We start from the raw sequence: 57671 nt of genomic DNA, 5'->3' as shown, positions 1-57671 counted from the left end.
CAAGGTCGAGGCCGCGGCCTGCAACAAGCGCACCACCGAGTCGCTGATCAAGGCCGGCGCCTTCGACACCATGGGGCACACCCGCAAGGGCCTCACCGCGCAGTACGAGCCGATGATCGACACCGTGGTGGCGGTCAAGCGCAAGGAGGCCGAGGGCCAGTTCGACCTCTTCGGCGGCATGGGCGAGGACGACTCCGACGAGCCGGGCTTCGGCCTGGACGTGGAGTTCTCCGACGACGAGTGGGACAAGACCTACCTGCTCGCCCAGGAGCGCGAGATGCTCGGCCTGTACGTGTCGGACCACCCGCTCTTCGGCCTGGAGCACGTCCTGTCGGACAAGGCCGACGCGGGCATCGCCCAGCTCACCGGCGGCGACTTCTCCGACGGCGCGGTCGTCACCATCGGCGGCATCATCTCCGGCCTCCAGCGCAAGATGACCAAGCAGGGCAACGCCTGGGCCATCGCCACCGTCGAGGACCTCGCGGGCTCCATCGAGTGCATGTTCTTCCCGGCGACCTATCAGCTCGTGTCCACCCAGCTCGTCGAGGACGCCGTCGTCTTCGTCAAGGGCCGCCTCGACAAGCGCGAGGACGTCCCGCGCCTGGTCGCGATGGAGCTCCAGGTCCCCGACCTGTCGAACGCCGGGGCCAACGCCCCGGTGCTGATCACCATCCCGACCGTGAAGGTGAGCCCGCCGATGGTCACCCGCCTCGGTGAGATCCTCAGCCACCACAGGGGCAACAGCGAGGTGCGGATCAAGCTCCAGGGCGCGCAGAAGACGACCGTGCTGCGGCTCGACCGGCACCGGGTGAAGCCGGACCCGGCCCTCTTCGGCGACCTGAAGGTGCTGCTCGGACCGTCCTGCCTGGCGGGCTGACCCGGCGAAGCACGGCGCTCCACCGAGGGCGCGCGACACGGCTGAGGGGCGCATCCACATCGGGTGCGCCCCTCAGCCGCGCCTGCTCCTGCTCCCGCGTCAGTTGTGGCCGAAGCGACGCTCGCGATGCTTGCGCGCGACGTCTCCCGGGGTGGCCTCGGCCGCGGACTTGGCCTGCGCCTCCATCGCGGACTGCTGCGCCTGCTGCTGTCCGCGCTCGGACTGGGCGGCCGCCTTCTGGTTGCGGTCGCGGTTCTTGTTCTTGGCCATGGTGATCTTCCTCCTGCGAAGGATCGGGGGGCCAGGACGCGACCAGCCTCACATAAGCTTCACAAGTGTGCATTTCGGGCAATCACCGTGTGTAAGAAGGGCTTGCGTAAGAGGCGCCGTCGACGGGTACGGAGTCGGTACGCCACGCCGAAGATCGAGTTCGGGCCGTTAACCTCCGCGAGGTCGGGCAGACTCGAAGGAAACCCGAAGCAACCTCCAGGATTCTCCGGATCTCCAGGTCCTCGTCGCGGATCTGTGAGACCTTCGGGCACCTTCGGGAATCTCCAGGGAAAGAGGGTGGATCGCGTGGACCGCTGCGTCGTCCTGGTGGACGCCGGGTACCTGCTGGGAGCCGCCGCGAGCCTCCTCGCGGGGGAGCCGTCCCGGTCGAGGATCACCGTCGACCACTCCGCCCTGATCCAGGGCCTGCGCGAGCGCGCCGAAGCCGACACCGAGCGGCCGCTGCTGCGCATCTACTGGTTCGACGGCGCCCCCGACCGGGTGCCGCAGCCGGAACACCGCAGGCTGCGCGTGATGCCGCGGGTGACCGTCCGCCTGGGCGCGCTGACCCGCAGCGACGGGCGGTGGGCGCAGAAGGGCGTGGACGCCGCCATGCACGCCGAGCTGACCGAACTGGCCCGCAACCGCGCCTGCTCCGACATCGTCCTCGTCACCGGCGACGGCGACCTGCTGCCCGGCATGATGGCCGCCAAGGAGCACGGCGTCGCCGTCCACCTCTGGGCCGTCCAGGCCGCCGACGGCGACTACAACCAGTCCGAGGACCTGGTCGCCGAGGCCGACGAGCGGCGCGTCCTCGACCGCGCCTGGATCACCAAGGCCCTCCGCGCCAAGGAGTACGGGGGCGTCTGCGCGCCCCCGCCCGCGCCCCGGCCCGAGATCGCCGCCATCCTCTCCGCGCCGCTGCCCGAGTCCGCCCTCGGCGCCGCCGCGGAGGCCGCCGAGCGGCCCGCCGCCCCGCACGCGGACGCGGCCCCGCGCGCCGCGGAGAACGGTGAGCGGGCCGTCAAGGGCGTCCCCACCCCCAAGGACCTCGCCGCGCTGCGCGGCCCCGCCCCGGCCCAGACCGGCAAGGAGCACACCACCGCGACGCTGCGCTGGTCCTCCGACAAGGGCTGGGTCGAGCGCCCCGGCATCCCGGCCGAGCCCCCGGAGGCCGCGGCCCTGCCCACCCTCGCCCAGCTCACCACGGCCGAGCAGCGCTGGGCCGACCGCGAGGAGGACATCACCACGGTCGGCGGCGACCCGTACGAGGTGGGGCAGGTCTTCGCGCGCCGCTGGATGGCCCGCCTGCCCGAGCAGCACAACCTGCAGAAGCTGTCGACGATGTACCCGCGCATCCCGCACCGCATCGACGGCGAACTGCTGCGGTACGCCGCCCGCTTCGGGCTGCTCGCCCACAAGGACGACCAGATCGACGAGCACGACCGATATGCCATCCGTGCCGGATTCTGGCGCGAAATCGACGTACGCACCGCCGCGGAGCCCGCCCCCGCCGGGGACTGAGCCGCCCGCGGCCGCCCGGACGGGGGTCGGGATCAGGCCCGCGACCGGACCCGGCCGGGCCCCGGCCGCACCCGGTCGGGGGTGTGAGGCACGCCCCGGGCGCCCCGCCGCGCGCCCGACCCCGTACCCTCGTGCTTCGTGAGTACGCGCGTGGCACAGGCAGTCCGAGGGGGGCTCCGGCAGGGGCACGGCAGCGATGCCGTCTGCGTGGTCCGCGACCTGGTGAAGGTCTACCCGGCCGTCCGGGGACGGCGCGGCAGGCCCGCGACGCCCGAGGTGCGGGCCAGCGACGGCGTCGGCATCGAGGTCGCCCGCGGCGAGATCTTCGGGCTCCTCGGGCCCAACGGCGCCGGGAAGTCCACCCTCGTACGCCAGCTCACCGGCCTGATGCGGCCCGACAGCGGCAGTGTCGAGGTCCTCGGCCACGACATCGTGCGCCACCCCGAGCGGGCGGCGCGGCTGCTCGCCTACCTCGGCCAGGAGTCGACCGCGCTCGACGAGCTGACCGTCTCCCTCGCCGTCGAGACCACCGCGCGGCTGCGCGGGCTCGACGCGGCCGCCGCCCGCGCCCAGCGGGACGACGTCCTGGAGGAGCTGGGGCTCACCGCCCTGGCCGGCCGCCCCCTGAAGAAGCTCTCCGGGGGCCAGCGCCGGCTCGCCTGCTTCGCCACCGCGCTGGTCGGCGAGCGCCGGCTCCTGGTCCTCGACGAGCCGACGACGGGCATGGACCCGGTCGCGCGGCGCGCCGTGTGGGGCGCGGTCGACCGGCGCCGCGCCGAGCGCGGCACGACCGTGCTGCTCGTCACCCACAACGTCATCGAGGCCGAGACCGTGCTCGACCGCGTCGCCGTGCTCGACCACGGCAAGGTCATCGCCTGCGACACGCCCACCGGCCTGAAGGAGAAGGTCGCGGGCGAGGTGCGGGTCGAGCTCGTGTGGCGCGACCGGGCCCCCGTCGACGTACCGGAGGTGGCCGCGCTGCGGTCCTCGGCCGTCGAGTCCGGGCGCCGCTGGACGCTGCGGCTCGCGCCGGAGGAGGCCCGGGCGGCCGTCGCGGCGGTCACGGGCGGCGTCGCCTTCGCCGCCCTGGACGACTTCACGCTGGCCACGCCCAGCCTGGAGGACGTGTACCTGGCCCTCGGCGGGCGCGGCAGGGACGGGCTGGTGAAGGCGTGAGGGGCCGGGCCGTGAAGCGTAGGGACGTCTGCAGGAAGGTTGTCCGTTGAGTGCCGTTCCCCTGGAGGCCGTGGTCAGGGCCGAGGACGAGCGCGTGGCCGCGCCGGACGTCGCGGCGCCGCTCGGGGCGCGGGCGCGGATGTTCCCGGCGCTGACCGCGGTCTACCGCGCGCAGCTCTCGCGGGCCCGGGTCGCGCGCATCCCGCTGCTCTTCGTCGCCACCTTCCAGTCGGTCGGGATCATGATCCTGATGCGCGGGGTCGTGGACGGCGGCAGCGAGGCCCACGCCGTGGTGGCGGGCTCCTCCGTCCTCGTCGTGGCCTTCGTCGCGCTCAACCTGCTCGCCCAGTACTTCGGCCAGCTCCGCGGCGACGGCGGGCTCGACCACTACGCCACGCTGCCGGTGCCGCCCGCCGCCGTCGTGCTCGGCGCGGCCGCCGCGTACGCCTCCTTCACCGTGCCCGGCACGATCGTCACGGCGGTCGTCGGGTGCGGGCTCTTCGGGCTGCCGCTGACCCACCTGTGGGTGCTCGCCGCGGTGATCCCGCTCTCCGGGGCCGCGCTCGCCGGGCTCGGCGCCGCGCTCGGGCTGCTCGCGCCGCGGCCGGAACTGGCCACGCTCCTCGGTCAGATGGGCATGTCGGCGGCGCTGCTGCTCGGCGTGCTCCCGGCCGAGCGGATGCCGGGCTTCCTGCAGTACGCGCGCGATCTGCTGCCCTCCACGTACGGCGTCGAGGCGCTGGCCCGCACCTTCGGGGGCGACCCGGACTGGGGCGCGGTGCTGCTCGACCTCGGGGTGTGCGCGGCCGTCGGCGTGGTCTCGCTCGCGGTCGCCACCTGGGCGTACCGGCGCGCGGCCGTGCGCTGACGCCGCCCGCCGTTCACGCTCGCCGCCGTCCGGTGGCGCGGCCCACAGGCGGAGCTGGCACCATGTCTGGGTGACCGCACCGCTGACACCCTCCCAACCGCCGCACGAGCCCGAGCGCAACCCCTTCCAGGCACCGCGGACGCCGGACGCCGCCACGTCCCCGGCGGGGCCCGGCGGGTACGGATGGCCCCAGCAGGACGAGGAGGGCGGGCCCGGACCGCGCCGGGAGATCGGGCAGGCCGCGGTGATCATGGTCGCGGTGGCGGTCAGCGGCGTGCTGCTCGGGCTGCTGTGGCTGTGGCTGGCGCCCCGGGTGCCGCTGATCGCCGACAAGCAGGCGGTCTACCTCAAGGACACCGAGGGGGAGCAGGCCATCGGGGTCGACGGAACGTTCACCCTCCTCGGCCTCGCCTTCGGCTTCGTCACCGCGCTCGTCGTCTTCCTGGTGCGGCGGCGCGGCGGGATCCCGCTGGTGGTGGGGCTCGGCCTCGGGTCGCTCCTCGGGGCGGTGCTCGCCTGGCGGGCGGGGGTGTGGCTCGGGCCCGAGACGGACGTGGTGGCCCACGCGCGGTCCGTGGGGCGGGGGGTCGTGTTCGACGCGCCCCTGGAGCTGAAGGCCAAGGGCGTGCTGTTGGCGTGGCCGGTGGCGGCGATGGTCACGCATCTGGTGCTGACGGCGTTGTTCGGGCCCCGGGACCCGGAGCCGGTGTACTCGCCGTACGGGGCGGGTGCGGAGCGGGGCTGAGCCCTCGCGGGGGGCGCCCCAGCCCCGCCCCTTTCCCGTAACCAGGGGGCTCCGCCCCCTGGACCCCCGAATCGCGCTGGCGCGCTCGTCCTCAAACGCCGGACGGGCTGGAACAGGAGTCAGGCCGGGCGGCGGCCGTGGTTGGACTTGGACTTGCGTACCCGCCACTTCCGCTTGCGTGTTTTCTTCGACATGGGTGTGGTCCTAGTCGAGGACCCCACCCCCGTCGAGGGCTCATTCACGCCCGATGGGCGCGAGCACCGCGTCCGTGAGGGCCGCCAGGTCCGCGGGGGCCAGCTCCACCTCCAGGCCGCGGCGGCCCGCCGAGATGCAGATGGTGGGGTGCGCCGACGCCGAGTCGTCCAGGACCGTGCGGAGCTTCCTGCGCTGGCCCAGCGGGGAGATGCCGCCGCGGACGTAGCCCGTGGTGCGCTCGGCCGCCGCCGGGTCGGCCATGACCGCGCGCTTGCCCGCGACCGCCGCGGCCAGGGCCTTGAGGTTCAAGGTGCCCGCCACCGGGACGACCGCCACGGTCAGCTCGCCGTCGACCTCGGCGACCAGGGTCTTGAAGACGCGGTCGGGGGACACGCCCATGGCCTCGGCGGCCTCATCGCCGTACGAGGGGTGGGAGGGGTCGTGCTCGTACGAGTGAAGGGTGAACTCCGTGCCCGCGCGGGTGAGGGCGACCGTCGCCGGGGTGCCGCCCGCCTGGGACTTCTTCTGCTTCTTCGCCACGTCGCCTGCCTGTCGGATGCGTCAGTTGCGTCGATTGCGTCAGTCGATTGCGTCAGTCGATCGCGTCAGTTGAGGCTCGTCGCGCCGCGCGTAAGCTCCGTCGCGGGCAACGACGGCAGGTTGCGGATGATCGCGGTCTCGCTGCGCAGCAGCTCCAGCTCGTCACGCAGCCGGGCCGCGGTGTCGGGTGCCTCCAGGAGGCGCTGCTTCGTCGGGGTGTCCAGGACGGCGGCCGCCGCGACCAGGTACGACACCACCGACGGCTCGTCCGGCAGGTCCGTGCCCGTCGACAGGGACCGCTCCCGGGCGCCCGCGAGCCGCTTCTGGTACGAGCGGAAGGCCCGCAGGACGCCCTCGGCCAGCGCGCCGGCCTCGTCACCGGGCTCCTCCGGCAGCGGTTCGAGCTCGGCGGTCAGATACGCGCCGGAGGCGTCCACCGAGCGCAGCCGCACCCGGGTGGTGCCGGTGGCGAGGACCTCGAAGCCGCCGTCCTCGCGCTCGCGGATGGTCGCCGCGTCGGCGACGCAGCCGACCTCGTGGAACGCCCGTACCGGGTCGTCGCCGAAGCCCGCGGCGGGGCCCTGCTCGGGCCGGGCCGTCGGGTCGGGGAGGCCCGGCGCGCTCGGCGCGACCTCGCTGCCGTCGCGGATCGCCACGACGGCGAACTGCCGCTGCTCGTCGTCGGGACTCTTGAGCAGGTCGCGCATCATGGCGCGATAACGCTCCTCGAACACGTTCAGGGGCAGTACGAGCCCCGGGAACAGCACCGAGTTCAGCGGAAAGAGGGGGAGCCGGACGGTCGTCACGAGCCGAAAGCCTAACGGCCGCCGTCGGCCTTCCTCTCCCCGCGCCCGCGCCCGGACCGCACGGGTGTGCCCGCGGCCACCTCGATGCGGACCCCGTCCCGCAGCTCCAGGAACTGGCCGAGGGGGTCGTCGGCGACCCGGTCCCAGGGGAACGACGTCGCGTACGGCCCGATCAGGCGGAGCTGGTCCAGGGCGTCCTGCCAGCGCTCCAGGCGGACGAGGACGTACGTGAGGACGTTGCGCACCTCGGCCGGCCAGGGGTCGGCGGGCGCGTACGACGCGGACAGGGCGATGGCCAGGTCGGCGGCCGCGTCCAGGCGCTCGCGCGGCAGCCGCCCGCCGGTGCTGGTCAGGTACGCGAACGCGGCGCGCACCGGGAGCGCCTGTATGAGCGAGCCCGGCAGCGCGTCCGCCGCCGCCCGCTCGGCGAAGTCGAAGCACTCCGCGTGCGAGCCGTACCAGTCCGCCGAGAGGTACATCAGCGCCGAGGCGTGGCAGCCGTAGTGGTACGAGGAGCGGCGCACGGCCTGGGACCACAGCTCCTCGAAGTCGGAGTGCGAGGCGCGGGTGCCGCGCGCGTGGTCCAGGGCGATGCGCCACGGCACGGGGTCGCGCGGGTCGGCCTCGGCGGCGGCCGTGAGCAGCGGGCTGACCTCGCGGAGCAGCTCGGCGCGGGCGGGCGACTCCCAGCCGCGCACGACCGCGAGCTCGGCCTTGAGCAGCAGCGCGTCCGGGTCGTGCGGGGCGGCGGCCAGCCAGTCGTCGAACCACTCCGAGCGGGAGCGGGCGAAGGCGGCGAGGCGGGTGGCGTACCGGTCGCGGTTCTCCCACTCGGCGGCCTCGCGGGTGGTGGCCAGCAGCTTGGCCGCCGGACCGTACTCGCCGCGGCCCGCGGCGACGAGCGCCGGGCCGAGGCGTTCGTCCGGCACGTCGAGCAGGACGTCGTCGTCCGGGGGCAGGCCCTCGGCGAGGCGCGGGGTGTGGCGGACCATGCGGGCGGTGCGGATGAGGGCGCGCAGCAGCGGCATGGTGCGGTTCCCCCTCTTCTCACGCCATAGGTGGTGGTCTGGTGCGGTCGCTGTGTGATGACGGGCCGGGTGGGGGGATGGTTGTGCGGGGCCGGGTAACGGTTCAGCGAAGCTTCTGGCCCCTGGGCCTTGAGCGGTTTTCCCGGCGCTGCGCGCCTTGTCCTCAAACGCCGGACGGGCTGGATACCCTCCGCCGGAGGTCGTCTCAGCCCGTCCGGCGATTGAGGACGAAGCGCGGAGCGCTGATGGGGCCCGGTGGCGGCGGAGCCTCAGTTGCGGCGGAGGAGGCGGGTGGCGCCCGCGGCGACCGTGGTGGCCAGGACCCAGCCCATGAGGATCAGGGCCGCCGCCAGCCACTGCCAGCCGCCGCGGAGCTGCCAGTAGGTGTCGTGGCCCAGGTTGATGACCGGCAGGAGCAGGTCGAGGGCGAACAGGGCCGGGTTCCAGTGGGGGTGCTCGCCCTCCTTGAGGGGTGGGTGGTCGGCGCGGGAGAAGGCGATCGCGCTCGCCGCCCAGAGCACCGCCATCCACAGCGCGGCCCGGCCGGGACGATAGCCGTAGGCGACCGTCCAGTCCTGTGCGTAGCCCCACAGCTTGGCCGCGAGCGGCAGCGTCTCGCGGCGGCGGCGCTGCTTGGCGAGCAGCACCTCGCGGGCGTCGGCGTCCTCGCCGCCCGCGCGCAGCACGGCGGCGAGCTTCTCGTACGGCTCCGGGTTGTACTCGGCGGCGGCCGCGGCCACCCACTCCAGGCGCCGCGCCAGCGGGAAGCTGCCCTGCGGGATGAGGTTCTCGTACGTGAAGCCGCCCATCTGGAGGCCGCCGGGTCCTGGCCAGCTCGCCGCGCGGTCCATCAGGTTGACGACGCGGGCGCCGGACAGGACGACCTTGCCGTGCAGCGGGGCCTCGCCGAGGAAGCGCAGCTCGGGGGTCTGCACCCGGCGCAGCGACACCTCCTGGTCGTGCTGGAGGGTGAAGCGGGCCTGGCCGAAATCCACCGCGTCGCCGAAGCGGCCGTCGTCGAGGCGGATGCCGCCCTCGCAGCTGAAGCGCTGCACCAGGGTCCCGCGCGCGGGGGTCGTACCGCTGGTCTGCATCGGGTTGCCGACGGCGGCGGGGGTCAGGTAGAGCGTGCGCTCCACCGTGAGCTGGGGGGCGTTCAGGGCGTAGCGGCCGTAGGGGTTGGTCAGGACGCTGCCGCGCAGGCTCAGGCTGACGCCGACCTTCGCGCCGCGCAGCCGCAGCTCGCCGTGCGACTCCAGCATCTCCGCCTGGAGGTCCTGCCCGACGGTCAGGCCGTCGCCCATCACGGAGCGGGCCCGCCGGTCGCGGTGCACGACGGCCTGGTTGAGCAGCAGGTCCGTGCCGATGTGGGCGTCGGTGAGGCGCATGCCGTTGTACACGCGGCAGCGCGGCAGGTGCAGGTCGCCCTCGGTGTGCAGCCGGGCGGCCTCCAGGCGGGGGATGGAGCAGTCGACCATGCGCAGCGTGGTGAAGCGGGTCTCGGGGAGCAGGACCTCCTTCTCGAAGCGGCAGCCCCGCAGCTCCGTGTACGGCACCACCGTGCCGCCCGCCAGGTCCAGGACGTCCGTGATCTGCACGCCCGCCAGCTTCAGCGACGACACCCGCCCGGCCAGCGCGGGCGGCCCGTCGAGCAGCAGCCAGCACACGATGCGGGCCCGCACGCTGCGCTCCGGCCCCCAGGGATGGACGCCGTGGGGGTCGTCCACCGCGGCGTCGCCCGACCTGAGGTCGTACAGCGTGCCGTTGCGGAACGCCTGCCACATGCCGATCTCCGCGGCGGTCAGCCCGTCCGGCGGGTCCCCGGTGCCGGTGTCGTCGACCACTGCTGTCGTCCTCCCGTGGGTACCGAGACGCGTCCATGCCTCGTACATCTGTTCATGCCCGGTGCGTGACCGGCTGAACACCAGTGGTGAACGGAGGCTCGCGTTGACCCGGTTCTTCCGCCCGCTGAAAGGGAACGTGCGCTTCCGGTGGCGCCCGGTGCCGGGCCGCGCCGGGTCGCGCGCCGGCGGACGTGCCGTATCACTCACTGATACGGGCGCCCGACCGCCTCCGGCCGTCTGCGAGAATTGGCCATGTGATCTCTCGAATCGATCTGCGCGGCGAGGCCCTCCCGGAGTTTCCGTCGGGTCCCGCTCTGCGCGCCCTGCTGCCCCGTGCCGACTTCGACGTCGCGGCCGCCCTGGAGAAGGTGCGCCCGATCTGCGAGGACGTGCATCATCGCGGCGACGCGGCGCTGATCGAGTACGCGGAGAAGTTCGACGGCGTCCGCCTGGAGCGGGTCCGGGTGCCCGCCGAGGCCATCGCCGAGGCCCTGGCCGGCCTCGACCCGGACGTGCGCGCCGCCCTGGAGGAGTCCATCCGCCGGGCCCGCGCCGTCCACCGCGCCCAGCGCCGCACCCCGCACACCACCCAGGTCGTCCCCGGCGGCTCGGTCACCGAGAAGTGGGTGCCGGTCGGCCGCGTGGGGCTCTACGCCCCCGGCGGCCGCTCCGTCTACCCCTCCTCCGTGGTCATGAACGCGGTGCCCGCGCAGGAGGCGGGCGTGGCCTCCATGGCCCTCGCCTCGCCCCCGCAGGCCGACTTCGGCGGCCTGCCGCACCCGACGATCCTCGCCGCGTGCGCCCTCCTCGGCATCGACGAGGTGTACGCCGTGGGCGGCGCCCAGGCCGTCGCCATGTTCGCGTACGGCACCGACGAGTGCCCCCCGGCCGACATGGTCACCGGGCCGGGCAACATCTGGGTCGCCGCCGCCAAGCGGTACTTCACCGGCCGCATCGGCATCGACACCGAGGCGGGCCCGACGGAGATCGCGATCCTCGCCGACGACACCGCCGACCCGGTGCACGTCGCCGCCGACCTGATCAGCCAGGCCGAGCACGACCCGCTGGCCGCCGCCGTCCTGGTCACGGACTCCGTGGCGCTCGCCGACGCGGTCGCCGCGGAGCTGGAGCCGCAGGTCGCGGCCACCAAGCACGTCGAGGACCGGATCGCGCCCGCCCTGGCCGGCCGCCAGTCCGCGCTCGTGCTCGTGGACGGCCTGGAGGAGGGCCTGCGCGTCGTCGACGCGTACGGCGCCGAGCACCTGGAGATCCAGACCGCCGACGCCGCCGCCGTCGCCGACCGGGTCAGGAACGCGGGCGCGATCTTCGTCGGCCCGTGGGCGCCGGTCTCCCTCGGCGACTACTGCGCCGGCTCCAACCACGTGCTGCCCACCGGCGGCTGCGCCTGCCACTCGTCCGGCCTGTCCGTGCAGTCCTTCCTGCGCGGCATCCACATCGTGGACTACTCCCGCGACGCCCTCGCCGAGGTCGCCCACCACGTGGTGACGCTCGCCGAGGCCGAGGACCTGCCCGCGCACGGCGCCGCGATCAAGGCGAGGTTCGGCTGGAAGGTGCCGGGCCAGTGACACGGATCGACGACCTCCCCGTACGGGACGAGCTGCGCGGCAAGTCCCCGTACGGCGCGCCCCAGCTCGACGTCCCCGTCCGGCTGAACACCAACGAGAACCCCTACCCGCTGCCCGAGCCGCTCGTCGAGCGCATCGCCGAGCGCGTCCGCGAGGCCGCGCGGACCCTGAACCGCTACCCCGACCGGGACGCGGTCGAGCTGCGCACCCGGCTCGCCGCCTACCTGACCCGCACGGGCGGCCACGAGGTCACCCGCGAGCAGGTGTGGGCGGCCAACGGCTCCAACGAAGTCATCCAGCAGCTCCTGCAGACCTTCGGCGGTCCGGGGCGCACCGCGCTCGGCTTCGAGCCCTCGTACTCCATGCACGCCCTGATCGCGCGCGGCACGGGCACCGGCTGGATCTCCGGGCCGCGGGGCGCCGACTTCACCATCGACGTGGACGACGCCGCCCGGGCCGTCGCGGAGCACCGGCCGGACGTGGTCTTCGTCACGACGCCCAACAACCCCACGGGCAACGCCGTGCCGCCCGAGGCCGTCGTCGCCCTGTACGACGCCGCGCAGGCGGCCAAGCCGTCCATGGTGGTGGTCGACGAGGCATACGTGGAGTTCAGCCACGGCGCGTCGCTGCTTCCGCTCCTGGAGGGACGGCCGCACCTGGTCGTCTCGCGCACCATGTCCAAGGCGTTCGGCGCCGCCGGGCTGCGCCTCGGCTACCTGGCCGCCGACCCGGCGGTCGTGGACGCCGTCCAGCTCGTGCGGCTGCCGTACCACCTGTCGGCCGTCACCCAGGCCACCGCGCTCGCCGCCCTGGAGCACACGGACACCCTCCTCGGCTACGTCGAGCAGCTCAAGGCCGAGCGCGACCGCCTCGTCACCGGGCTGCGGGACCTGGGCTACGAGGTGACCGCCTCGGACGCCAACTTCGTCCAGTTCGGGCGGTTCGCCGACGCCCACGACGCCTGGCGGCGCATCCTCGACCGGGGCGTCCTGGTCCGGGACAACGGCGTGCCCGGCATGCTGCGGGTCACCGCGGGAACCCCCGCCGAAAACGACGCGTTCCTCGATGCGGTACGCGCACTCAAGAAGGAGCAGGACGCATGAGCCGGGTAGGCCGGGTCGAACGGACCACGAAGGAGACCTCGGTCGTCGTCGACATCGACCTCGACGGCACCGGGAAGGTCGACGTGTCGACCGGGGTCGGTTTCTACGACCACATGCTCGACCAGCTCGGCCGCCACGGCCTGTTCGACCTCACGGTCAAGACCGAGGGCGACCTGCACATCGACAGCCACCACACCATCGAGGACACCGCCCTCGCGCTCGGCGCCGCCTTCCGGCAGGCGCTCGGCGACAAGGTGGGCATCTACCGCTTCGGCAACTGCACGGTGCCGCTCGACGAGTCCCTCGCCCAGGTGACCGTCGACCTCAGCGGCCGCCCGTACCTCGTCCACACGGAGCCGGAGAACATGGCCCCGATGATCGGCGAGTACGACACGACGATGACCCGGCACATCTTCGAGTCCTTCGTCGCGCAGGCGCAGATCGCGCTGCACATCCACGTGCCCTACGGGCGCAACGCCCACCACATCGTGGAGTGCCAGTTCAAGGCGCTCGCGCGGGCGCTGCGGTACGCCAGCGAGCGGGACCCGCGCGCGGCGGGCATCCTCCCGTCCACGAAGGGAGCGCTGTAACCGCATGAACGGCATCTCCACCCTGCTGATCTTCGTCGGGCTCTTCCTGCTCGGCGGGGTCTACTCCTTCGCCAAGCAGAAGCAGTCCAAGAGCCTGATCACGCTGCTCTCCATCGGCGCCGGCATGTGCCTGCTCGCGGGCATCGTCCGCCTGGAGGTGTGGAATTGACCTCCGCCGGATCGAAGAAGGTCGTCGTCCTCGACTACGGCTTCGGCAACGTGCGCTCCGCCGAGCGCGCCCTGGCCCGCGCGGGCGCCGACGTCGAGATCACCCGTGACTACGACACCGCCATGAACGCCGACGGCCTCCTGGTGCCCGGTGTGGGCGCCTTCGCCGCCTGCATGGACGGCCTGCGCGCGGCCCGCGGCGACTGGATCGTCGGCCGCCGCCTGTCCGGCGGCCGCCCCGTCCTGGGCATCTGCGTCGGCATGCAGATCCTCTTCACCCACGGCATCGAGCACGGCGTCGACTCCGAGGGCCTGGACGAGTGGCCCGGCACCGTCGAGCCGCTGAAGGCCGACATCGTGCCCCACATGGGCTGGAACACGGTCGAGGCGCCCGCCGACTCCGAGCTCTTCAAGGGCCTGGACGCCGACGAGCGCTACTACTTCGTCCACTCGTACGCCGTCCACGACTGGACGCTGGAGACCGCGAACCCCGCGATGCGCGCCCCCCGCGTCACCTGGGCCACGCACGGCTCGCCCTTCGTCGCGGCCGTCGAGAACGGCGCCCTGTGGGCCACGCAGTTCCACCCCGAGAAGTCCGGTGACGCCGGAGCGCACCTGCTGAAGAACTGGATCGGAACCCTCTGATGGCGAAGCTCGAACTCCTCCCGGCCGTCGACGTCCGCGACGGCCAGGCCGTCCGCCTCGTCCACGGCGAGTCCGGCACGGAGACCTCGTACGGCTCCCCGCTGGAGGCCGCCCTGGCCTGGCAGCGCTCCGGCGCCGAGTGGCTGCACCTGGTCGACCTGGACGCGGCGTTCGGCACGGGCGACAACCGCGCCCTGGTCGCCGAGGTCACCGCCGCCATGGACATCAAGGTCGAGCTCTCCGGCGGCATCCGCGACGACGACACCCTCGCCGCCGCCCTCGCTACCGGCTGCACCCGGGTGAACCTGGGCACGGCCGCCCTGGAGACCCCCGAGTGGGTCGCCAAGGTCATCGCCGAGCACGGCGACCGGATCGCGGTCGGCCTCGACGTGCGCGGCACCACGCTGCGCGGCCGCGGCTGGACCCGCGACGGCGGCGACCTCTACGAGACGCTGGCACGCCTCGACGCCGAGGGCTGCGCCCGCTACGTGGTCACCGACATCGCCAAGGACGGCACGCTCCAGGGCCCGAACCTGGAGCTGCTGCGCAACGTCTGCGCCGCCACGGACCGCCCCGTCGTCGCCTCCGGCGGCGTCTCCTCCCTGGACGACCTGCGGGCCATCGCCGCGCTGGTGCCCCAGGGCGTTGAGGGCGCCATCGTCGGCAAGGCCCTGTACGCGAAGGCGTTCACCCTGGAAGAGGCCCTGGAGGCTGTGTCGTCATGAGCGGTGTCCGGCGTGTGCAGAGCGGCACTCCCTGGGAGGACGGCTTCGGTTTCGCGCGCGCCGTGGCCGCGGGCGACCGGGTCCTGGTCGGCGGCACCACGGCCTTCGAGGGCGAGATGCTCCACGGCGAGGGCGACCCCTACGAGCAGGCCAGGGTCGCGTTCGCCAACGCCCTCCGCGCGCTGGGGGAGTTCGGCCTCGGCGCCGACTCCGTCCTCCGCACCCGTATGTACCTGACCCACGCGCGGGACATCGACGAGGTGGGCCGCGCCCACCACGAGGTCTTCGCCTCGGTGCGCCCGGTCTCGACCCTGCTGGTCGTGTCCGGGTTCGTCGACCCGCGCATCCTGGTCGAAGTGGAACTCGAAGCATTCAGAGGAGCTTGAGCGGAATGACCCTGGCGGTCCGAGTCATCCCCTGCCTGGACGTCGACAACGGCCGGGTCGTCAAGGGCGTGAACTTCCAGAACCTGCGCGACGCGGGCGACCCCGTCGAGATGGCCAAGGTGTACGACGCCGAGGGCGCCGACGAGCTGACGTTCCTTGACATCACGGCCTCGTCGGGCGACCGCGAGACGACGTACGACGTGGTCCGGCGCACCGCCGAGCAGGTCTTCATCCCGCTCACGGTGGGCGGCGGCGTGCGCACCGCGGAGGACGTCGACAAGCTGCTGCGCGCGGGCGCCGACAAGGTCGGCGTGAACACCGCCGCCATCGCCCGCCCGGACCTGATCCGCGAGATCGCCGAGCGCTTCGGACGGCAGGTCCTCGTCCTGTCGGTGGACGCCCGCCGCACTCCGGGGGGCACCTTCGAGGTCACCACCCACGGCGGCCGGAAGTCCGCCGGGATCGACGCCGTCGAGTGGGCCCACCGGGCCGCCGAGCTGGGCGCCGGCGAGATCCTCCTCAACTCGATGGACGCCGACGGCACCAAGGACGGCTACGACCTGGAGATGATCCGGGCCGTACGCGAGCACGTCACGGTCCCCGTCATCGCCTCCGGCGGCGCGGGCCGCCTCGACCACTTCCCGCCCGCCGTCGCCGCGGGCGCCGACGCGGTCCTCGCGGCCTCCGTCTTCCACTTCGGCGACCTGCGCATCGGCGAGGTCAAGGACACCCTGCGCCAGTCAGGCCACCCGGTCCGCTGACGCACCCTGCCCCCAAGGCCCCGGCACCGACGGTGACCGGGGCCTTGCGGTGTCCGCGCCGACCGGCCCGCCCAGTAGGAAAGAAAAGTTGCGCAATACTTATTGTGCAACTTTTCTTTCCTGTCTAGCGTGACCGGCATGAGCGACACACCCGAAGAGCGCCGCATCACCGACGTGGGCACGCTGAAGGCCTTCGGCCACCCGCTGCGCCTGCGCCTGTACCGCGCGCTGTACGTCCGCAGGACGGCGACCGCCTCGCAGCTCGCCGAGGAGGTCGACGGCGCCGTCTCCCTCGTCAGCTACCACCTGCGCAAGCTCGCCGAGCACGGCCTCATCGAGGAGAACCCGAAGGCCCGGAGCGGCGACGGGCGCGAACGCTGGTGGCGGCCCGCGCAGGCGGGGCTGAGCTTCGCCCGCCGGGACTTCGACGACGCTCCCGAGAAGCTCGCCGCGCACACCGCGGTGACCCGGGCGCTCGTCGACGAGCGCACCGAGGCCTATGTGCGCTACCTCGACGAGCAGCCCGCCTGGAGCCCCGAGTGGCAGGCGGCCGCCATCTGCTCGGACTACCTGCTGCGGCTGACCGCCGCCGAACTCGCCGCGCTGTCGGGCGAGTTGCGGGCCGTCGTCAAGAAGTACGCCGAGCGCGGCGACGCCGCCCACGCGGCGGGCGACACCGAAGGCCGCGAGAACGCCGCGCTGCACCTGTACGGCTTCCCGTTCCGGACCGGCCCGCAGGGGACGCCGTGACCGCCACCGCGTTACGCACCGCCGCCGGTGCCGAGCGGCCCGCCCACCGCGACCGGAACGTGCTGTGCTGGCTCGCCGCGTACACCGCCTCCATGGTCGGCGACAGCGTCTACTTCGTGGCGCTGTCCTGGGCGGCCGCGCGCGACGGCGGCGCCGCGCAGACCGGGTTCGTGCTCGCCGCCGGAGCCGTGCCGCGCGCGCTGCTCATGCTCGGCGGGGGAGTCGTCGCCGACCGGTTCGGGCCGCGCCGGGTCGTCCTCGGCAGCGACGCGGCCCGCTGCCTGGTCGTCCTCGCGGCCGCCGCGCTGCTGTGGGCCACCACCCCCGGCCTCTGGCCGCTCGTCGCGGTCGCGCTGGTCTTCGGCACCGCGGACGCGCTCTTCCTGCCCGCCGTGGGCGCGCTGCCGCCCCGGATCACCGCGCCCGGCCAGCTCGCCCGGGTGCAGGGCATGCGCGGCCTCGCCCAGCGCGTCGCCACGGTCGCCGCCGCGCCGCTCGGCGGGGCCACCGTCGCCCTCGCCGGGCCGCCGGGAGGGTTCCTTGCGGCCGGCGCGCTGTTCGCCGCCTCCCTGCCGCTCCTGATCCGCGTACGGATGCGCGAGCTGGCCCCGGACGACCGGGCGGGCACGGCCGACGGGGCCTGGCGGCAGTTGACCGACGGCCTGCGGTACGTGCGCGGGCACCGGGTCCTCGCCCCGCTCCTCGCCGTCATGGCCGTCACCGAGGCGGGGTTCTCCGGGCCCGCCAACGTCGGCCTCGTCCTGCTCGCCGACGAGCGGGGCTGGGGCGCCGCCGGAATGGGCTGGACGGTGGCCGGCTTCGGCGCGGGCGCCGGGCTCACCGCGCTCCTCGTCGCCGTCCGGGGCCGGGTGCCGCGGGCCGGTGTGGTCGCGGCGGGCGCGGTGCTGCCCGGCGCGGCGGCCCTGGCCACGCTGGCGTGCGTGCCGTCCGTCGTCTGGGCCGTCGGCGCGGCCACGCTCGTGGGGCTCTTCCTCGGCCTCACCGGGGCGCTGTGCGGCGCCCTGCTCCAGACCGCCACCGCACCCGCCTACCTGGGCCGCGTGACCTCCGTGGCCGGGCTCCTGACGCTGGGCGTGCCGCCCCTGGCGTACCCCCTCACGGGGGCCGCCGCCGGGCTGTGGGGAGCCGGGCCGGTGTTCGTCGCGGGCGCCGCGGTGAGCGCGGCGGGCGCGGCGGCGGGGCTCGCCGTGACGGGGCTGCGGCGTGCCGAGTTGCCACGGTGACCGCTGCGGCGTGCCGAGCTGCCGCGGTGACGTCGGGCCCCGCGCCCCGGGCCGGGGCGCGGGGCGGTGCTCAGAGTCCCAGTTGCTTCGTCTCGTGCAGGCGGGTGACCGCTTCCTTGTCGCCCTCGACCTCCACGTCCGCCGCGTCCTGGCGGCCGAAGGCGTACAGCAGCAGCTCCGACGGCTCGCCGGTGACCGTGACGACCGGGGTGCCCCGGTGGGCCACGGCCGTCTGGCCGTCGCGGCGGCGCAGCACGAGGCCCACCGGGGCCTTGCGGCCGACGACACGGGCCATGCGCTCCAGGCGGGACCAGAGCGCGTCGGAGAAGACCGGGTCCAGCTCACGCGGGGTCCAGTCGGGCTGCGCGCGCCGCACGTCCTCGGCGTGGACGTAGAACTCGACGGCGTTCGACGCCTCGTCGACCTGCTTGAGGTTGAAGGGCGAGAAGCGCGGCGGGCCCGTGCGGATGAGCTGGATCAGCTCCTCGTACGGCTTGGCGGCGAACTCCGCCTGCACCCGTTCCAGGCGCCCGGCGAGCTGCTTGATCAGGATCCCGCCCGCCGCGTCGGCGCGCCGCTCGCGCACCACCACGTGGGCGGCGAGATCACGGGTGGTCCAGCCCTCGCACAGGGTCGGCGCGTCCGGACCGGCCGCCTCCAAGAGGTCGGCGAGGAGGAGTCGTTCACGCTTGGCATGGGTCGACATGCCAGCCAGCCTACGACCGGGCGCCCCGTCCGCACAGTGGACCTCGGCCGGACGCCCCGCCCGGGCGCGGCACAATGTCCGGCATGAGCAGCACGCCCCCGCCCAGCAGCCTGGACCCCGCGATCGCCGCCCGCCTCAAGCGCGGCGCCGACGGGCTCTTCCCCGCCGTCGCCCAGCAGTACGACACCGGGGAGGTGCTGATGCTCGGCTGGATGGACGACGAGGCGCTGCACCGCACACTGACCACCGGGCGCTGCACGTACTGGTCGCGCAGCCGCCAGGAGTACTGGGTCAAGGGTGACACCTCCGGGCACGTCCAGCACGTGAAGTCCGTCGCCCTCGACTGCGACGCCGACACCGTCCTCGTCAAGGTCGACCAGGTCGGCCCGGCCTGCCACACGGGCACGCGGACCTGCTTCGACGCCGACGAGCTGCCGCTCGGCCAGTAGGGTCTGCCCATGGATCTCGAGACCTTCCGCAAGCTCGCGGCCGACCGCCGTGTGATCCCCGTCAGCCGCAGGCTCCTGGCGGACGGGGACACCCCGGTCGGGCTCTACCGCAAGCTCGCCGCCGAGCGCCCCGGCACCTTCCTCCTGGAGTCCGCCGAGAACGGCCGCGCCGACTTCCTCTGGTCTCGCTACTCCTTCGTCGGCGTACGCAGCGCCGCCACCCTCACCGTGCGCGACGGCGAGGCCCACTGGCTGGGCACCCCGCCCGTCGGCGTCCCCACGTCCGGCGACCCGCTCGCCGCCCTGCGCGCCACCCTCGCCGCCCTGCACACCCCCCGCGACCTGGCCGGCACCGCGGGCCTGCCGCCCTTCACCGGCGGCATGGTCGGCTACCTCGGCTACGACGTCGTGCGCCGCCTGGAGCGGATCGGCCCCGGCGAGGTCGACGACCTGCGGCTGCCCGAGCTGACCATGCTCCTGACGAGCGACCTCGCCGTCCTCGACCACTGGGACGGCTCGGTCCTGCTCATCGCCAACGCCATCAACCACAACGACCTCGACACCGGCGTGGACGAGGCCTACGCCGACGCCGTGGCCCGGCTCGACGCCATGGAGGCCGACCTGTCCCGGCCCGTCGCCCAGCCCCCGGCCGCGCTCCCGCCCTCGGAGCTCCCGGAGTTCACTGCCCGCTGGGGCGGCTTGGACTACCAGGCCGCCGTCGAGGACATCAAGGAGCGCATCCGCGCGGGCGAGGCCTTCCAGGTCGTGCCCTCGCAGCGGTTCGAGACCCCGTGCCGCGCCACCGCCCTCGACGTCTACCGGGTGCTGCGGGCCACCAACCCCTCGCCGTACATGTACCTCCTCCGCTTCGACGGCTTCGACGTCGTGGGGTCCTCCCCCGAGGCCCTGGTCAAGGTCGAGGACGGGCGCGCCCTGGTGCACCCCATCGCCGGGACCCGCCCGCGCGGCGCCACGCCCCGCGAGGACCAGGAGCTGGCCGAGGAGCTCCTCGCCGACCCCAAGGAGCGCGCCGAGCACCTGATGCTCGTCGACCTCGGCCGCAACGACCTCGGGCGCGTCTGCGAACCCGGCTCCGTCGAGGTCGTGGACTTCATGTCCATCGAGAAGTACTCCCACGTCATGCACATCGTCTCCACGGTCACCGGCCGCGTCGCCGCCGACCGCACCGCCTTCGACGTGCTCACCGCCTGCTTCCCCGCCGGCACCCTCTCCGGCGCCCCCAAGCCCCGCGCCATGCAGATCATCGACGAGCTCGAACCCGCCCGCCGCGGCCTGTACGGCGGCTGCGTCGGCTACCTCGACTTCGCGGGCGACTCCGACACCGCCATCGCCATCCGCACCGCGCTGCTGCGCGACGGCACCGCGTACGTGCAGGCCGGAGCCGGTGTCGTGGCCGACTCCGACCCGGTCGCCGAGGACACCGAGTGCCGCAACAAGGCCGCCGCGGTGCTGCGCGCCATCCACACCGCCAACCGCCTGCACGGTCCCGCGGGCCGTGAGGGATAGTGGACGGGTGACTTCAGCAGTGCCATCGCCCCGTACCGACGACGAGCCCCGGGCCGCCGCCCCGGGCCGCCCCCCGCGCGGCGGCGGCCGGCGCAGCCTCGCCGCCGCCCTGCTGCTCGGCGCCGCGGGCGCGGCCCTCGCGCTGCTCGCCTCCCGCCAGGCCTGGGCGCACGGCACGGCGGCCGTCGCCGGCGGCGACTTCCCGCTGACCGCCAAGGGCAGCGACGTCACGGGCGTGCCCGCCGCGCTCGCGATAGTCGGCCTGGCCGCGCTCGTCGCGGTCTTCGCCGTCCGCCGCGCCGGGCGCCTGCTCGTCTCGCTGCTGCTCGCCCTGAGCGGCGTCGGCATCGTCGTGTGGGCGCGGCTCGGCGCCGACGACAGCGCGGCCCTCGACGAGAAGGCCGCCGAGACCTCCGGCGACGCCGCCGCGCAGGTCGCCGGCCTCAGCCACACCGGCTGGCCGTACGCGGCCGCCGCCGCGGGCGCCCTCATCCTGGCCGCCGGCCTCCTGGCCGTCTTTTGCGGCCGCGCCTGGCCCGCGATGTCCGGCCGCTACGAGCGCGACGGCGCCCCCCGCCCCAAGGCCCGCCGCGCCCCCGACCCCGACCGCCCCGAGGAGCTCTGGAAGGCGATCGACCGGGGTGAGGACCCGACCTGAGCGGGGCCGGCGCCGGGCGTGAAGGCCCGCCCCGGCGGGAACCCGCTGCGCAGCGGCCGGAACGTCGGCCCCCGGATACGGTCGCGGTACCGGATGCGGGACAATGGACGGGCACAGCCACAGCTAACGAGGAGCAAGTCATGGCGGGACATGGCCACGGACACACCCCGGCCGCCTGGACCGGTGTCATCATCGCCTTCATCGGTTTCTGCGTCGCGGGTGCCTTCATGGTGATGAGCAACCCGGTCGGCTTCTGGGCCGGCATGGGCCTGATCGTCGCGGCGGCGGTCGTCGGCGGCGCCATGCGCCTCGCGGGCCTCGGCCAGAAGCAGCAGCCCGTGGTCCGCTCCCAGAGCTGACCGCGCGTACGCCGATGGGGCGGCCGGGACCTCCCGGCCGCCCCATCGGCGTACCGGAGCGGGCCGCCGTCGCGGAGAATGCGCCCTGTGAACGCTGACCAGGACACCCCCGTGCCCGCCGGTGCGGGCCCGGCGCTGCGCCGCCTCGCCGTGCCGCTCGGCGTCCTCGGCTCGGTCGCCGCGGCCTTCGCCTACGTCGCCGCCGTCGACCCCAACGAGCCGGGCCACTACCCGACCTGCCCGCTGCTGCACTTCACCGGCCTGTACTGCCCCGGCTGCGGGGGCCTGCGCAGCGCGCACGCCGTCGCCCACGGCGACCTGGCCGCGGCGCTCGGCGCCAACGCCCTGGCCGTCGCCGGCTACGCCGTCTTCGCCGTGCTGTGGACGCTGTGGGCCCTGCGGGCCGTGCGCGGCCGGTCCGCCGGGTTCGAGCTCGGCCGCGCCCACCTGCGGGCCCTGGGCGCCGTCCTCGTGCTCTTCACCCTCGTACGGAACCTGCCGTTCGGCTCCTGGCTGCACCCGTAGCGGCCCGGTCCCGCCCCGCGCGGACCCGCGGACGGGCGGAAAAACGTCCAGGTGGTGAGAGCGTCGCCCACCGGATGCGGGTCCTGCGCGGTCCTGCGGATACCATCGCAGGGACCATTAGGCCGCAGAGGGCGACAACGTAGAAAACGTAGGGAAAGGTTCCGCTCGCGTGAGTGTGCTCGACGAGATCATCGACGGAGTCCGTGCCGACCTCGCGGAGCGGCAGGCGCGCGTCGGCCTCGACGAGCTCAAGGAGCGCGCGGCGAAGGCCCCCGCGGCCAAGGACGGCGCGGCCGCCCTGCGCGGCGACGGCGTCAAGGTCATCTGCGAGGTCAAGCGGTCCAGCCCGTCCAAGGGCGCGCTCGCCGCGATCGCCGATCCGGCCGGACTCGCCGCCGACTACGAGGCGGGCGGCGCCGCCGTCATCTCCGTGCTGACCGAGCAGCGCCGCTTCGGCGGCTCGCTCGCCGACCTGGAGGCCGTGCGCGCCAAGGTCGACATCCCGGTCCTCCGCAAGGACTTCATCGTCACCTCGTACCAGCTCTGGGAGGCCCGCGCCTACGGCGCCGACCTCGCCCTGCTGATCGTCGCCGCCCTCGACCAGCCCGCCCTCGAGTCGCTGATCGAGCGCGCCGAGTCCATCGGCCTCACCCCGCTCGTGGAGGTCCACGACGAGGAGGAGGCCGAGCGCGCCCTCGACGCGGGCGCCCGGGTCATCGGCGTGAACGCCCGCGACCTGCGGACCCTCAAGGTCGACCGCAACACCTTCGAGCGCGTCGCGCCCGAGCTGCCCGACTCCGTCGTCAAGATCGCCGAGTCCGGTGTGCGCGGACCGCACGACCTCATCGCGTACGCCAACGCGGGCGCCGACGCGGTGCTCGTCGGCGAGTCCCTCGTCACCGGCCGCGACCCCAAGACCGCCGTCTCCGACCTCGTGGCCGCCGGCGAGCACCCGGCGCTGCGGCACGGAAGGAACTGACCCCGCCGTGCCCCTCGCCGCCCGCCTCGCCCCCGGCTGCCGCCCCCGCGGCTGCCGGGCGCCCGCGCGGCGCGTGCACGGACGGCGGGTGCGCTACGTCATCGGGGACGAGCCCGGACAGGTCAACGGCATGCGATGGCGCCGGGGCGGCGCGCGCCCCTGACCCCGTCACGACCGGTCCCGCACGCCAGGACCGGTACGCCGGGGCGGCCCGCCGTCGCGGCCGGCTCTCCTGCTCCGCCGACCCCCGGCCGACCCCGGGGGCCGTACCCCGTGCACCCCTGGACCCAGGGCGGTGACGGGCGGGCGGACGGGGGGACCGCGGCGGTGCGCGGGCGCGCAGACGATGACCACGTTCGCCCGAGCAGACACACGAGGTGTCCAGATGCCCAGCGAGTTCTTCGTCCCCGACCCCGAGGGCCACACGCCCGACGCCAACGGCTACTTCGGCGCGTTCGGCGGCACGTTCATCCCGGAGGCCCTCGTCGCGGCCGTCGACGAGGTGGCCGTCGAGTACGAGAAGGCCAAGGCCGACCCCGCGTTCGCGCGCGAGCTCGACGACCTCCTGAAGCACTACACCGGACGGCCCAGCGCCCTCACCGAGGTGCCCCGGTTCGCCGCACACGCCGGGGGAGCCCGGGTCTTCCTCAAGCGGGAGGACCTCAACCACACCGGCTCCCACAAGATCAACAACGTGCTGGGGCAGGCCCTGCTCACCCGGCGCATGGGCAAGACCCGCGTCATCGCCGAGACCGGCGCGGGCCAGCACGGCGTGGCCACCGCCACCGCCTGCGCGCTCTTCGGCCTCGACTGCACCATCTACATGGGCGAGGTCGACACGCTGCGCCAGGCCCTCAACGTCGCCCGCATGCGCATGCTCGGCGCCGAGGTCATCGCCGTGAAGTCCGGCTCCCGCACGCTGAAGGACGCCATCAACGAGGCCTTCCGCGACTGGGTCGCCAACGTCGACCACACCCACTACCTGTTCGGGACCGTCGCCGGGCCGCACCCCTTCCCGGCCATGGTCCGCGACTTCCACCGCGTCATCGGCGTGGAGGCGCGGCGGCAGATCGTGGAGCGCGCCGGGCGGCTGCCCGACGCCGCCATCGCCTGCGTCGGCGGCGGCTCCAACGCCATCGGCCTCTTCCACGCCTTCATCCCGGACACCGGCGTCCGGCTCATCGGCTGCGAGCCCGCCGGGCACGGCGTGGAGACCGGCGAGCACGCCGCCACGCTCACCGCCGGCGAGCCCGGCATCCTGCACGGCTCCCGCTCCTACGTCCTCCAGGACGAGGAGGGGCAGATCACCGAGCCGTACTCCATCTCGGCCGGGCTCGACTACCCCGGCATCGGGCCCGAGCACGCCCACCTCAAGGACAGCGGCCGGGGCGAGTACCGCGCCGTCACCGACGACGCCGCCATGGAGGCCCTGCGCCTGCTGTCGCGCACCGAGGGCATCATCCCGGCCATCGAGAGCGCCCACGCGCTGGCCGGCGCCCTGGAGGTCGGCCGGGAGCTGGGCGAAGACGGCCTGCTCGTCGTCAACCTCTCCGGGCGCGGCGACAAGGACATGGACACGGCCGCCCGCTACTTCGGGCTGTACGACACCGACGCCGAGGTCGCCGAGGACGCCTCCGGCACCGCCGAGATCGAGGGGGACGCCAAGTGACCGCGACCGCAGCCACGGGCGGGCGGATCCGCCTGCTGACCGACACCATCGCCGCCGCCAGGGCCGAGGGCCGGGCCGCGCTCATCGCGTACCTGCCCGCGGGGTTCCCGACCGTCGACGGCGGCATCGAGGCCGTCAAGGCCGTCTTCGACGGCGGCGCCGATATCGTGGAGGTGGGCCTGCCGCACAGCGACCCCGTCCTCGACGGCCCCGTCATCCAGACCGCCGACGACATCGCCCTGCGCGGCGGCGTGAAGATCGCCGACGTGCTCCGCACGGTGCGCGAGGCCCACGCGGCCACCGGCAAGCCGGTGCTCGTCATGACGTACTGGAACCCCGTCGACCGCTACGGCGTGGAGCGGTTCACCGCCGAGCTCGCCGCGGCGGGCGGCGCGGGCTGCATCCTGCCCGACCTGCCCGTGCAGGAGTCCGCCCTGTGGCGCGAGCACGCGGCCAAGCACGACCTGGCCACCGTCTTCGTCGTCGCGCCGAGCAGCAAGGACGAGCGGCTCGCGACGATCACGGCGGCGGGCTCCGGCTTCGTGTACGCCGCCTCGCTGATGGGCGTCACCGGCACCCGCGCGTCCGTGGGCGCCCAGGCGCGGACCCTGGTGGAGCGCACCCGCGCCACCACCGACCTGCCGGTCTGCGTCGGCCTCGGCGTCTCCGACGCCGACCAGGCCGCCGAGGTCGCGAGCTTCGCCGACGGCGTCATCGTCGGTTCGGCGTTCGTCCGGCGGATGCTCGACGCGCCGGACGAGGCCGCGGGCCTGGACGCGGTGCGGACCCTCGCCGGCGAACTGGCGCGGGGCGTACGAACGGGCGCTGCGAACACGCGGTAGCTCGTACGGGTGGACCTGGACCGGGGAGGCGCGCTCGCACCTCCCCGGTTCGTTTGGTCCGGTATGAGCGAGAACAACCCTGACGGTAAGCGCACGGCCCGGGAACGCCTTGCAGTCGAGCGTGAGCGGCAGAAGGCGAGTGAGAGGCGGCGGCGGACGCTTCTGGTGAGCGCCGCCGTCGTCGGCGTGCTCGCCCTGGCCGCGGTCGGCGGCCTGCTGGCGGCGAACGCCGGGGACGACGACAAGAAGAAGGACACCTCGGGCCCGGTCGTCACCCCCGAGGGCGCCGCGGGCAAGGACGGCCTGGCGATCCGGGTCGGCGAGGACAGCGCCCGGTCCACCCTCACCGTCTGGGAGGACTTCCGCTGCCCGGCGTGCAAGCAGTTCGAGGACGCCTACCGCGCCACGGTCAACGACCTCACCAAGAAGGGCCAGCTCAAGGTCGACTACCACCTCGCGACCCTCATCGACGACAACATGGGCGGCTCCGGCTCCCTGCGCGCCGCCAACGCCGCCGCCTGCTCCCAGGACGCGGGCAAGTTCGCGCCGTACCACGACGTGCTGTTCCAGAACCAGCCCGAGGAGACCGACGACGTCTTTGCGGACCAGGACAAGCTGGTCGAGCTCGCGGGCAAGGTCGACGGCCTCGACGGCGCCGCCTTCGAGAAGTGCGTGCGCGACGGCACGCACAACAGCTGGGTCGCCAAGTCCGACAAGGCCTTCGAGGCCGCCAAGCTGCGCGGCACCCCGACGGTCCTGCTCGACGGCAAGGACATCTTCGCGGACCAGAAGAACCCGCTGACGCCCGCCAAGCTCAAGGCCGCCGTGGAGAAGGCGAACGGCTGACCGGGTCCCGCGCGGCGGGCGGATCTTGACCCGCCGCCGGGCCCCTGTTATGGACCCGTTGCGGGGTTGGTTGCCGTCGCCCCGGCCCGGCAGGGTAGCGTCGACCCTGCCATGGAACTTGCCTACATCCCCAGCCCCTCGCGCGGAGCCATCGAGCTCGGCTCGTTTCCGCTGCGCGGCTACGCGTTGTGCATCATCGCCGGTGTGTTCGTCGCCGTGTGGCTCGGCAACAAGCGCTGGATCGCGCGCGGCGGCCGGCCCGGCACGGTGGCCGACATCTCCGTGTGGGCGGTGCCGTTCGGCCTGGTCGGCGGCCGCCTCTACCACGTCATCACGGACTACCAGCTCTACTTCGGTGACGGCCGTGACTGGGTGGACGCCTTCAAGATCTGGGAGGGCGGGCTCGGCATCTGGGGGGCCATCGCCTTCGGCGCGGTCGGCGCCTGGATCGGCTGCCGCCGGCGCGGCATCCCGCTGCCCGCCTGGGCTGACGCGCTGGCGCCGGGCATCGCCCTGGCCCAGGCGATCGGCCGCTGGGGCAACTGGTTCAACCAGGAGCTGTACGGCAGGGAGACCGACGTCCCCTGGGCGCTGAAGATCACCAGCTCCGACGACGGCCGCATCCCCGGCACGTACCACCCGACGTTCCTGTACGAGTCGCTGTGGTGCCTCGGCGTCGCGGCCCTCGTCATCTGGGCGGACCGGCGCTTCAGGCTGGGCCACGGGCGGGCCTTCGCGCTGTACGTCGCCTCGTACTGTGTCGGGCGCTTCTGGATCGAGTACATGCGCGTCGACGACGCGCACGAGTTCCTCGGTCTGCGGCTGAACAACTGGACGGCGCTCGCGGTCCTCGTGCTCGCGGTGGTCTACCTGGTGCTCTCGGCGCGGACGCGGCCGGGGCGCGAGGAGGTCGTCGAGCCTGTTCCTGGCGGGGGCGCCCTCAGCGGTGACGGGGGTGGGGCCGAGGGTGGGCCCTCGGACGGCTCCGCCGGGAAGAAGGCCTCGCTGGAGAAGGACGCCTCGGCCGGTGAGGACGCTGTGCCTGGCGAGGGTGTGGTTTCTGGCGAGGGTGCCCCCGCCGGGGAAGGCACCTCGCTGGAGAAGGCCGCTTCCGATGGTGGGGCGGAGTCCGCGTCCAAGGGCTGAGGCGGGTTCGGCACCGCCGGGGTCGTCGTCCTGCGGTTGCTCGCCGTCGCGGCGGAGATGAGCGCAGGGCGGTCGCGGGGAGTGGCGGTCGTTGAGGGGTGTGGCGGCCGGGGTCGTCGCGTCGTGGTTGCTCGCCGTCGCGGCGGGAAGAAAGCCCGGCCCGCGGGTAGGCGGTGTTCCAGCCTGCCGGGGGAAGTGCGTACTACAGCGCCCGGCGGGACAGTGCCAGTGTTCTGTGGGCCTCCTCCACCACCGCCCGGTCCACGAAGCGGCCGTCGGCGAGGGCTTGTGCGCCCTGGTGCCTGGCCGCCGCCTCGATGACCGCCTGCGCCTGTTCGACCTCCTGCGGGGTCGGCAGGTAGGCGCGCTCGATCACCGGCAACTGCCGCGGGTGGATGGCCGCGCGGCCCAGGAAGCCCAGGGCCCGGCCGCGGGCGCAGGAGGCGGCCAGGCCGTCGGTGTCGCGGACGTCGGGGTGGACCGACTGCGCGGGCGGCGGCAGCCCGGCCGCCCGGGCCGCCACGACCACCCGCGAGCGGCACCAGTCGAGGCCCGTCTCGTCCCGGACGCCGAGGTCGGCACGGAGGTCGGCCTCGCCGAGGGACAGACCGCGCAGCGCCGGGTGGGCGGTCGCGACGGCGAAGGCCCGCTCCACGCCGAGGGCCGATTCGAGCAGCGCGTACAGGGCGGGCGCCCCGCCCTCGCGGGGAGCGGCCCGCTCGGCGGTGCGGACCACGTCCGCCGGTGAGGTGACCTTGGGCAGCCGCAGCCCGGCGAGACCGGGGAGCGGGGCCAGCGCCTCCAGGTCGGCGTCGGACAGGGACGTGCCGAGGGCGTTCACGCGGACGTGGACCGGCACCGGCCGCGGCTCGGCGAGCAGCTCGGCGGTGGCCGCGCGGGCGTACGCCTTGCGGTCGGGCGCCACCGCGTCCTCCAGGTCCACGATCACCACGTCCGCCCCCGCCACCAGCGCCTTCGCCACCACATCAGGGCGGTCGCCGGGAACGTACAGCCAGGTCAGCGGGCACGGTCTCATACGGCGCCCGCCGTGCGCAGCGCGTCGATCTCGGCGTCCGTCAGGCCGATGCCGGTGAGGATCTCGTCGGTGTCGGCGCCGTGCGGGCGGCCCGCCCAGCGGATCGCGCCGGGCGTCTCGGAGAGGCGGAACAGGACGTTCTGCATGCGCAGCGGGCCCAGCTCGGGGTCGGGGACCGTGGTGATCGTGTCCAGGGCCCTGTACTGCGGGTCCGCCATGACGTCCACCACGTCCTGCACCGGGGCCACCGCCGCCTCCGCCTTCTCGAAGGCCTCGACGACCTCGGCGCGGGTGCGGCGCCCGATCCAGGCGCCGACCGCCTCGTCCAGGACGTCGGCGTGCGCCGCGCGCCCGCCGCCGGTGGCGAACCAGGGCTCGGCGGTCAGCTCCGGGCGGCCGACCAGGCGCATGACGCGCTCCGCGACCGACTGGGCCGACGTGGACACGGCGACCCAGCGGCCGTCGGCCGTGCGGTAGGTGTTGCGGGGCGCGTTGTTCGTGGAGCGGTTGCCGGTACGCGGCTGTACGTGGCCCAGCTGGTCGTACCAGAGGGGCTGGGGGCCGAGGACCGTGAGGATCGGTTCGATGATGGCCATGTCGACGACCTGGCCCCGGCCGGTGCGGTCGCGCGCCGCGAGCGCCGTGAGGACCGCGTACGCCGTGGTCAGGCCCGCGATGGAGTCCGCGAGCCCGAAGGGCGGCAGCGTGGGCGGTCCGTCGGGCTCGCCGGTCACCGCCGCGAAGCCGCTCATCGCCTCGGCGAGCGTGCCGAAGCCGGGGCGGCGGGCGTACGGCCCGAACTGGCCGAAGCCCGTGACGCGGGCCAGGACCAGGCGCGGGTTGGCGGCGCTCAGCTCGTCCCAGCCGAGGTCCCACTTCTCCAGGGTGCCGGGGCGGAAGTTCTCGACGATCACGTCCGTGTCGGCGGCCAGGCGCAGCAGGGTGGTCCGGCCGCCGGGCGTGGACAGGTCCAGCGTCATGGTGCGCTTGTTGCGGCCGAGCAGCTTCCACCACAGGCCGACGCCGTCCTTGGCGGGGCCGTGGCCGCGGGACGGGTCGGGGCGCCGGGGGTGCTCGACCTTGACGACGTCCGCGCCGAAGTCGCCGAGCAGGGTGGCGGCGAGGGGGCCCGCGAAGAGGGTGGCGAGGTCCAGGACGCGCAGCCCCTCCAGCGGCCTCACGCGCGGGCCCCCGCTTCGGCGTCGATCTCCGTGCGGTACGGCATGGAGGACGCCGCGCCGGGCCGCCCCACGGAGAGGGCGGCGGCCGAGGACGCCCAGGCCAGCGCGGACGGCAGGGGGCGGCCCTCGCCGAGGGCCGTCGCGAGCGCGCCGACGAACGTGTCGCCCGCGCCCGTGGTGTCCACGGCCGTGACCCGGGGCGCGGGCACGGTGACCGGCTCGGCGCCGCGCGTCGCGTACAGGCTGCCCTCGGCGCCGAGGGTGATGACCACGTCGGGCACCTGGTCGAGGAGCTTGTGGGCCGCGGTGCGCGGGTCGGCGGCGCCGGTGAGGGCGGCCGCCTCGTGCGCGTTGGGCACCAACAGGTCGACGGCGGCGAGGAGTTCGGGGGGCAGGGGCTGGGCGGGCGCCGGGGTGAGGACGGTGCGTACACCGTGGTCGCGGGCGTGCCGGGCGGCGGCGAGGACGCCGTCGAGGGGGGTCTCCAGTTGCAGGAGGAGCAGGTCGGCGCAGGTGATGAGGGCCTCGTCGCCGTGGGTCAGGCCGGTCAGGGCGGCGTTCGCGCCGGGCACGGCGACGATCGCGGTGCCGCCCTCGTCGTCGACGACGATGTGCGCGGTGCCGCTCGCGCCCTCCACGGTGCGCAGCAGATCGGTGTCCACGCCGGAGTGCTCGAGTGCGGAGCGGAGCCGCGTGCCGAAGCCGTCGGTGCCGACGGCGCCGATCATCGAGACGGTGGCGCCCGCGCGGGCGGCGGCGACGGCCTGGTCGGCGCCCCTGCCGCCGGGGAAGGCGCGGAACTCGCGGCCGGTGACGGTCTCGCCGGGCCGCGGCGCCCGCGGCACGTACGCGACCAGGTCCATGGTGGTGCTGCCCATGACGACGATGTGGGGGGTCATCGGCGAGGTGCCTCCTGCGGTGGGTGGTGGTACGTCAGCTCGGTGGTGAGGTCCGCCAGTTCGTCGAAGCCGATGCCGTCGAAGGTGGCGACGGACGTGGCGAGGCGGTTCTTCAGCGGTGCCGTCCAGCGGGCCGGGAGGGCGTCCGGGTGGCCGGCCAGCAGGCCCGCGATCGAACCGGCCGTCGCGCCGTTGGAGTCCGTGTCCCAGCCGCCGGCGACCACGCGGGTGATCGAGCCGGTGAAGTCGCCGTCGGCGTGCGTGAGGGCGGCCGCGAGCAGGGCCGCGTTGGGCACGACGTGCACCCAGTGGTGACCGCCGTACGCGGCGTGCAGCCGGTCGGCCACGGTGTCGAAGTCGCGGGTCGTACGGGCGAGACGGATGCCGTGCCGGACGGCTCGCGCCAGCCGCGAGTCGGTCGGCACCACGGTCAGGCCGGTGGCCAGGCAGTGGTGGACGTCGCCGCCGCCGGCCGCGGCCTCCGCGATCGTGGCCGCCGCGAACATCGCGCCGTACACGCCGTTGCCGGTGTGAGTCAGACAGGCGTCCCTGCGGGCCTGCGCGGCCGCCGCCGCGGGGTCGCCGGGGTTCGTCCAGCCGTGGACGTCGGCGCGGATCAGGGCGCCGATCCACTCGCGGAACGGGTTGCGGTGGCGGGCCGAGCGGTGCGGGGCGACGCCGTTGAGGAGGTTGCGGTACGCGACCCGCTCGGCGGTGAACGTACGGGCCGCGGGCAGTTCCTCCAGCCAGAGGGCGGCGACGTCCGCGGTGGTGAAGGAGGGGCCGTGGCGTTGCAGCAACAGCAGGTTGAGCAGGGGGTAGTTGAGGTCGTCGTCCTCCGGCATGCCGTCGATGTTCTCGGCGAGCGACGTGGCGGCCGAGCGGCGGTTCCAGGGGTAGGCCTGCGCCAGGGCCGGGGGGAGGCCCTCGGCGCTGAACCAGGTCCGCAGGGGCCAGTTGCCGGTGGCCCGGGCGAGGGCGCGGATGCCGCGCAGGGGGAGCTTCTCCACGGGCTTGCCGAGGAGGCAGCCCGCGGCGCGTCCCAGCCAGGCGGCGTGGACGCGGGGGCGGTGGCCTGCCGGGGGCTCCCCACGCCCGCCCCTTCCCGAAACCGGGGGCTTTGCCCCCGGGCCCCCTTCATCGGCGCTCCACGCCTCGTCCTCGAACACCGGACGGGCTGGAACACCCTCGTCGAGCTCGTCCAGGAGGTGTTCGGCCAGGGCGCGGAGGCGAGGTGGCGCCGGGGTCGGGGAGGCGCCTGTGCGCGGGGGGTCGGGCGGGCCGCCCGCGGCCAGCCAGCGGGCTCGTACCGCGGTGACGTCCCGGCCCTCCTGCTCGGCCTGGTGGAGTTCGTGGGCGAGGAGGTCCTCGGGCTGGAGCCAGGTCAGGCGCATCACGCGGGTCCGTCCGTCAGGGCCGTGAAGGCCCGCTCGTGGGCGCGGCGGCGGGCCCGGTCCGCGGCGAAGACCTCCTCGGCCACCGCGGTCAGGGCGCGGGCCGGGGCGTGCAGGTCCAGGCGGCTGGCCTCGGCCACCCGCTTCGCCCAGTCGGGCGGGACGGCGGCCGCACCGCCAAGCGCGCCCGCGATCGCGCCGCTCATCGTGGCGATCGAGTCGCAGTCGCGGCCGTAGTTCACCGAACCGAGCACCGTGGCGCGGTAGTCGCCGTCGCCGACCAGCACCATGCCGAGCGCGACGGGGAGCTCCTCCACGGCGTGCAGCCGGGAGGGGCGGCGGGCGCCGAGGGACGGGGCGCGGTAGTCGGGGCCGACGGTGTCGAACGGGGCGACGGCGGCGCGCAGCGGCCGCAGCGCCGTCTCGAAGGTGCGGTGCCCGCCCGCCGCCTCGGCCACCGCCTCGATGGCCGCCCGCGTGCCGTCCTTCGCCAGGCGCAGGCACGTGTCGACCACGGACCGGGGGGTGGCGCCGGGCGCGCAGGCCGCCGCGACCGCCGCCGCGAAGACGCCCGCCGCCTCACGCCCGTACGACGACTGGTGCGCGCCCGCGACGTCCAGGGCCTCGGCGTACGCGGCCTCGGGGTGCCCGGCGTTGACCAGGCCGACCGGTGCCATGTACATCGCCGCGCCGCAGTTGACGATGTTGCCCGTGCCCGCCTCGCGCGGGTCGACGTGGCCGTGGTGCAACCGCGCCACGAGCCACTTCTCGGCGAGGAAGATCCGGTGCAGGGGCAGCGCCTCGGCCTCCAGCTCCGGGATCCAGCGGGGCGTCGTCATCAGGTCGGGGACCAGGTGGTCGGCGATCGCGTACGCGTCCAGGTGGTCGCGGACGGCGGTGTAGACGCGGACCAGCGCGTGCGTCATCAGGGTGTCGTCGGTGACGTGGCCGTCGCCCTTGTGGTACGGGGCGACGGGGCGGGCCGTGCGCCACGCGTCGCCGTGCCAGGGGCCGACGATGCCGTGGACGTGGCCGCCGTGGCGGTCGGTGATCTGCTCGGGGGAGTAGCCCTCCACGGGCCCGCCGAGCGCGTCGCCGACGGCCGCGCCGACGAGGCTGCCGGTGACGCGGTCCTCCAACGGCGTCCTGGGCGGTGCGTGCATGTCCGGTTCGCCCTCCTGGGGTCAGGTCGTTCGGGTCAGGTGTGCGGCGAGCTCCACCAGGTCGGTGCCCGCCAGGCGCGGCAGGGCGCAGCCGGAGAGGGTGCGGCAGGACGCGCGCCAGGTGTCGGGGAGCGCGGCGGCCGTGCCGAGCACGCCGGTGAGGGCGCCGGCGAGGGCGGGCGCGGAGTCCGCGACGCGCGACAGGCACGCGGCGGCGGGCACCGCCTCGCGCACCCGGCCGCGGGCCGCGGCCGCCAGGGCGAGGGCCACCGGGACGGTCTCGGCCGCCGCGATGCCGTAGCTGTAGACGTGGTCGACGATCTCGTGCTCCAGGAGCGGGACGAGCGCGAACGTGGCGTCGGGCGCGGGCGCGCAGGCACGGGCCAGCTTCACCGCGTGGCGGGCGTTGCGGCCGATCTCGGTGTGCTCGGGCAACTGGCCGAGGGCGGTGTCCACGGCGTCGTCGGGACCGGCCCCGCCGAGCGCGGCCGCGACCGCCGCGGCCATGGCGCGGGCCCCGTGCACGCCGTCGCCGTCCTGGGTGTAGCGGGCGTCGAACTCCGCGAGGGCGGCGGCGCGTTCGGGGTCGCCGGGGTGGACCAGGGCGAGGACGCAGGCGCGTACGCACGCGGCGTCGTCGAAGTAGTGCGGGTTGTCGTGGCCGGTGGCGGGCGGGGCGAGGCCGGCGGCCAGGTTGCCGAGGCCCGCGCGGACGGAGATCCGGGCGCGCAGGGGGAGGACAGCGGACTCCACCTCCGGCGCGCGGGCCGCGGCGGCGGCGATCTCGGCGGCCAGGGTGTGCCAGGACACGGCGAGGGCGGCGCGGGTGCGGCGGTCCCGGCCGAGGGCCGGGTCGAGGGTGCCGTCCGCGGCGGTCAGGACGGACTCGGCGGTGAAGGCGGCCCACTCGGCGTCGTCCGAGGGGCCGAGGCGCAGGGGTTCCGGGGGCTGGTTGAGGGCGATGGGGACGGGGAGGGTGGTGGTGGCGTTGTGCTCGGCGAAGGTGTCCAGCTCGCGGGTGAGGCGGCGGGTCCAGTCGGGCATGCGGGCCGCCCGGTGGCGGGCCGCGGGCCAGCCGGCGGCGTCGCCCGCGGCGAGGCCGAGCAGGAGCCCTTCGACCTGGGCCCGGTCCAGGCCTACAGGGCTGCGCCCCGGGGCGCTTGCTGGGCTCGGCCATGGTGCACCGTCGCTCGGCACCTCGGGCTGTGCCCACCCTTCCCCGAGCTCTCGGCTCCGTACGAGGGGAGGCCCCGTTCGCCCCGCGGGACGATGGCCCACAGCCAGGAGCGCTTCTGCGGGACGATGCGCCGCGGACGGGACCGGGACCTGTGCGCCTTCCCCGTCCGGTGTCAGCAGGTCCGCGATGTCCAGGACGTGGTGGCCTCTCATGGTGGGGAGGCAGGTGCCGCGGGCCGGGCCGAGGGGGCGGGTCCACTCCGGGGGGATCGCGGTGGCGCCGCAGGTGGCGCCGGCCAGGGCGCCGGCCACCGCCGCCGTGGTGTCGGCGTCGCGGCCCATGTTCACCGCCATGAGGACCGCCGTCGCGAAGTCGCCCCCGGCGGCCGCGTACGCGCCGAAGGCCAGCCCCACCGCCTCCGGCGCCAGGTCCGTCCAGGGGTAGCCGCCGACGACGACCGCCGAGCGGACCGCGCGCTCGCCCCGGTGCGCGGCGGCGACGGCCCGGCGCAGGGAGCGGGAGGTCCAGGAGTCGTACGGGACGACGGCGAGGGCGGCCGCGACCACCGTCGCCACGGGGGCCCCGGCCATCGCCGCCGCGACGCCCGCCGCGACGGCCTGGCCGCCGTAGATGCCCTCGCCGTCGTGGCTGACGGTGCCGTCGACCGCGACCAGGCGGGCCGCCTCGGCCGGGTGGCCCGCGGCGAAGACGCCGAACGGGGCGGCGCGCATGGCCAGGCCGTCGCTCCAGGCGTGCCGGTGCTGGGCCGAGATGGGTGCGGCCAGGCCGCGGCGGAGGTTCTCCAGGGTGCCGCGCTCGCTGAACCCCGCACCCCGGAACGGGCCTTCGTCCAGGTCGGCGATCCACTCGTGCCAGGCCGCCTCGACGTGGGAGACGGTGAGCGCCGACCCGTGGCGGGCGAGCAGCAGGCCCGAGAAGATCGCGTACTCGGTGTCGTCGGTGCCCGCGGGGTGCTCGACGACGTACCCGGTGATCCGGCCCCAACGGCGGCGGATCTCCGACGGCTTCAGGTTCTCCGCGGGCGCGCCGAGGGCGTCGCCGACGGCGAGGCCGAGCATCGCCCCGCGGGCCCGCTCGCGCGGGCCGCCCGCGCCGTCGGGCGCCGGGGCCGGGGGAACGCAGGCGACGGACGCCATGCCGTGCCTCCCATCGCGCCGACTGCCGTTCGCAGTGCCGTGGCTGTCCTGCACATCCCTGCCACGCCGCGCCACTCAGGTGAGCATGTGGTTGCTCAGTGTCACTCCGTTGGCATGGTCGCGAGCCCGTCGGGGCCGCCGCGGAACCCGGCGCGCGGGGCTTGCCGGGCCGTGCGCGGGCCCCGGCGCACCCGGCTTCCCGGGCCCTCGCCGCAGGTGCGTTTTCGCAGGTAAGTACGGCCTTCCTTGCTGGCGAGCGCGATTTTTCGCGCGTACTTTCGAGATCGCTACCGGGATTTCCGACCACCGAGGGGGCTCGCCATGGCGATCATCGAGACCGAGGCCGCGCTGCACGAGGCGCACCGCGACAACCACACGCACCGTGACGTGAACGGTGGCTGGCTGCGCCCGGCCGTCTTCGGGGCCATGGACGGACTCGTCTCCAACCTCGCCCTGATGACCGGTGTCGCGGGCGGCTCCGTGGCGCACCAGACCATCGTCATCACCGGGCTCGCCGGACTCGCGGCCGGCGCGTTCTCCATGGCCGCGGGCGAGTACACCTCCGTCGCCTCGCAGCGCGAGCTGGTCCAGGCCGAACTGGACATCGAACGCCGGGAGTTGCGCAAGCACCCCAAGGACGAGGAGCGGGAGCTGGCCGCCCTGTACGTGTCCCGCGGCGTCGAGCCCGCCCTGGCCCGGGAGGTGGCGCGGCAGCTCTCGGCGGACCCCGAGCAGGCCCTGGAGATCCACGCGCGCGAGGAGCTGGGCATCGACCCGGGCGACCTGCCCTCGCCGGCCGTGGCCGCGGTCTCCTCCTTCGGCTCGTTCGCGCTCGGCGCGCTGCTCCCCGTCGCGCCGTACCTGCTCGGCGCGAGCGCCCTGTGGCCCGCCGTGCTGCTCGCGCTGCTCGGCCTGTTCGCCTGCGGCGCGGTGGTCGCCAAGGTGACCGCGCGCTCGTGGTGGTTCAGCGGTCTGCGGCAGCTCGCGCTCGGCGGGGCCGCGGCGGGTGTGACGTACGCCCTGGGCAGCCTGTTCGGTACGGCCGTAGGATGACCCGTCGCAGGTATATGCGGCCCACCGCATAAGTAGCCGTAAAGCGGCGGTTTCGATTCCATGGCCGCCGGGCATGAGCCGTAAGCGCTGCGGGCGATGAGGCCTGTGACGCTTCGGACCGTCGGTCACGGACCTGCCCGTTCCGGTCCCCTCGCACCGCTCCCCACCCCTGAGCGATGTCCAGATACTGGAATGGAGTATCCGCTTTTCGAGAAGCGGCCCATCATGTAACCTGCACGAAATTTCGCCAGGGCCAACGTCGTCCCTCGCCGCCCGCGCCCCCAGAGCCTGGGAGGTGCCCCACCACGACGACGGGAGTGCCGATGCGTCTCGACGCCTGGTCGCCCATGGACGGTCGCCCCGCCCCGCAGGGCATGTACGACCCCCGCAACGAGCACGACGCCTGTGGTGTCGGCTTCGTGGCCACCCTCACCGGTGAGGCGAGCCATGAGCTCGTCGAGCAGGCGCTGACCGTACTGCGCAACCTCGAACACCGCGGCGCCACCGGCTCCGAGCCGGACTCCGGTGACGGCGCGGGCATCCTCCTCCAGGTCCCCGACGCCTTCCTGCGCGCGGCCGCCGGCTTCGAGCTGCCCGTCGCGGGCGGCTACGCCGTCGGCATCGCCTTCCTGCCGCCCACCGGCACGGACGAGGCCGTCTCACGCATCGAGACGCTCGCCGTCGAGGAGGGCCTCACCGTCCTCGGCTGGCGCGACGTGCCCGTCGCCCCGTCGCTGCTCGGCGCCACCGCCCGCGCCACGATGCCCGTCTTCCGCCAGCTGTTCGTCACCGACGGCACCAGCACCGGCCTGGATCTGGACCGCAAGGCGTTCGTGCTGCGCAAGCGCGCCGAGCACGAGGCCGCCACGTACTTCCCGTCCCTGTCGGCCCGCACCATCGTCTACAAGGGCATGCTGACCACCGGCCAGCTCGAGCCCTTCTTCCCGGACCTGTCCGACCGCCGCTTCGCCACCGCGATCGCGCTCGTCCACTCCCGCTTCTCGACGAACACGTTCCCGAGCTGGCCGCTCGCGCACCCCTACCGCTTCGTGGCCCACAACGGCGAGATCAACACCGTGCAGGGCAACCGCAACTGGATGCGCGCCCGCGAGTCGCAGCTCGTCAGCGACCTGTTCGGCAACGGCGAGCTGGAGCGGGTCTTCCCGGTGTGCACGCCCGGCGCCTCCGACTCCGCCTCCTTCGACGAGGTCCTGGAACTCCTGCACCTCGGCGGGCGCTCCCTGCCGCACAGCGTGCTCATGATGATCCCGGAGGCCTGGGAGAACCACGCCTCCATGGACCCGGCCCGGCGCGCCTTCTACCAGTACCACGCCACCATGATGGAGCCCTGGGACGGCCCCGCCTGCGTCACCTTCACCGACGGCACCCAGGTCGGCGCCGTCCTCGACCGCAACGGCCTGCGCCCCGGCCGCTACTGGGTCACCGACGACGGCCTCGTCGTCCTCGGCTCCGAGGTCGGCGTCCTCGACATCGACCCCGCCAAGGTCGTCCGCAAGGGCCGCCTCCAGCCCGGCCGGATGTTCCTCGTCGACACCGCCGAGCACCGCATCGTCGAGGACGACGAGATCAAGGCCGCCCTCGCCGCGGAGCACCCGTACGAGGACTGGCTCCGGGCCGGGATCATCGAGCTGAGCGACCTGCCCGAGCGCGAGCACATCGTGCACACGCACGCCTCCGTCACCCGCCGCCAGCAGACCTTCGGCTACACCGAGGAGGAGCTGCGCATCCTGCTCGCGCCGATGGCCAGGACCGGCGCCGAGCCGATCGGCTCCATGGGCACGGACACGCCCATCGCCGCCCTCTCGGAGCGGCCGCGGCTCATCTTCGACTACTTCACCCAGCTCTTCGCGCAGGTCACCAACCCGCCGCTGGACGCCATCCGCGAAGAGCTGGTGACGAGCCTGCGCTCCTCGCTCGGCCCCCAGGGCAACCTCCTGGAGCCGACCGCGGCCTCCTGCCGCTCCGTGACGCTGCCCTTCCCGGTCATCGACAACGACGAGCTGGCCAAGCTCATCCACATCAACGCCGACGGCGACATGCCCGGCATGAAGGCCGCCACGCTCTCCGGCCTGTACCGCGTGCACGGCGGCGGCGACGCCCTCGCCGCCCGGATCGAGGAGATCTGCGCCGAGGCCGACGCCGCCATCGAGGCCGGGGCCCGCCTGATCGTCCTCTCCGACCGGCACTCCGACGCCGAGCACGCGCCGATCCCCTCGCTGCTGCTCACCGCGGCCGTCCACCACCACCTCATCCGCACCAAGCAGCGCACCCAGGTCGGCCTGCTCGTCGAGGCCGGCGACGTGCGCGAGGTCCACCACGTCGCGCTGCTCATCGGCTACGGCGCCGCCGCCGTCAACCCGTACCTGGCCATGGAGTCCGTCGAGGACCTGGTCCGCGCGGGCACCTTCCTCCAGGCCACCGACGGCGGGGCCGAGCAGGCCATCCGCAACCTCATCCACGCCCTCGGCAAGGGCGTGCTCAAGGTGATGTCCAAGATGGGCATCTCCACCGTCGCCTCCTACCGCGGCGCCCAGGTCTTCGAGGCCGTCGGCCTGGAGCAGTCCTTCGTCGAGAAGTACTTCAACGGCACCGCATCCAAGATCGGCGGCGTCGGCATCGACGTCGTCGCCCAGGAGGTCGCCGCCCGCCACGCCAAGGCCTACCCCGCCTCGGGCGTGCCCTCCGCGCACCGCGCGCTGGACATCGGCGGCGAGTACCAGTGGCGCCGCGAGGGCGAGCCGCACCTGTTCGACCCCGAGACGGTCTTCCGCCTCCAGCACTCCACCCGCACCCGCCGCTACGACATCTTCAAGCAGTACACGAGCCGCGTGAACGAGCAGTCCGAGCGGCTGATGACCCTGCGCGGCCTCTTCGGCTTCAAGAGCGACCGCCCGTCCATCCCCGTGGACGAGGTCGAGCCGGTCTCCGCGATCGTCAAGCGCTTCTCCACCGGCGCCATGTCGTACGGCTCCATCTCCCGCGAGGCGCACGAGACGCTCGCCATCGCCATGAACCAGCTCGGCGGCAAGTCCAACACCGGCGAGGGCGGCGAGGACGCCGAGCGCCTCTACGACCCGGCGCGGCGCTCCTCGATCAAGCAGGTCGCCTCCGGCCGCTTCGGCGTCACCTCCGAGTACCTGGTCAACGCCGACGACATCCAGATCAAGATGGCCCAGGGCGCCAAGCCCGGCGAGGGCGGCCAGCTCCCCGGCCACAAGGTCTACCCGTGGGTGGCCAAGACCCGGCACTCCACGCCCGGCGTGGGCCTCATCTCGCCGCCGCCGCACCACGACATCTACTCCATCGAGGACCTCGCCCAGCTCATCCACGACCTGAAGAACGCCAACCCGCGGGCCCGCATCCACGTGAAGCTGGTCTCCGAGGTCGGCGTCGGCACGGTCGCCGCGGGCGTCTCCAAGGCCCACGCGGACGTCGTCCTCATCTCCGGCCACGACGGCGGCACCGGCGCCTCCCCGCTCACCTCGCTCAAGCACGCCGGCGGACCCTGGGAGCTCGGCCTCGCCGAGACCCAGCAGACCCTGCTCCTCAACGGCCTGCGCGACCGCATCGTCGTCCAGACCGACGGCCAGCTCAAGACCGGCCGCGACGTGGTGATCGCCGCGCTCCTCGGCGCCGAGGAGTTCGGCTTCGCCACCGCGCCGCTCGTCGTCTCCGGCTGCGTCATGATGCGCGTCTGCCACCTGGACACCTGCCCGGTCGGCATCGCCACGCAGAACCCGGTCCTGCGCGAACGCTTCAACGGCAAGGCCGAGTTCGTCGTCAACTTCTTCGAGTTCATCGCCGAGGAGGTCCGCGAGCTCCTCGCCGATCTCGGCTTCCGCACCCTGGAGGAGGCCGTCGGCCACGCCGAGCTCCTCGACACCAGCCGGGCCGTCACCCACTGGAAGGCCCAGGGCCTCGACCTGGAGCCGCTGCTGCACGTCCCGGACCTGCCCGAGGGCGCCGTGCGCCACCAGCTCACCGCCCAGGACCACGGCCTGGAGAAGGCGCTCGACAACGAGCTGATCCGGCTCGCCGCCGACGCGCTGTCCGCGTCCGGCGTGAGCGACGCCCAGCCCGTCCGCGCCCAGGTCCCCATCCGCAACATCAACCGCACCGTCGGCACCATGCTCGGCCACGAGGTGACCAAGAAGTTCGGCGGCGCCGGCCTGCCCGACGACACCATCGACATCACCTTCACCGGCTCCGCGGGCCAGTCCTTCGGCGCGTTCGTGCCGCGCGGCATCACGCTGCGCCTGGAGGGCGACGCCAACGACTACGTCGGCAAGGGCCTGTCCGGCGGCCGGATCATCGTCCGCCCGGACCGGGGCGCCGACCACCTCGCCGAGTACTCCACCATCGCGGGCAACACCATCGCGTACGGCGCGACCGGCGGCGAGCTGTTCCTGCGCGGCCGCACCGGCGAGCGGTTCTGCGTGCGCAACTCCGGCGCCACCGTGGTCGCCGAGGGCGTGGGCGACCACGGCTGCGAGTACATGACCGGCGGCCACGCCGTCGTCCTCGGCGCGACCGGCCGCAACTTCGCGGCCGGCATGTCCGGCGGCGTCGCGTACGTCGTCGACCTCGACCGCGACCACGTCAACGCCGGGAACCTCACGGCGATCGAGGAGCTCACCGACTCCGACAAGCGCTGGCTGCACGACGTCGTGCGCCGCCACCAGGAGGAGACGGGATCGACCGTCGCCGCGAAGCTGCTCGCGGACTGGGAGACCTCCGTGACCCGCTTCAGCAAGATCATCCCCAGCACGTACAAGGCAGTGCTCGCCGCCAAGGACGCCGCCGAGCGAGCCGGGCTCTCCGAGTCCGAGATCACCGAGAAGATGATGGAGGCGGCGACCAATGGCTGATCCCAAGGGCTTTCTCACGCACGGCCGCGAGGTCGCCGAGACCCGCCCGGTCGCGGAGCGGGTGCGCGACTGGAACGAGGTCTACGTCCCCGGCTCCCTGCTCCCGATCATCTCCAAGCAGGCCTCGCGCTGCATGGACTGCGGCATCCCGTTCTGCCACAACGGCTGTCCGCTCGGGAACCTGATCCCGGAGTGGAACGACTACGCGTACCGCGAGGACTGGTCGGCGGCGCAGGAGCGGCTGCACGCCACCAACAACTTCCCGGAGTTCACCGGGCGGCTGTGCCCGGCCCCCTGCGAGTCGGCGTGCGTGCTCGGCATCAACCAGCCGCCCGTGACCATCAAGAACGTCGAGGTCTCCATCATCGACAAGGCCTGGGAGACCGGGGACGTGGCCCCGCAGGCCCCCGAGCGCCTCTCCGGCAAGACCGTCGCGGTCATCGGCTCCGGCCCCGCGGGCCTGGCCGCCGCCCAGCAGCTCACCCGGGCGGGCCACACGGTGGCGGTGTACGAGCGCGCCGACCGCATCGGCGGCCTGCTGCGCTACGGCATCCCCGAGTTCAAGATGGAGAAGCGGCACATCAACCGGCGCATCGAGCAGATGCGCGCGGAGGGCACCAAGTTCCGTACGGGGGTGGAGATCGGCCGCGACATCGACGCGGCGAAGCTGCGCAAGCGCTACGACGCCGTGGTCATCGCGGCGGGCGCCACCACGGCCCGCGACCTGCCCGTGCCCGGCCGCGAGCTCAAGGGCGTCTACCAGGCGATGGAGTACCTCCCCCTGGCCAACAAGGTCCAGGAGGGCGACTACGTCACCACGCCCGTCTCCGCCGAGGGCAAGCACGTCGTCGTCATCGGCGGCGGCGACACGGGCGCGGACTGCGTGGGCACGGCCCACCGCCAGGGCGCGGCCTCGGTCACGCAGCTGGAGATCATGCCCCGGCCGGGCGAGGAGCGGGCGCCGCACCAGCCGTGGCCGACGTTCCCGATGCTGTACAAGGTCACCTCCGCGCACGAGGAGGGCGGCGAGCGCGTCTACTCCGTCTCGACGACCCACTTCGAGGGCGACGAGGACGGCAACGTGCAGTGGCTGCACCTCGTCGAGGTCGCCTTCGTCGACGGCAAGCTCACCCAGAAGCCGGGCACGGAGCGCCGCATCCCGGCGCAGCTCGTCACCCTCGCCATGGGCTTCACCGGCACGGACCGGGAGAACGGCCTCGTCGACCAGTTCGGCCTCGACCTGGACGAGCGCGGCAACATCGCCCGCGACGCCGACTTCCAGACCAACGTCCCCGGCGTCTTCGTCGCGGGCGACGCCGGCCGCGGCCAGTCCCTCATCGTCTGGGCCATCGCCGAGGGCCGCTCGGCCGCACGCGGCGTCGACCGCTACCTCACCGGCGCCAGCGACCTCCCCGCCCCCATCCGCCCCACGGACCGGGCCCTGACGGTCTGAACCGTCCCGTCCCGTCCCTGTCCCCCTGATCGTCCCCCCTGGCTGTCTCCCTGACTGCCCCCTGGCTGTCCCGTACAACGGCGTACGGAACTGAGCGCGGCGCCTGCCGAGTCCCCGACCGGATTCACGGCAGGCGCCGCGTGTTTGTACGCACGGGGCGCTGGGCCTGGGCGGGTTGTGCTGCTGGCTTGGGCTGGGCCGGGGCGCGGCGGCTCGGGCTGGGCCGGGGTGCGTCGACTCGGGCTGGGCCTGCCCGCGCCGGGCCGGTCCTCCCGCCCTGGGGGGAGTCCCGCTGCCCGGGGGAGCCGTCTCCCGCGCTCCCGGGCCCCGCTCCACCTGACCGGGCGCTCCCACCCACCCACCCGCACCCGGCGCTGGTCCCGCCGACTCGGGCACCGCGGGCGTGGCTTACGCGCGCTGGACAGCGGGGAAACACTGACCTTTCGGGACGCGCGCCCGCGGTGGGCCGGTCCCACCCACCCGCCCCACCTGGCGGTTGCCCTGATGCCCGGGGCAGCCCGCCCCCGTGCCCGCGCACCCCGGTGCTCCCGCGGCCCACCGCACGCGACCGGGCGCTCCCGCCCACCCGCCCCCGCCCGGCGTTGGTTCCGCCAGCTCGGACACCTGGAGCGTGGCCCGTACGCGCTGAGCAGCGGAGACCCCACTCACCCCGCAGGGCGTCGGCCCGGGGTGGGGAATGCAGGGCTGGTCCTCGGGCTGCGTTGCGTGTGACGGGGCGGCCCACCCACCCGTCCCCCCGCCAACCGGGGCACCGCGGGCACGGCCTGTGCGCACGTACCTGTCCCGGGCTTCTCGGCCGGGGCGGCACAGTGTTCCGCCCTCAGGGGCAGAGCGCGTGCACCCGAGGTTCCCCCTGCCGACAGGGCGAGCACCTGGAGCAGCCGGGCCGGGCCGAGGCCGCACGTGACGGCTGGGACGGACTGTCGGAAGCAGGGAAGTCATGGGCAGGCGGGGGAGAGCACGTATCGACGGCGGGTGAGCGCTCTGCGTCGGGGCCGGGGGTGCGGAAGCCGGGGTGTGACGGGTGGGCGGGTGGGTGAGGAAATGCGATGACGGCGGGTGAGCGCTCTGCGTCGGGGCCGGGGGTGCGAAGGCCGGGGTGTGACGGGTGGGCGGGTGGGTGAAGAAACGCGACGACGGCGGGTCAGCGCTCCGCGTCGGGGCCGGGCTGTCGGAAGCCGGGGAGCCACGGGTGGGCGGGTGGGAGAGAGGGGACACGACAACGGTGGGTAAGCGCTCCGCGCCGAACCCGAGGCCGCGAAGCCAGGGCGGCACGGGTGGGCGGGTGGGACAGAAGGCCCCCCTGCCACCCCCCACGTGTAGGGCAAACGGGTGGGACCACGGAGGCAATCCGCCGCGCAGCGGCGGCACGGGGAACCGCCGAAGCACAGCGATAGCGCCCCGCGCAACGGTCATTACGGTTCGGCCGCTTCCCCGAAAGGGTCTAGACCGCCCACACCCTGTGTGACCAGAATCGCTCCCACCATAGGAACCAGAAGGGGGCCGGCATGAAGCGACGTGTCATCGCGGCGGGTTGTATCGCCTTGACGCTCGGTCTGACCGCAACGGCGTGCGGCGATGACGGCGGCGACGGCGACAAGGGCGACAAGGCCGACGGCAAGGGCAAGACCCTCACCGTCTGGATCATGGAGGGGACCAACCCCGACCCCCGGCCCTTCTTCAAGGAGGTCGGCGCGGCCTTCGAGAAGAAGACCGGCGCCAAGATCAAGGTCGAGTACCAGCAGTGGGCCACGGCCCAGAAGAAGTTCACCACGGCGATCGAGGGCGGCCCCGACCAGGTCCCCGACGTCGCCGAGGTCGGCACCACCTGGGTCCCGCAGTTCGCCGAGACCGACGCCCTGATCGACGTGACCGACGACGTGAAGAAGGCGGACCTCGCCGGCGACCTCGTCGAGGGCCTGAAGGACGCCGGCACGCTGGAGGGCAAGCAGTACGGCATGCCGTGGTACGCGGGCGTGCGGTCCATCGTGTACCGCAAGGACGTCTTCGAGAAGCACGACCTGAAGCCGCCGACGACCTGGAAGGAGCTCCAGGAGACGGCGAAGAAGCTGAAGGAGAAGGAACCGGGCATGGTCGCCTTCCCGGTGGCGGGCGGCGCGGAGATGTTCGCGGCCCCCTTCGTCTGGGGCGCGGGCGGCGAACTCGCCACGCAGGACGGCGACACGTGGAAGTCCGCCATCAACTCGCCCGAGGCCGTGAAGGGCATCAAGTACTACACGGACCTCGCGACGAAGGACAAGGTGTCCCCGGCCAAGGTCAACACCTGGACGGAGAAGGAGGTCGGCGACGCCTGGAACAAGGGCCAGATCTCCATGGCGGTCGGCGGCAACTGGACCCCGAAGGCCATCACCGACGCCAACCCGAAGCTGAAGGGCAAGCTCGGCGCCGTGCCGATCCCCGGGGAGAAGGGCGGCATGAGCAAGTCCTTCCTCGGCGGCTCCTACCTGTCGGTGTTCGACACGGACAAGAAGGACCTCGGCTGGGAGCTGGTCAAGCTCATGACGACGGGTGAGTTCGCCGCGAAGTGGGCCAAGCAGACCAACTACTTCCCCGGCCAGAACTCCGAGCTGAAGAAGATCGAGCAGCAGAAGGACCCGCTGGTCGAGCCGTTCGCCAAGCAGATGCTGGAGGCCGGCGCGACCGTCCCGAAGACCAAGGCGTACGGCGAGATCCAGGCCTCCAAGGTCATCCCCCGTATGGTGCAGTCGATCCTCACCGGCAAGTCGTCCGTCCAGGAGGCCGCGGACCAGGCGGCGAAGGACATGGACGAGATCTTCGCCAAGGACAAGTAGTCAGAGACGAGTCACTGCCGTGAAAGACACGCTCGTCAGCGGCGAGCCGAAGGCCACCATCCCTTCGGCCCGCGGCTCCCGCCCCGCCGACGGCGCGGCGGAGGCCGCCCGCCGCCGCAAGAAACTGATCACCCTGACCCGGCCCTGGCTGCTGCTCGCGCCCTCGCTCGTCGTGCTCGCGGGCCTGCTGCTGTGGCCGCTGATCCAGGTCGGCAAGCTGTCCCTGGAGGACTACAAGGTCAAGTTCGGCGGCGGCGAGAGCACGTTCACCGGGCTCGACCACTACCAGGACCTGCTCAGCAGCGACCTGCTGTGGAAGACCGTCCTGCCGAACACGGTGTTCTTCGCCTTCGCCTGCGTCGGCCTGACCGTCGCGCTCGGCACCGCCGTGGCCCTGCTGCTCAACCGCCTCGGCCCGACGTGGAAGCTGATCTGCTCGGTGTCCATCCTGGCCGCCTGGGCGATGCCCGCGGTCACCGGCACGTACGTGTGGATCTGGCTCTTCCAGCCGCAGGACGGCATGGTCAGCCAGCTCGCGGACTCCCTCGGCCTGATCGACGCCGAGACGACCAACTGGTTCACCGAGCGCGTGCCGTTCTACGTCATCGCCACCATCAACGTGGTGCACCACGGCTTCCCGTTCGTGGCGATCACCGTCCTCGCCGGACTGCTCACCATCCCCAAGGAGCTCTACGAGGCGGGCGAGATCGACGGCGCCAACGCCTGGCAGCGGTTCTGGCAGATCACCGTGCCGACCATCAAGCCCGTCTTCCTGGTGGTGACCATCCTCTCCACCATCTGGGACTTCAAGGTCTTCACCCAGGTCTTCCTGATGCCGGGAGGCAGCGGCGACAACCCCGACGTCTACAACCTCGGCGTGTACTCGTACATCGAGGCGTTCGCCAAGAACGACTACGGCGCGGGCGCCGCGGCCGCGGTGCTGCTCACGCTGCTGCTGCTCGTCATCACCGTCGTCTACATCCGTACGCTGTTCCGGCAGGGGGAGGAGGACCTGTGAGCACCGCCAAGGTCCCGGCCGCGCTCGGGCGGGGCAAGCCCCGCCGCCGCACCAGTCGCGCCGCGCGCTTCGGGCTGCCCCTCGCGGTCGCCGCGCTGCTGGCCTTCACGCTCTTCCCCGTCTACTGGATGGTCTCCACGGCGCTCGACCCGAAGGCGCTCACGCGCGGCTCGGACCTGCTGCCGAGCGGGCTGACCCTGGACCATTTCGACTTCGTCTTCGACCGCGGCAACTTCGGCACCTACCTGCTGAACTCCGCGATCGTCGGGGTCTCCACGATCCTCGCGGCCGCGCTGCTCTCGCTGTTCGCGGCGATCGCCGTGGCCCGCCTCAAGTTCACGTTCCGCACCTCCGTGCTGATCATGGTCCTCGTCGTGCAGATGGTGCCGCTGGAGGCCCTGGTCATCCCGCTGTTCATCCAGATGCGGGACTACGAGATGCTCAACTCGCTGCTCGGCCTGTCGATCGTGTACATCGCGCTGTCGCTGCCGTTCGCGATCTGGACGCTGCGCGGCTTCGTCGCCGCGGTGCCCAAGGAGGTCGAGGAGGCGGCGTACATCGACGGCGCGTCCTGGTTCCGCATGTTCTGGTCGGTGCTGCTGCCGCTGGTCGGCCCCGGCCTGGTGGCCACCTCGATCTTCGCCTTCATCACGGCGTGGAACGAGTTCGTGTTCGCGTACACCTTCATGAAGGGCAGCGACAAGTACACGGCGGCCGTGGGCATCTTCCAGTTCTTCGGCGAGAACTCCACCGCCTGGGGGCCCGTGATGGCCAGCTCCACGCTGGTCACGCTGCCGGTGATGATCTTCTTCGTGATCGTGCACCGCAGGCTGGGCTCCGGCCTCGCCGCCGGGGCGGTCAAGGGCTGACCCCCCGCCCTCCCGCGCGCACGGCCGGGCCCGGACCCCTCGGCGGGGTCCGGGCCCGCGTCACCGCGCGGTCCTTTGGGCGCTCACGCATCCTCGCCCACCGCCCGTGAGGGAACGCGTGAGGGAACGCGTAAGGGAAGATGATCGAGTGACAAGTGCGAACAGCGGGGCGGAGTTCAGTCGGGCGGAGACCTCCCGGGTCGTCGAGGCCGGGGGCCTGAGACTCCGGTACCACGAGGCCGGGCCGCGGGACCCGGCCGCGCCCGTCCTGGTGATGCTGCACGGCGGCGGCCCCGGCGCCGGCGCCTGGTCGGCCTTCGGCCACCTCCTGCCCGCCTTCGCCCGCCACTTCCGTACGCTGCTCGTCGACCAGCCGGGCTTCGGCGCCTCGGACAAACCCGAGCTGGACCGGGACTTCTACTCCTTCAGCGCCGCCGCCGTGGCCGCCCTGCTGGACGAACTCGGTGTGGAGCGCGCGCACGTCGCGGGCGCCTCCCTCGGCGGCGGCGCCTGCGTCCGCCTGGCCCTCGACCACCCCGGCAGGGTCGACCGGCTGCTGCTCATGGCCCCGGGCGGCCTGGCCCTGAACGTCTTCACCGCCGAACCCTCGGACGGCGTGCGGCGGCTCATCGAGTTCGGCAATCGGCCCGAGCCGACGCGGGAGGACCTGCGAGCCTTCCTGACCACCCTCGTCCACGACCCGTCGTACGTCACCGACGACCTCGTCGAGGAGCGGTACGCCGCCGCCCTGGACCCCGGGGCCCGGCTCGGCGCCCGGTGCGTCGGCGCCGCGTTCGCCGCGTGGCCGCACGAGGCGATGCTGTGGCGCGAGGCGCACCGCGTCACCCGGCCGACGCTCCTGACCTGGGGGCGCGAGGACCGGGTCAACCCGCTCGACGGCGCGTTCGTCGCCCTCAAGGCCATGCCCGACGCCCGCCTGCACGTCTTCCCGCGCTGCGGCCACCTGGCCTTCGTCGAGCGGGCCGACGCGTTCGTGCGGCTCGCCGTCGACTTCCTCACGGAGCCGGTGTGAGCGCCGCGATCAGCCTGCGCAAGGTCGAGGAGGCGGCCCCCGCGCTGGTCAGCCTCTACAAGACGGCGGGCGACCGGCTGCGCGAGCACGGCCTGGCGGGGGAGCGGGCGGCCGTCTACCTGGTCGTCGACCACTCCGGCTCCATGCGGCCGTACTACCGGGACGGCAGCGTCCAGGCGCTCGCCGACCGCGTGCTCGGCCTGTCCGCGCACCTGGACGACGACGGCACCGTGCCGACCGTGTTCTTCTCCACCGACGTGGACGCCGTCACCAGCATCGAACTGGCCCGCCACCGGGGCCGGATCCAGCAGATCGCCGACGGCCTCGGCCACATGGGCCGGACCAGCTACCACCTGGCCATGGACGCCGTCATCGACCACTACCTGGACAGCGGCGCGACGGCCCCCGCCCTGGTCGTCTTCCAGACCGACGGCGGCCCCGTCAACAAGCTCGCCGCCGAGCGGTACCTGTGCAAGGCCGCCCGGCTGCCGCTGTTCTGGCAGTTCATCGGCTTCGGCGACCCCGGCAGCACGCAGTTCGACTACCTGCGGCGCCTCGACGACCTGGCCGTCCCCGCCCAGCGGCCCGTCGACAACGCCGGCTTCTTCCACGCCGGCGAGCAACCGGGCACCGTGCCCGACGACGTCCTGTACGACCGCCTGGTCGCGGAGTTCCCGCGCTGGCTCGCGGCCGCACGGGCCCGCGGGATCGTCCCCCCGCGCACGGCGGCCGCGCCCGGCTGAGGGCTCCCCGGGCGCCCGCGCTTCCCGGCCGGGGGCGCGGGCGCGCGGGCGGTACGGGGGCTACTCCGCGAGCCGTGCCGCGGCGCGGCGCTGGCGCTCCGTCGCGCCGCTCAGGAAGCGGATGACCGTCTCCAGCTCCTGAACGGTGAACTCCTCGCACAGCTCCGCCACTTCGCGCCCCCAGTCCTCGAAGACCTCCGCGAGCCCGGCGATGGCCTCCCGGCGCAGCTCGACCAGGACGCGCCGCTTGTCGCTCGGGTGCTTGATCCGGCGTACGAACCCCTTGGCCTCCAGGCGGTCGACCAGACCGGTCACGGAGGCGGGGGCCAGGCCGGTGCGCCGCGCGAGGTCCTTCGCGGTGAGCGGCCCGTCGCGCTCCAGGAGGTCGAGGGTCTTGCTCTCCGTGGCGTTCAGCCCCTGCCGGGCCGCGACGGCCGAGTGGAACATCACGGTGACCGAGCTGTTCTCGCGGCCCGCGGTGAAGAGGCGGCGCAGCACCTCGTCCCGCGCCGGGTCGGCCGCGCCGCGCTCGGCGGCCCGCCCCGGGGTCGCGGGGGTCGCAGGGGTCGTGGAGGCCGCGGAGATCTCGGGGGGCGCGGCGTTCCCGGGCTGCTCGGACGTGCGGGTCATGGGCGGGAGGCTACCAAAAGTTTCGTTCGGTCTAACGAAAGACTTGCGTCGGCGGCGGGGCGGATGCGAGTCTTTCGTTCGGTCGAACGAAATAATTTCGCGTTCCCGTGCCCGAGACCGTGCCCCAGGCCGGGTTCAAGGCCGTGTCCGAGACCGGGCGGGAGCCGCAGGGCCGACCGGCCGACGAAGCCAGGAGGAGTCATGTCCACCACGCACACCCCGCCGCGCGCAGCCGCCGACGGCACCCCGTACCCGCGGCGCTGGGCGGCCGCCGCGGTCATGATGGTCGCCGCCCTGATGGACCTGCTCGACGTGACGATCGTGAACGTCGCGATCCCCTCCATAGGCCGCGACCTCGGCGCCTCCGAGAGCGCCTTGCAGTGGATCGTCTCCGCCTATCTGCTCGGCTTCGCCGCCACGCTGATCGTCGCGGGGCACCTGGGCGACCGCTACGGCCGCAAGGCGCTCTTCCTCGCCGGCACCGCGAGCTTCGGTCTGGCAAGCCTGGCCTGCGGGGCGGCGCAGTCGCCCGGGCAGCTCGTGGCGGCGCGCGCCGTGCAGGGGGTGGCGGCGGCGCTCCTCGTACCGCAGGTGCTCGGCTCCTTCCGCACCCTGTTCCACGGCAAGGAGCGCGGTGCCGCCTTCGGGATGTACGGGGCCGTCGCCGGGTTCGCCTCCGCGGTCGGGCTGCTCCTCGGCGGGGTGCTCACCGACGCCGATCTGTTCGGCTGGGGGTGGCGGTCGGTGTTCCTGGTGAACCTCCCCGTCGCGGCGGTGACCCTCGTGGCCGGGGCCGTCCTGGTCCCGGCCACGAGGGAGCGGTCCGCCGGGCGGCCCGACGTCCTCGGCGGCCTGGTGCTCGCGGCCGCGCTCGTCGCCGTCGTGCTGCCGCTGGTGCAGGGGCACGCGAACGGCTGGCCGCTGTGGGGCTGGGTGTGCCTGGCCGCCGGGGTGGCGGCGCTCGCCGTGCTCGGCGTGGCCGAGGGGCGGCGCCGCTCGCGGACCGTGGTGCCGCTGCTCCCGGCGCGGGCGTTCGGGCTGCCCGCGTTCTCCGTCGGGGTGCTGGTGCAACTCCTGTTCTCCGTGGGCATGCAGGGGTTCTTCCTGGTCTTCGCGGTCTGGCTCCAGGGCGGCGAGGGCTACACGCCGATGCAGGCCGGTCTCGTCACGGTCGCCTTCTCCGCGGGCGGCTTCGTGACCGCGCCCGCCGCGGACGGGCTCGCGGTGCGGTACGGGCGCCTGGTGCTCGGCGCCGGGGCGCTGCTGATGGCGGGCGGGTTCGCCTGGGTGTGGGCGGCCGTCGAGGGCTCGGGCCCCGAGCACACCGGGGCGTGGCCGCTGGTGCCGGGGCTGCTCGTGGCCGGGGCGGGGCTCGGCCTCCTGGTCGTGCCGCTGGTGAACGTCGTCCTGTCGGCAGTACCCGGGGACCTCGCGGGCGGGGCGTCCGGCATCTTCTCCACGGCCCAGCAGTTCGGCGGGGCGCGGGGGGCGGCGGGGGGCGGCACGGTGTTCTTCGGGCGGGGCGGAGCGGGGGCCGACGGGTTCACGGAGGCCCTGGGGGCGGCCATGCCGTGGGTGGTGGGCAGCTTCGTGCTCTGCGCGGCCCTCTGCGGCGCGCTCCCGCGCCGGGCCGTCCACCCGTCCTGACCCCACCGGGCGCGGCCGCCCTGCGCCGCGCCCCGCACCGCTGCCCCGGCCGCGACTTCGCCGCGCCCCGCACCGCACCGCTGCCCCGGCCGCCCTGCGCCGCGCCCGGCGAGCCGCGTCGGGGCGAAGGCCCCGCCACCGGGCATGGAGCTACGTGTCGCAGTCCAAAAGGGTCCGGCAGAGTCCGCACCGGGCCCGGGTCCTGCCCCGTGCCGGGAGGCGGATGCGCTGGTGGCAGGTCGGGCAGGCGAAGGAGACCCGCAACGGCCCCGCCGCGTCCGCCCGGGAGAAGGAGTACGGGCCTCCGCCCCGGGGGCCCACCCCGTGGTCGAGGGCGTACCGCCGGTCCTTGGCGTAGCGCCGCCGCCCCGCCCACCCCGCGGCCGTCAGCGGCGGCTGCCGCCCGTCGTGGCGCGCCCGCGCCAGCCCCTTGGTGTACGCGGTGTACGCCTGCGCGCTGGTGAACCACGTCTCGGGCGCCTCGCCGAACACCAGAGCCCGCTTGGCCAGCACGTACCCGAACTCCTCCGGCGTGAGGTAGCCGAGCTTCTGCGAGGACGCGCCGTCCTCGCGGTAGGCGTCCAGGAGCAGCCAGCCCGCGCCGAGGTAGGTCGTCGCGGTGTCGGTGAGGATCTCGTTGGCGCGGGTGCCGGGGAAGGAGAGGCCGAGGCGGTGCAGGTAGACGTGCATCACCTCGTGCGCGAGCGCCGCGCCGATGTCCCTGCGGTGGTGCCGGAAGCGGTCGTTCAGCTCGATGAAGTACTCCGGCCCCGCGGCCAGTTCGACGGCCGCCGCGTGCTCCATCGCGCGGAACGAGACGATCACCCGCGCGTCGGGCAGCCGCAGGTGGCGCACCACCTCGCGGGCCACGCGCTGGGCGCCCAGGTGCAGGTCGTCCTGGTCGCAGAAGGCCACGTCGGCGGGGGCCACGCTGGTGTCGAAGGTGTGGACGGTGTCGTACGAGAGCCGCTTGTACAGCGCGGTGATCGCCGAGCGGACCGTCTCCAGATGCGGGTAGCCGTGCTCCACGGGGCCGCCGTCGGCCACGCCGTCACCCCCCGAGCCGTGGCGGGACCCGTTCCCGGACGCCGGCTCCGGGTCCCGCGTGGAACATCCCAAGTTGCCCCTACTGTACGGGGGTTGTTCGCGCCAGTACCCGGGCGCGGCCCCGTCGGCTGGCCGAAAACCAACCCTTGTCGGCCGTGCGCGGGCCTCCTCATAATCCAACAACGCTTTGGCGGGCTCATGCCACGCAGCGCTCCGGTGTGTGCGGCATGGGCCCGTCGCGTTGCGCCACCCCCCACAACTCCCACGAAGGGACACCACGTGAAGACCGACAAGTTCCGTGGAGTGAAGAGAGCCGCCGTCCTCGGGTCCATCGCCCTCGCCGGCCTCAGCCTGCAGCCCCTCGCCGCCCAGGCGGCCCCGCACCCCGGCCCGAACCCGGGCGAGCGCGTCGTCGGCGGCGTGCGCGCCGCGCAGGGCGAGTTCCCGTTCATGGTGCGGCTGTCGATGGGCTGCGGCGGCTCCCTGCTGAAGCAGGACGTCGTCCTGACCGCGGCCCACTGTGTGGACGGTTCCGGCAGCAACACGTCGATCACGGCCACCGCCGGCGTCGTGGACCTGCAGAGCTCCAGCGCCATCAAGGTCAAGTCGACCAAGGTCCTGCAGGCCCCCGGCTACAACGGCAGCGGCAAGGACTGGGCCCTCATCAAGCTCGCCAAGCCCATCAACCTGCCCACGCTCAAGATCGCCACCGACACCAAGTTCAACAACGGCAACTTCACCGTCGCGGGCTGGGGCGCCGCCCGTGAAGGCGGCCCGCAGCAGCGCTACCTGCTGAAGGCCACCGTCCCGTTCGTGAGCGACGCCGACTGCCAGAAGGCGTACAACGGCGACATCATCCCGGGCGAGGAGCTCTGCGCGGGCAAGCTCGGCGTCGGCGGCGTCGACACGTGCCAGGGCGACTCCGGCGGCCCCATGTTCCGCAAGGACGACAAGGGCCAGTACATCCAGGTCGGCATCGTGAGCTGGGGTACCGGCTGCGCCCGCCCGGCCTACCCCGGTGTCTACACCGAGGTGTCCACCTTCGCGGCCGACATAACCAAGGCCGCCGGCCAGCTCTGACGTCCTCCCCACCGCCGCGTCCCCGCACCGGGTGCGCGCGGTGACCGGCGCCGTCACGGAGCCGGGCCCCGACCGGGGCCCGGCTCTTCCGCGTGCCCGCGTGGTCGCGCGCCCCGCCCGCAGCCCCGGCCCCCGAGCCCTCACCCCGGCGCACACCTCCGCCAGACCCCGGCCCGGCGCGCACCACCCACCAACCCCCGCCCCGGCAAGCACCTCTGCACGAACCCCTGGCGCGCACGGCGCACTCACCGGGGCCCACCGGGCCGCGGGCGCTCGCCCGAGCCGGTGCCGTACCCGGGCCGCGCGTGACGGCTGAGGCGGAACACCGTGTTCAGGAACAGCTTCCGGCCGATCTCGCGACCGCCGCCCGCACCCCCACGCGCGAGGACCCGGCCGCACCCCCACCGCACTTAGTCCAACACCTGCCCCGTCTTTGTCCATGGGCGCCCCCGCCCCCCCCGCGGCGCATCGTGACCGTCACCAACTCCGCCGATCCGCCGATCCGCCGATCCGCCGATCGGCCAGTCCGCCGATCGGCCGGTCCGTCAACCCGTCCCACGGAGGGTGCGCCCATGGAGCCGTCGTCACAGCCGTCCGGGCCCAGCCGCAGAGCCGTCGTCGCCACCGGGGCGCTCGCCCCGCTGGGAGCCGCCGTGGGCGCGGGCACCGCGCACGCGGCTCCACCCCGCAGCGCGCCCCCCGGCGAGGCCGTGCTGCGCTCCGCCGCCCTCGAGGTCCGCGTCGCCACCGGCTTCCCCCGCGTCATCGCGTACACCGACCGCGCCACCGGCGCCGTCCTGCACGGACAGCCCGACCCCGTCACCACACTCCTCATCGACGACAAGGAGCACACCCCGCGCGTCACCGCGGTCACGCACGACGACCGTGCCGCCTACGTCCTCACCCTCGACGGCGGCACCCGCATCTCGGTGGAGATCACGGTGCGGGGCCGCCAGGTCCACTGGCGTGTCACCCGCGTCCAGGACACCGCGGCCCTGCGCGTCGGCACCCTCGCCGTCCCCGGCCTCGCCCTGCTGTCCGTGCGCAGCGACCAGCCCGGCGCGGCACTGCCCGCCGCCCGCGTCCAGCTCGACCGGGCCAAGAGCGGCGACACCCTCGTACGGCTCACGGCCGACACCCCCGCCCAGGCGCCCACGGGCTGCGCGTACGCGGTGCTCGCCCACGACGGTCTCGGCGGCGCGATCGAGACCAACACCAGCTACGACAGGCCCACCGCGGCCACCAGCTGGGAGAACGGCCGCCTGTGGTGGCACACCGTCCGCGCCGACGGCCGCACCGAGGCCCGCCTGGCCCCGGGGCAGTGGACCCACCGCGCCGCCACCTCACCCGTCGACGCCACCGAACCCCTGCCGTACGCCACCGTCGTCGTCACCGGCGACCGCAACGGCGACGGCACGGTCGACTGGCAGGACGCCGCGATCGCCTTCCGCGACATCATGGTCACCCCGCTCGGCGCCGACGAGCAGCACCTGCGCGTCGTCCCGCACATCGCCTTCAACTTCGCCTCGCAGGCCACCAACCCGTTCCTGGCCACCCTCGACCACGTCAAACGCGTCCACCTGGCCACCGACGGCCTGCGCCAGTACACCCTGCTCAAGGGCTACCAGTCCGAGGGCCACGACTCCGCCCACCCCGACTACGCGGGCCACTACAACACCCGCGCCGGCGGCCTCGACGACCTCAACACCCTCCTCCGCGAAGGCGCCCGGTGGAACAGCGACTTCGGCGTCCACGTCAACGCCACCGAGTCCTACCCCGTGGCCCACGCCTTCTCCGAGACCCTCGTCGACAAGACGGACGAGCAGTGGGACTGGCTCGACCAGAGCTACCGCATCGACCAGCGCCGCGACCTCGTCTCCGGCGACATCGTCAAGCGCTTCGCCGACCTGCGCCGCGAGACGCACGACGCGCTCAACACCCTCTACATCGACGTGTTCCGCGAGTCCGGCTGGACCTCCGACCGCCTCCAGCGCGCCCTGCGCGAGCAGGGCTGGACCGTCACCACCGAATGGGGCCACGGCCTGGAACGCTCGGCCGTCTGGTCCCACTGGGCGACCGAACCCGACTACGGCCCCGACACCTCCCGCGGCATCAACTCGCAGCTGATCCGCTTCGTCCGCCACCACCAGAAGGACGTCTTCGCCGACAAGTGGCCCACCCTCCTGGGCGCCGCCCGCATGGGCAACTTCGAGGGCTGGGTCGGCAAGACCGACTGGACCGCCTTCTACCGCCTCATCTGGACCCACTCCCTGCCCGCGAAGTACCTCCAGGCCCACCCCATCAGGACGTGGACCGAGCACGAGATCACCTTCTTCGGCGCCGGCGCGACCTCCGTCACCGACACCGGCGGCACCCGCCGCATCACCACCGACAGCCGCCTCGTCTACGACGACGGCACCTATCTGCTCCCCTGGGAACCCCGCACCGCCACCGACCCCGCCAAGCTCTACCACTACAACCCCCGCGGCGGCACCAGCACCTGGACCCTGCCCCGCGGCTGGGCGGGCGCCCGCAGGGTGTGGCTGTACCGGCTCACCGACCAGGGCCGCGTCCTCGTCCGCGCCCTGCCCGTCCGCCGCGGCACCGTCACCGTCGACGCGCGCGCCGACCAGCCGTACGTCATCCACCGCTCACGCGCCCGCGCCCTGCCCGACCCCGACTGGGGCCAGGGCACCCCGCTGCGCGACCCCGGCTTCCACGCCGGCGACCTGGACGCCTGGCAGGTCACCGGGCCCGCCACCGTCGAACGCAGCGCCCTCGGCGACCACGAGCTGGTCGTCGCCCCCGGCCCCGCCGCCACCGTCAGCCAGCGCCTGCGCCGCCTCAGGCCCGGCGCGTACGTCGCCTCCGCGCAGGTCGAGGTGGGGAGCACGGCGGGGGAGCGGCGCACCGCCGCCCTGGAGGTACGCACCGCCGACGGCGTCACCGCCGCGAACCGGACCGCCACCTCCACCGCCGTCAACCACGTGGCCGCCGACGCCAAGCACGGCACCCGCTTCCAGCGGCTGTCCACCCCCTTCACCGTGCCGGAGGGCGGCGGTGCCGTACGGCTCACGCTGCGCGCCGCGGCCGGGCGGGCCCGGGTCCGCTTCGACAACGTCCGCGTCGTCGCCACCGTGCCCGCGCCCCGGCTGCCCCGGGACGTCCTGTGCCGCGAGGACTTCGAGCACGTGCCCCAGGGGTGGGGGCCCTTCGTCAAGGGCGACGCCGGCGGGGCCACCGACCCGCGCACCCACATCGCGCAGCGGCACGCGCCGTTCACCCAGCGCGGCTGGAACGGCAAGGCCGTCGACGACGTCGTCGACGGCGGCCAGTCCCTCAAGTCCCGCGGCGAGAACGAGGGGGTGGTGTACCGCACCGTCCCCCACACCGTCCGCTTCGCGCCCGGCCGCCGCTACCGGGTGTCCTTCCGCTACGAGAACGAGAAGGCCGGCCAGTACGCCTGGGTGACAGCCGTCGACACCCCCGCCCCACGCGAACTCTCCCGCACCCCCCTTCCGGCGGCCCACACCCCCACCACCCACACCTACGAGTTCACCGCCCCCACGGACGGCGAGGCGTGGGTGGGCCTGCGCAAGGTGGGCCCCGACGGTAAGGCGGAGTTCATCCTGGACACGTTCGAGGTACGCGAGGCCTGACCTGGCCCCTGGGCCCGCGGCTCCTCATCGGCCTTCGGCCTCGTCCTCAAACGCCGGACGGGCTGGAACGTTCCGCCGGGCCGAGCTTGAAGGGGTTCAGCCCGTCCGGCGTTTGAGGACGAGCGCGCAGCGCGATTTCGGGGGTCCAGGGGGCGGAGCCCCCTGGTTACGG

The 57671-nt window shown here is 73.9% G+C and carries 50 protein-coding genes and 2 pseudogenes (1 of these 52 running past the window's edge); 37 read left to right on the top strand and 15 right to left on the bottom strand.

Features of this window, described 5'->3' with window-relative positions; genetic code table 11:
- On the top strand, positions 1-877 hold the 3' end of the coding sequence (gene dnaE, locus QK440_RS12810; RefSeq protein WP_282793182.1) for a DNA polymerase III subunit alpha. It extends 2663 nt beyond the left edge of the window; only the last 877 of its 3540 coding nucleotides appear in the window; its start codon lies beyond the left edge, outside the window; it ends in the stop codon at positions 875-877.
- A 99-nt stretch (positions 878-976) separates the two neighbouring features.
- Here dnaE and QK440_RS12805 read toward each other — a convergent pair whose 3' ends face one another.
- The gene (locus tag QK440_RS12805) at positions 977-1147 is read right to left on the bottom strand and encodes a hypothetical protein (protein WP_282793181.1); all 171 of its coding nucleotides are present in this window, start codon (positions 1145-1147) and stop codon (positions 977-979) included.
- Positions 1148-1453: 306 nt separating this feature from the next.
- Here QK440_RS12805 and QK440_RS12800 point away from each other — a divergent pair, with 306 nt between their 5' ends.
- The 4 genes from QK440_RS12800 to QK440_RS12785 all read left to right on the top strand — a co-directional run bounded on the left by QK440_RS12800 (position 1454) and on the right by QK440_RS12785 (position 5460).
- Positions 1454-2671: an NYN domain-containing protein gene (locus QK440_RS12800; protein ID WP_282793209.1), complete on the top strand. Its 1218-nt coding sequence runs from the start codon at positions 1454-1456 to the stop codon at positions 2669-2671.
- Positions 2672-2821: 150 nt separating this feature from the next.
- Positions 2822-3847, top strand: a complete 1026-nt coding sequence (locus QK440_RS12795; RefSeq protein ID WP_282793208.1) for an ABC transporter ATP-binding protein — start codon at positions 2822-2824, stop codon at positions 3845-3847.
- Positions 3848-3941: 94 nt separating this feature from the next.
- Entirely contained in the window at positions 3942-4715 is a 774-nt protein-coding gene (locus QK440_RS12790) for an ABC transporter permease (RefSeq protein ID WP_282793207.1), read from the top strand.
- Between the two features lie 70 nt (positions 4716-4785).
- On the top strand, positions 4786-5460 hold the full coding sequence (locus QK440_RS12785; RefSeq protein WP_282793180.1) for a DUF2567 domain-containing protein: 675 nt from the start codon (positions 4786-4788) through the stop codon (positions 5458-5460).
- Positions 5461-5694: 234 nt separating this feature from the next.
- On the opposite strand, the gene ybaK is transcribed toward QK440_RS12785, so the two are convergent.
- The 4 genes from ybaK to QK440_RS12765 form a co-directional block, all read right to left on the bottom strand.
- Complete coding sequence (gene ybaK, locus QK440_RS12780) at positions 5695-6195, bottom strand: Cys-tRNA(Pro) deacylase (RefSeq protein WP_282793179.1); 501 nt, start codon at positions 6193-6195, stop codon at positions 5695-5697.
- Positions 6196-6260: 65 nt separating this feature from the next.
- The gene (locus tag QK440_RS12775) at positions 6261-7001 is read right to left on the bottom strand and encodes an LON peptidase substrate-binding domain-containing protein (RefSeq protein WP_282793178.1); all 741 of its coding nucleotides are present in this window, start codon (positions 6999-7001) and stop codon (positions 6261-6263) included.
- A gap of 11 nt (positions 7002-7012) precedes the next feature.
- Positions 7013-8029, bottom strand: coding sequence for a hypothetical protein (locus tag QK440_RS12770; protein WP_282793177.1), 1017 nt, complete (start codon positions 8027-8029; stop codon positions 7013-7015).
- Positions 8030-8298: 269 nt separating this feature from the next.
- Positions 8299-9813, bottom strand: coding sequence for an oxidoreductase (locus QK440_RS12765; RefSeq protein WP_282793206.1), 1515 nt, complete (start codon positions 9811-9813; stop codon positions 8299-8301).
- 314 nt (positions 9814-10127) lie between these two features.
- On the opposite strand from QK440_RS12765, the gene hisD reads away from it, so the two are divergent.
- The 10 genes from hisD to QK440_RS12715 all read left to right on the top strand — a co-directional run bounded on the left by hisD (position 10128) and on the right by QK440_RS12715 (position 17831).
- The gene (gene hisD / locus QK440_RS12760) at positions 10128-11459 is read left to right on the top strand and encodes a histidinol dehydrogenase (protein WP_282793176.1); all 1332 of its coding nucleotides are present in this window, start codon (positions 10128-10130) and stop codon (positions 11457-11459) included.
- Entirely contained in the window at positions 11456-12562 is a 1107-nt protein-coding gene (locus QK440_RS12755; RefSeq protein WP_282793175.1) for a histidinol-phosphate transaminase, read from the top strand. The genes hisD and QK440_RS12755 overlap by 4 nt, the downstream gene beginning before the upstream one ends.
- Positions 12559-13152 carry an imidazoleglycerol-phosphate dehydratase HisB gene (gene hisB / locus QK440_RS12750; RefSeq protein ID WP_282793174.1) on the top strand — a complete coding sequence of 198 codons (594 nt, stop codon included), beginning with the start codon at positions 12559-12561 and terminating at the stop codon, positions 13150-13152. The genes QK440_RS12755 and hisB overlap by 4 nt, the downstream gene beginning before the upstream one ends.
- Positions 13153-13156: 4 nt before the next feature.
- Complete coding sequence (locus QK440_RS12745; protein WP_190134327.1) at positions 13157-13321, top strand: hypothetical protein; 165 nt, start codon at positions 13157-13159, stop codon at positions 13319-13321.
- Positions 13312-13965, top strand: a complete 654-nt coding sequence (hisH, locus tag QK440_RS12740) for an imidazole glycerol phosphate synthase subunit HisH (RefSeq protein ID WP_282793173.1) — start codon at positions 13312-13314, stop codon at positions 13963-13965. Before QK440_RS12745 ends, hisH begins: the two co-directional genes overlap by 10 nt.
- Positions 13965-14690, top strand: coding sequence for a bifunctional 1-(5-phosphoribosyl)-5-((5-phosphoribosylamino)methylideneamino)imidazole-4-carboxamide isomerase/phosphoribosylanthranilate isomerase PriA (gene priA / locus QK440_RS12735; RefSeq protein WP_190134329.1), 726 nt, complete (start codon positions 13965-13967; stop codon positions 14688-14690). The genes hisH and priA overlap by 1 nt, the downstream gene beginning before the upstream one ends.
- Positions 14687-15076 carry a RidA family protein gene (locus QK440_RS12730; RefSeq protein ID WP_282793172.1) on the top strand — a complete coding sequence of 130 codons (390 nt, stop codon included), beginning with the start codon at positions 14687-14689 and terminating at the stop codon, positions 15074-15076. The genes priA and QK440_RS12730 overlap by 4 nt, the downstream gene beginning before the upstream one ends.
- A 5-nt stretch (positions 15077-15081) precedes the next feature.
- Positions 15082-15837, top strand: a complete 756-nt coding sequence (gene hisF, locus QK440_RS12725; protein ID WP_282793171.1) for an imidazole glycerol phosphate synthase subunit HisF — start codon at positions 15082-15084, stop codon at positions 15835-15837.
- 138 nt (positions 15838-15975) lie between these two features.
- A complete protein-coding gene (locus QK440_RS12720; protein WP_282793170.1) occupies positions 15976-16587 on the top strand; it encodes a helix-turn-helix domain-containing protein in 612 nt (203 codons plus the stop codon).
- On the top strand, positions 16584-17831 hold the full coding sequence (locus QK440_RS12715; protein ID WP_282793169.1) for an MFS transporter: 1248 nt from the start codon (positions 16584-16586) through the stop codon (positions 17829-17831). Before QK440_RS12720 ends, QK440_RS12715 begins: the two co-directional genes overlap by 4 nt.
- 70 nt (positions 17832-17901) lie before the next feature.
- On the opposite strand, the gene QK440_RS12710 is transcribed toward QK440_RS12715, so the two are convergent.
- A complete protein-coding gene (locus tag QK440_RS12710) occupies positions 17902-18537 on the bottom strand; it encodes a TIGR03085 family metal-binding protein (protein WP_282793168.1) in 636 nt (211 codons plus the stop codon).
- An 83-nt stretch (positions 18538-18620) separates the two neighbouring features.
- On the opposite strand from QK440_RS12710, the gene hisI reads away from it, so the two are divergent.
- From hisI to lgt, 11 genes are all read left to right on the top strand, one after another.
- Positions 18621-18986: a phosphoribosyl-AMP cyclohydrolase gene (hisI, locus tag QK440_RS12705; protein WP_282793167.1), complete on the top strand. Its 366-nt coding sequence runs from the start codon at positions 18621-18623 to the stop codon at positions 18984-18986.
- A gap of 9 nt (positions 18987-18995) precedes the next feature.
- The gene (locus QK440_RS12700) at positions 18996-20513 is read left to right on the top strand and encodes an anthranilate synthase component I (protein WP_282793166.1); all 1518 of its coding nucleotides are present in this window, start codon (positions 18996-18998) and stop codon (positions 20511-20513) included.
- Positions 20514-20520: 7 nt separating this feature from the next.
- Positions 20521-21171 (top strand): TIGR02234 family membrane protein, encoded by a 651-nt coding sequence (locus tag QK440_RS12695; protein ID WP_282793165.1) that lies wholly within the window; start codon positions 20521-20523, stop codon positions 21169-21171.
- Between the two features lie 140 nt (positions 21172-21311).
- Entirely contained in the window at positions 21312-21530 is a 219-nt protein-coding gene (locus QK440_RS12690) for an HGxxPAAW family protein (RefSeq protein WP_282793164.1), read from the top strand.
- Positions 21531-21608: 78 nt separating this feature from the next.
- Positions 21609-22055: a DUF2752 domain-containing protein gene (locus QK440_RS12685; protein WP_282793163.1), complete on the top strand. Its 447-nt coding sequence runs from the start codon at positions 21609-21611 to the stop codon at positions 22053-22055.
- 169 nt (positions 22056-22224) lie between these two features.
- Positions 22225-23034 carry an indole-3-glycerol phosphate synthase TrpC gene (trpC, locus tag QK440_RS12680; protein WP_282793162.1) on the top strand — a complete coding sequence of 270 codons (810 nt, stop codon included), beginning with the start codon at positions 22225-22227 and terminating at the stop codon, positions 23032-23034.
- A gap of 7 nt (positions 23035-23041) precedes the next feature.
- Positions 23042-23197, top strand: a complete 156-nt coding sequence (locus tag QK440_RS12675; protein WP_282793161.1) for a hypothetical protein — start codon at positions 23042-23044, stop codon at positions 23195-23197.
- Between the two features lie 222 nt (positions 23198-23419).
- Positions 23420-24703, top strand: a complete 1284-nt coding sequence (trpB, locus tag QK440_RS12670; protein ID WP_282793160.1) for a tryptophan synthase subunit beta — start codon at positions 23420-23422, stop codon at positions 24701-24703.
- Positions 24700-25545: a tryptophan synthase subunit alpha gene (gene trpA, locus QK440_RS12665; protein ID WP_282793159.1), complete on the top strand. Its 846-nt coding sequence runs from the start codon at positions 24700-24702 to the stop codon at positions 25543-25545. The genes trpB and trpA overlap by 4 nt, the downstream gene beginning before the upstream one ends.
- A gap of 63 nt (positions 25546-25608) precedes the next feature.
- Positions 25609-26391: a thioredoxin domain-containing protein gene (locus QK440_RS12660; RefSeq protein WP_282793158.1), complete on the top strand. Its 783-nt coding sequence runs from the start codon at positions 25609-25611 to the stop codon at positions 26389-26391.
- Positions 26392-26502: 111 nt separating this feature from the next.
- Positions 26503-27537: a prolipoprotein diacylglyceryl transferase gene (gene lgt / locus QK440_RS12655; protein WP_282793157.1), complete on the top strand. Its 1035-nt coding sequence runs from the start codon at positions 26503-26505 to the stop codon at positions 27535-27537.
- Positions 27538-27739: 202 nt separating this feature from the next.
- On the opposite strand, the gene QK440_RS12650 is transcribed toward lgt, so the two are convergent.
- From QK440_RS12650 to QK440_RS12620, 7 genes and pseudogenes are all read right to left on the bottom strand, one after another.
- Positions 27740-28573 (bottom strand): CoA ester lyase, encoded by an 834-nt coding sequence (locus tag QK440_RS12650; protein ID WP_282793156.1) that lies wholly within the window; start codon positions 28571-28573, stop codon positions 27740-27742.
- A complete protein-coding gene (locus tag QK440_RS12645) occupies positions 28570-29754 on the bottom strand; it encodes a CoA transferase (RefSeq protein WP_282793155.1) in 1185 nt (394 codons plus the stop codon). The genes QK440_RS12650 and QK440_RS12645 overlap by 4 nt, the downstream gene beginning before the upstream one ends.
- Positions 29751-30653, bottom strand: coding sequence for a ribokinase (gene rbsK / locus QK440_RS12640; protein ID WP_282793154.1), 903 nt, complete (start codon positions 30651-30653; stop codon positions 29751-29753). The genes QK440_RS12645 and rbsK overlap by 4 nt, the downstream gene beginning before the upstream one ends.
- Positions 30650-32047 (bottom strand): ADP-ribosylglycohydrolase family protein, encoded by a 1398-nt coding sequence (locus QK440_RS12635; protein WP_282793153.1) that lies wholly within the window; start codon positions 32045-32047, stop codon positions 30650-30652. Before QK440_RS12635 ends, rbsK begins: the two co-directional genes overlap by 4 nt.
- On the bottom strand, positions 32047-33210 hold the full coding sequence (locus QK440_RS12630) for an ADP-ribosylglycohydrolase family protein (protein WP_282793152.1): 1164 nt from the start codon (positions 33208-33210) through the stop codon (positions 32047-32049). Before QK440_RS12630 ends, QK440_RS12635 begins: the two co-directional genes overlap by 1 nt.
- Positions 33211-33255: 45 nt before the next feature.
- A pseudogene (locus tag QK440_RS12625) lies at positions 33256-34344 on the bottom strand (ADP-ribosylglycohydrolase family protein); the annotation flags it as partial.
- Between the two features lie 360 nt (positions 34345-34704).
- Positions 34705-35466 (bottom strand): annotated as a pseudogene (locus tag QK440_RS12620) (ADP-ribosylglycohydrolase family protein); the annotation flags it as partial.
- Positions 35467-35865: 399 nt separating this feature from the next.
- Between QK440_RS12620 and QK440_RS12615 the strand changes: the two are divergent.
- From QK440_RS12615 to QK440_RS12580, 8 genes are all read left to right on the top strand, one after another.
- The gene (locus tag QK440_RS12615; RefSeq protein WP_190134347.1) at positions 35866-36597 is read left to right on the top strand and encodes a VIT1/CCC1 transporter family protein; all 732 of its coding nucleotides are present in this window, start codon (positions 35866-35868) and stop codon (positions 36595-36597) included.
- Positions 36598-36971: 374 nt separating this feature from the next.
- Positions 36972-41486 carry a glutamate synthase large subunit gene (gltB, locus tag QK440_RS12610; RefSeq protein WP_282793205.1) on the top strand — a complete coding sequence of 1505 codons (4515 nt, stop codon included), beginning with the start codon at positions 36972-36974 and terminating at the stop codon, positions 41484-41486.
- Positions 41479-42939: a glutamate synthase subunit beta gene (locus QK440_RS12605; protein WP_282793151.1), complete on the top strand. Its 1461-nt coding sequence runs from the start codon at positions 41479-41481 to the stop codon at positions 42937-42939. Before gltB ends, QK440_RS12605 begins: the two co-directional genes overlap by 8 nt.
- 1565 nt (positions 42940-44504) lie before the next feature.
- Positions 44505-45773, top strand: coding sequence for a sugar ABC transporter substrate-binding protein (locus QK440_RS12600; protein WP_282793150.1), 1269 nt, complete (start codon positions 44505-44507; stop codon positions 45771-45773).
- 19 nt (positions 45774-45792) lie between these two features.
- Positions 45793-46791: a sugar ABC transporter permease gene (locus QK440_RS12595; RefSeq protein WP_282793149.1), complete on the top strand. Its 999-nt coding sequence runs from the start codon at positions 45793-45795 to the stop codon at positions 46789-46791.
- Between the two features lie 74 nt (positions 46792-46865).
- Entirely contained in the window at positions 46866-47660 is a 795-nt protein-coding gene (locus tag QK440_RS12590) for a carbohydrate ABC transporter permease (RefSeq protein ID WP_282793204.1), read from the top strand.
- A gap of 148 nt (positions 47661-47808) precedes the next feature.
- Positions 47809-48693, top strand: a complete 885-nt coding sequence (hsaD, locus tag QK440_RS12585; protein ID WP_282793148.1) for a 4,5:9,10-diseco-3-hydroxy-5,9,17-trioxoandrosta-1(10),2-diene-4-oate hydrolase — start codon at positions 47809-47811, stop codon at positions 48691-48693.
- Positions 48690-49436: a VWA domain-containing protein gene (locus QK440_RS12580; protein ID WP_282793147.1), complete on the top strand. Its 747-nt coding sequence runs from the start codon at positions 48690-48692 to the stop codon at positions 49434-49436. Before hsaD ends, QK440_RS12580 begins: the two co-directional genes overlap by 4 nt.
- A gap of 60 nt (positions 49437-49496) precedes the next feature.
- Here QK440_RS12580 and QK440_RS12575 read toward each other — a convergent pair whose 3' ends face one another.
- Positions 49497-50066 (bottom strand): MarR family transcriptional regulator, encoded by a 570-nt coding sequence (locus QK440_RS12575; protein ID WP_282793146.1) that lies wholly within the window; start codon positions 50064-50066, stop codon positions 49497-49499.
- 201 nt (positions 50067-50267) lie between these two features.
- Between QK440_RS12575 and QK440_RS12570 the strand changes: the two genes are divergently transcribed.
- Positions 50268-51713: an MFS transporter gene (locus tag QK440_RS12570; RefSeq protein WP_282793145.1), complete on the top strand. Its 1446-nt coding sequence runs from the start codon at positions 50268-50270 to the stop codon at positions 51711-51713.
- A 150-nt stretch (positions 51714-51863) separates the two neighbouring features.
- Here QK440_RS12570 and QK440_RS12565 read toward each other — a convergent pair whose 3' ends face one another.
- On the bottom strand, positions 51864-52760 hold the full coding sequence (locus QK440_RS12565; protein ID WP_282793144.1) for a hypothetical protein: 897 nt from the start codon (positions 52758-52760) through the stop codon (positions 51864-51866).
- A gap of 279 nt (positions 52761-53039) precedes the next feature.
- Here QK440_RS12565 and QK440_RS12560 point away from each other — a divergent pair, with 279 nt between their 5' ends.
- Together QK440_RS12560 and QK440_RS12555 are read left to right on the top strand one after the other, a co-directional pair.
- Positions 53040-53840 (top strand): serine protease, encoded by an 801-nt coding sequence (locus QK440_RS12560; RefSeq protein WP_282793143.1) that lies wholly within the window; start codon positions 53040-53042, stop codon positions 53838-53840.
- A gap of 572 nt (positions 53841-54412) precedes the next feature.
- Positions 54413-57499, top strand: coding sequence for an endo-alpha-N-acetylgalactosaminidase family protein (locus tag QK440_RS12555; RefSeq protein WP_282793142.1), 3087 nt, complete (start codon positions 54413-54415; stop codon positions 57497-57499).
- The last annotated feature ends 172 nt before the right edge of the window (positions 57500-57671 follow it).

The organism is Streptomyces sp. CC224B, from assembly GCF_030010595.1.
Lineage (GTDB): Bacteria > Actinomycetota > Actinomycetes > Streptomycetales > Streptomycetaceae > Streptomyces > Streptomyces longispororuber.
The sequence above is the reverse complement of the archived record's forward strand: the minus strand, read 5'-3'. Positions and strand labels throughout refer to the sequence as shown.

Coding starts and splice junctions, on each gene's coding strand:
- QK440_RS12805 (WP_282793181.1), bottom strand. CDS start 1,147: ATGGCCAAGAACAAGAACCGCGACCGCAACCAGAAGGCGGCCGCCCAG.
- QK440_RS12770 (WP_282793177.1), bottom strand. CDS start 8,029: ATGCCGCTGCTGCGCGCCCTCATCCGCACCGCCCGCATGGTCCGCCAC.
- QK440_RS12765 (WP_282793206.1), bottom strand. CDS start 9,813: ATGTGGCAGGCGTTCCGCAACGGCACGCTGTACGACCTCAGGTCGGGC.
- hisB (WP_282793174.1), top strand. CDS start 12,559: ATGAGCCGGGTAGGCCGGGTCGAACGGACCACGAAGGAGACCTCGGTC.
- QK440_RS12745 (WP_190134327.1), top strand. CDS start 13,157: ATGAACGGCATCTCCACCCTGCTGATCTTCGTCGGGCTCTTCCTGCTC.
- priA (WP_190134329.1), top strand. CDS start 13,965: ATGGCGAAGCTCGAACTCCTCCCGGCCGTCGACGTCCGCGACGGCCAG.
- QK440_RS12730 (WP_282793172.1), top strand. CDS start 14,687: ATGAGCGGTGTCCGGCGTGTGCAGAGCGGCACTCCCTGGGAGGACGGC.
- hisF (WP_282793171.1), top strand. CDS start 15,082: ATGACCCTGGCGGTCCGAGTCATCCCCTGCCTGGACGTCGACAACGGC.
- QK440_RS12720 (WP_282793170.1), top strand. CDS start 15,976: ATGAGCGACACACCCGAAGAGCGCCGCATCACCGACGTGGGCACGCTG.
- QK440_RS12710 (WP_282793168.1), bottom strand. CDS start 18,537: ATGTCGACCCATGCCAAGCGTGAACGACTCCTCCTCGCCGACCTCTTG.
- hisI (WP_282793167.1), top strand. CDS start 18,621: ATGAGCAGCACGCCCCCGCCCAGCAGCCTGGACCCCGCGATCGCCGCC.
- QK440_RS12700 (WP_282793166.1), top strand. CDS start 18,996: ATGGATCTCGAGACCTTCCGCAAGCTCGCGGCCGACCGCCGTGTGATC.
- QK440_RS12690 (WP_282793164.1), top strand. CDS start 21,312: ATGGCGGGACATGGCCACGGACACACCCCGGCCGCCTGGACCGGTGTC.
- QK440_RS12685 (WP_282793163.1), top strand. CDS start 21,609: ATGCGCCCTGTGAACGCTGACCAGGACACCCCCGTGCCCGCCGGTGCG.
- trpB (WP_282793160.1), top strand. CDS start 23,420: ATGCCCAGCGAGTTCTTCGTCCCCGACCCCGAGGGCCACACGCCCGAC.
- QK440_RS12660 (WP_282793158.1), top strand. CDS start 25,609: ATGAGCGAGAACAACCCTGACGGTAAGCGCACGGCCCGGGAACGCCTT.
- lgt (WP_282793157.1), top strand. CDS start 26,503: ATGGAACTTGCCTACATCCCCAGCCCCTCGCGCGGAGCCATCGAGCTC.
- QK440_RS12650 (WP_282793156.1), bottom strand. CDS start 28,573: ATGAGACCGTGCCCGCTGACCTGGCTGTACGTTCCCGGCGACCGCCCT.
- rbsK (WP_282793154.1), bottom strand. CDS start 30,653: ATGACCCCCCACATCGTCGTCATGGGCAGCACCACCATGGACCTGGTC.
- QK440_RS12635 (WP_282793153.1), bottom strand. CDS start 32,047: ATGCGCCTGACCTGGCTCCAGCCCGAGGACCTCCTCGCCCACGAACTC.
- QK440_RS12630 (WP_282793152.1), bottom strand. CDS start 33,210: ATGCACGCACCGCCCAGGACGCCGTTGGAGGACCGCGTCACCGGCAGC.
- QK440_RS12615 (WP_190134347.1), top strand. CDS start 35,866: ATGGCGATCATCGAGACCGAGGCCGCGCTGCACGAGGCGCACCGCGAC.
- gltB (WP_282793205.1), top strand. CDS start 36,972: ATGTACGACCCCCGCAACGAGCACGACGCCTGTGGTGTCGGCTTCGTG.
- QK440_RS12605 (WP_282793151.1), top strand. CDS start 41,479: ATGGCTGATCCCAAGGGCTTTCTCACGCACGGCCGCGAGGTCGCCGAG.
- QK440_RS12575 (WP_282793146.1), bottom strand. CDS start 50,066: ATGACCCGCACGTCCGAGCAGCCCGGGAACGCCGCGCCCCCCGAGATC.
- QK440_RS12570 (WP_282793145.1), top strand. CDS start 50,268: ATGTCCACCACGCACACCCCGCCGCGCGCAGCCGCCGACGGCACCCCG.
- QK440_RS12555 (WP_282793142.1), top strand. CDS start 54,413: ATGGAGCCGTCGTCACAGCCGTCCGGGCCCAGCCGCAGAGCCGTCGTC.